At 65.2% G+C, this 56,330-nt stretch carries 50 protein-coding genes and 1 pseudogene (2 of these 51 running past the window's edge); 19 read left to right on the top strand and 32 right to left on the bottom strand.

Annotated elements, in window-relative coordinates:
- The 3 genes from catA to CAY82_RS11555 form a co-directional block, all read right to left on the bottom strand.
- A protein-coding gene (gene catA / locus CAY82_RS11565) for a catechol 1,2-dioxygenase (protein WP_087501315.1) crosses the window boundary here: on the bottom strand, positions 1 to 365 show its start. The gene continues 571 nt to the left of window position 1, outside the view; only the first 365 of its 936 coding nucleotides appear in the window; its start codon is at positions 363 to 365; the stop codon falls past the left edge of the window.
- 43 nt (positions 366 to 408) lie between these two features.
- Positions 409 to 699: a muconolactone Delta-isomerase gene (gene catC / locus CAY82_RS11560; protein WP_087501314.1), complete on the bottom strand. Its 291-nt coding sequence runs from the start codon at positions 697 to 699 to the stop codon at positions 409 to 411.
- A gap of 123 nt (positions 700 to 822) precedes the next feature.
- Entirely contained in the window at positions 823 to 1,944 is a 1,122-nt protein-coding gene (locus CAY82_RS11555) for a muconate cycloisomerase family protein (protein WP_087501313.1), read from the bottom strand.
- A 135-nt stretch (positions 1,945 to 2,079) separates the two neighbouring features.
- Between CAY82_RS11555 and catR the strand changes: the two genes are divergently transcribed.
- Positions 2,080 to 2,952 carry an HTH-type transcriptional regulator CatR gene (catR, locus tag CAY82_RS11550; protein WP_087501312.1) on the top strand — a complete coding sequence of 291 codons (873 nt, stop codon included), beginning with the start codon at positions 2,080 to 2,082 and terminating at the stop codon, positions 2,950 to 2,952.
- 51 nt (positions 2,953 to 3,003) lie between these two features.
- Complete coding sequence (locus CAY82_RS11545; protein WP_087501311.1) at positions 3,004 to 4,338, top strand: D-serine ammonia-lyase; 1,335 nt, start codon at positions 3,004 to 3,006, stop codon at positions 4,336 to 4,338.
- Positions 4,339 to 4,499: 161 nt separating this feature from the next.
- Here CAY82_RS11545 and CAY82_RS11535 read toward each other — a convergent pair whose 3' ends face one another.
- The 16 genes from CAY82_RS11535 to CAY82_RS11460 form a co-directional block, all read right to left on the bottom strand.
- Positions 4,500 to 5,333 carry a helix-turn-helix transcriptional regulator gene (locus CAY82_RS11535; RefSeq protein ID WP_256576258.1) on the bottom strand — a complete coding sequence of 278 codons (834 nt, stop codon included), beginning with the start codon at positions 5,331 to 5,333 and terminating at the stop codon, positions 4,500 to 4,502.
- Between the two features lie 53 nt (positions 5,334 to 5,386).
- The gene (locus CAY82_RS11530; protein ID WP_087501308.1) at positions 5,387 to 6,799 is read right to left on the bottom strand and encodes an aminotransferase; all 1,413 of its coding nucleotides are present in this window, start codon (positions 6,797 to 6,799) and stop codon (positions 5,387 to 5,389) included.
- Positions 6,800 to 6,833: 34 nt separating this feature from the next.
- Positions 6,834 to 7,937 (bottom strand): polyamine ABC transporter substrate-binding protein, encoded by a 1,104-nt coding sequence (locus tag CAY82_RS11525; RefSeq protein ID WP_087501307.1) that lies wholly within the window; start codon positions 7,935 to 7,937, stop codon positions 6,834 to 6,836.
- A 262-nt stretch (positions 7,938 to 8,199) separates the two neighbouring features.
- Entirely contained in the window at positions 8,200 to 8,901 is a 702-nt protein-coding gene (locus CAY82_RS11520; protein ID WP_087501372.1) for an NAD(P)H-dependent oxidoreductase, read from the bottom strand.
- A 43-nt stretch (positions 8,902 to 8,944) separates the two neighbouring features.
- Positions 8,945 to 10,360, bottom strand: coding sequence for an aldehyde dehydrogenase family protein (locus tag CAY82_RS11515; RefSeq protein ID WP_087501306.1), 1,416 nt, complete (start codon positions 10,358 to 10,360; stop codon positions 8,945 to 8,947).
- Positions 10,353 to 11,543 carry a pyridoxal phosphate-dependent aminotransferase gene (locus CAY82_RS11510; protein WP_087501305.1) on the bottom strand — a complete coding sequence of 397 codons (1,191 nt, stop codon included), beginning with the start codon at positions 11,541 to 11,543 and terminating at the stop codon, positions 10,353 to 10,355. The genes CAY82_RS11515 and CAY82_RS11510 overlap by 8 nt, the downstream gene beginning before the upstream one ends.
- A gap of 24 nt (positions 11,544 to 11,567) precedes the next feature.
- The gene (gene alr, locus CAY82_RS11505; protein ID WP_087501304.1) at positions 11,568 to 12,797 is read right to left on the bottom strand and encodes an alanine racemase; all 1,230 of its coding nucleotides are present in this window, start codon (positions 12,795 to 12,797) and stop codon (positions 11,568 to 11,570) included.
- A gap of 34 nt (positions 12,798 to 12,831) precedes the next feature.
- The gene (locus tag CAY82_RS11500; RefSeq protein WP_087501303.1) at positions 12,832 to 14,439 is read right to left on the bottom strand and encodes a 5-guanidino-2-oxopentanoate decarboxylase; all 1,608 of its coding nucleotides are present in this window, start codon (positions 14,437 to 14,439) and stop codon (positions 12,832 to 12,834) included.
- A complete protein-coding gene (locus tag CAY82_RS11495; protein WP_087501302.1) occupies positions 14,432 to 16,549 on the bottom strand; it encodes an acetate--CoA ligase family protein in 2,118 nt (705 codons plus the stop codon). The genes CAY82_RS11500 and CAY82_RS11495 overlap by 8 nt, the downstream gene beginning before the upstream one ends.
- Before the next feature lie 17 nt (positions 16,550 to 16,566).
- Positions 16,567 to 17,727, bottom strand: coding sequence for an acyl-CoA dehydrogenase family protein (locus tag CAY82_RS11490; RefSeq protein ID WP_087501301.1), 1,161 nt, complete (start codon positions 17,725 to 17,727; stop codon positions 16,567 to 16,569).
- Between the two features lie 33 nt (positions 17,728 to 17,760).
- Complete coding sequence (locus CAY82_RS11485) at positions 17,761 to 18,555, bottom strand: enoyl-CoA hydratase/isomerase family protein (RefSeq protein WP_087501300.1); 795 nt, start codon at positions 18,553 to 18,555, stop codon at positions 17,761 to 17,763.
- Between the two features lie 292 nt (positions 18,556 to 18,847).
- On the bottom strand, positions 18,848 to 20,254 hold the full coding sequence (locus CAY82_RS11480; protein ID WP_087501299.1) for an amino acid permease: 1,407 nt from the start codon (positions 20,252 to 20,254) through the stop codon (positions 18,848 to 18,850).
- Positions 20,255 to 20,471: 217 nt separating this feature from the next.
- Positions 20,472 to 22,724, bottom strand: coding sequence for an ATP-binding protein (locus CAY82_RS11475; protein ID WP_087501298.1), 2,253 nt, complete (start codon positions 22,722 to 22,724; stop codon positions 20,472 to 20,474).
- The gene (locus CAY82_RS11470) at positions 22,721 to 23,497 is read right to left on the bottom strand and encodes an ABC transporter substrate-binding protein (protein WP_087501297.1); all 777 of its coding nucleotides are present in this window, start codon (positions 23,495 to 23,497) and stop codon (positions 22,721 to 22,723) included. Before CAY82_RS11470 ends, CAY82_RS11475 begins: the two co-directional genes overlap by 4 nt.
- Positions 23,494 to 24,210, bottom strand: coding sequence for a response regulator (locus CAY82_RS11465; protein WP_087501296.1), 717 nt, complete (start codon positions 24,208 to 24,210; stop codon positions 23,494 to 23,496). The genes CAY82_RS11470 and CAY82_RS11465 overlap by 4 nt, the downstream gene beginning before the upstream one ends.
- Positions 24,211 to 24,285: 75 nt before the next feature.
- Positions 24,286 to 24,930, bottom strand: a complete 645-nt coding sequence (locus CAY82_RS11460) for a TetR family transcriptional regulator C-terminal domain-containing protein (RefSeq protein WP_061551687.1) — start codon at positions 24,928 to 24,930, stop codon at positions 24,286 to 24,288.
- Positions 24,931 to 25,032: 102 nt separating this feature from the next.
- Here CAY82_RS11460 and CAY82_RS11455 point away from each other — a divergent pair, with 102 nt between their 5' ends.
- Positions 25,033 to 25,779, top strand: coding sequence for an enoyl-CoA hydratase (locus CAY82_RS11455; RefSeq protein WP_087501295.1), 747 nt, complete (start codon positions 25,033 to 25,035; stop codon positions 25,777 to 25,779).
- 52 nt (positions 25,780 to 25,831) lie between these two features.
- Here CAY82_RS11455 and CAY82_RS11450 read toward each other — a convergent pair whose 3' ends face one another.
- The 3 genes from CAY82_RS11450 to CAY82_RS11440 are packed head-to-tail and all read right to left on the bottom strand — an operon-like array spanning position 25,832 to position 30,004.
- Positions 25,832 to 26,887: a lipocalin-like domain-containing protein gene (locus CAY82_RS11450; protein WP_087501294.1), complete on the bottom strand. Its 1,056-nt coding sequence runs from the start codon at positions 26,885 to 26,887 to the stop codon at positions 25,832 to 25,834.
- Entirely contained in the window at positions 26,877 to 29,339 is a 2,463-nt protein-coding gene (locus CAY82_RS11445) for an ABC transporter permease (protein WP_087501293.1), read from the bottom strand. Before CAY82_RS11445 ends, CAY82_RS11450 begins: the two co-directional genes overlap by 11 nt.
- A complete protein-coding gene (locus CAY82_RS11440; RefSeq protein ID WP_087501292.1) occupies positions 29,339 to 30,004 on the bottom strand; it encodes an ABC transporter ATP-binding protein in 666 nt (221 codons plus the stop codon). Before CAY82_RS11440 ends, CAY82_RS11445 begins: the two co-directional genes overlap by 1 nt.
- A 396-nt stretch (positions 30,005 to 30,400) precedes the next feature.
- Between CAY82_RS11440 and mrdA the strand changes: the two genes are divergently transcribed.
- The 4 genes from mrdA (at position 30,401) to sfnR (ending at position 35,955) form a co-directional block, all read left to right on the top strand.
- Entirely contained in the window at positions 30,401 to 32,296 is a 1,896-nt protein-coding gene (mrdA, locus tag CAY82_RS11435; RefSeq protein ID WP_087501291.1) for a penicillin-binding protein 2, read from the top strand.
- A 791-nt stretch (positions 32,297 to 33,087) separates the two neighbouring features.
- Entirely contained in the window at positions 33,088 to 33,648 is a 561-nt protein-coding gene (gene msuE / locus CAY82_RS11430; protein ID WP_087501290.1) for an FMN reductase, read from the top strand.
- 9 nt (positions 33,649 to 33,657) lie between these two features.
- On the top strand, positions 33,658 to 34,845 hold the full coding sequence (locus CAY82_RS11425) for an acyl-CoA dehydrogenase family protein (protein WP_087501289.1): 1,188 nt from the start codon (positions 33,658 to 33,660) through the stop codon (positions 34,843 to 34,845).
- A gap of 9 nt (positions 34,846 to 34,854) precedes the next feature.
- Positions 34,855 to 35,955 carry a sigma54-dependent transcriptional activator SfnR gene (gene sfnR / locus CAY82_RS11420; RefSeq protein WP_087501288.1) on the top strand — a complete coding sequence of 367 codons (1,101 nt, stop codon included), beginning with the start codon at positions 34,855 to 34,857 and terminating at the stop codon, positions 35,953 to 35,955.
- Positions 35,956 to 36,348: 393 nt separating this feature from the next.
- Here sfnR and CAY82_RS11415 read toward each other — a convergent pair whose 3' ends face one another.
- Positions 36,349 to 36,975, bottom strand: a complete 627-nt coding sequence (locus tag CAY82_RS11415; protein ID WP_087501287.1) for a glutathione S-transferase family protein — start codon at positions 36,973 to 36,975, stop codon at positions 36,349 to 36,351.
- A gap of 180 nt (positions 36,976 to 37,155) precedes the next feature.
- On the opposite strand from CAY82_RS11415, the gene CAY82_RS11410 reads away from it, so the two are divergent.
- Positions 37,156 to 37,473, top strand: coding sequence for a DUF2388 domain-containing protein (locus tag CAY82_RS11410; protein WP_003260922.1), 318 nt, complete (start codon positions 37,156 to 37,158; stop codon positions 37,471 to 37,473).
- 124 nt (positions 37,474 to 37,597) lie between these two features.
- Here CAY82_RS11410 and glcC read toward each other — a convergent pair whose 3' ends face one another.
- Positions 37,598 to 38,362, bottom strand: coding sequence for a transcriptional regulator GlcC (glcC, locus tag CAY82_RS11405; protein ID WP_087501286.1), 765 nt, complete (start codon positions 38,360 to 38,362; stop codon positions 37,598 to 37,600).
- Between the two features lie 195 nt (positions 38,363 to 38,557).
- Between glcC and glcD the strand changes: the two genes are divergently transcribed.
- The 7 genes from glcD (at position 38,558) to CAY82_RS11370 (ending at position 47,137) form a co-directional block, all read left to right on the top strand.
- Positions 38,558 to 40,057 carry a glycolate oxidase subunit GlcD gene (gene glcD, locus CAY82_RS11400; RefSeq protein ID WP_087501285.1) on the top strand — a complete coding sequence of 500 codons (1,500 nt, stop codon included), beginning with the start codon at positions 38,558 to 38,560 and terminating at the stop codon, positions 40,055 to 40,057.
- On the top strand, positions 40,057 to 41,109 hold the full coding sequence (gene glcE / locus CAY82_RS11395; protein ID WP_087501284.1) for a glycolate oxidase subunit GlcE: 1,053 nt from the start codon (positions 40,057 to 40,059) through the stop codon (positions 41,107 to 41,109). Before glcD ends, glcE begins: the two co-directional genes overlap by 1 nt.
- A 9-nt stretch (positions 41,110 to 41,118) precedes the next feature.
- The gene (glcF, locus tag CAY82_RS11390) at positions 41,119 to 42,354 is read left to right on the top strand and encodes a glycolate oxidase subunit GlcF (RefSeq protein ID WP_087501283.1); all 1,236 of its coding nucleotides are present in this window, start codon (positions 41,119 to 41,121) and stop codon (positions 42,352 to 42,354) included.
- The gene (locus CAY82_RS11385) at positions 42,347 to 42,745 is read left to right on the top strand and encodes a heme-binding protein (RefSeq protein ID WP_087501282.1); all 399 of its coding nucleotides are present in this window, start codon (positions 42,347 to 42,349) and stop codon (positions 42,743 to 42,745) included. The genes glcF and CAY82_RS11385 overlap by 8 nt, the downstream gene beginning before the upstream one ends.
- A 152-nt stretch (positions 42,746 to 42,897) precedes the next feature.
- Positions 42,898 to 45,069, top strand: a complete 2,172-nt coding sequence (locus CAY82_RS11380) for a malate synthase G (RefSeq protein WP_087501281.1) — start codon at positions 42,898 to 42,900, stop codon at positions 45,067 to 45,069.
- A gap of 202 nt (positions 45,070 to 45,271) precedes the next feature.
- Positions 45,272 to 45,610, top strand: a complete 339-nt coding sequence (locus CAY82_RS11375) for a hypothetical protein (protein ID WP_087501280.1) — start codon at positions 45,272 to 45,274, stop codon at positions 45,608 to 45,610.
- A gap of 93 nt (positions 45,611 to 45,703) precedes the next feature.
- Positions 45,704 to 47,137 (top strand): PLP-dependent aminotransferase family protein, encoded by a 1,434-nt coding sequence (locus CAY82_RS11370; RefSeq protein ID WP_087501279.1) that lies wholly within the window; start codon positions 45,704 to 45,706, stop codon positions 47,135 to 47,137.
- Here the strand turns inward: CAY82_RS11370 and CAY82_RS11365 are convergent.
- Together CAY82_RS11365 and CAY82_RS11360 are read right to left on the bottom strand one after the other, a co-directional pair.
- Positions 47,130 to 47,360 (bottom strand): annotated as a pseudogene (locus CAY82_RS11365) (MFS transporter); the annotation flags it as partial. The gene CAY82_RS11370 and the pseudogene CAY82_RS11365 sit on opposite strands and share 8 nt — an antisense overlap.
- Positions 47,361 to 47,375: 15 nt before the next feature.
- Positions 47,376 to 47,834, bottom strand: coding sequence for a nucleoside deaminase (locus CAY82_RS11360; RefSeq protein WP_087501278.1), 459 nt, complete (start codon positions 47,832 to 47,834; stop codon positions 47,376 to 47,378).
- Positions 47,835 to 48,031: 197 nt separating this feature from the next.
- Here CAY82_RS11360 and CAY82_RS11355 point away from each other — a divergent pair, with 197 nt between their 5' ends.
- Complete coding sequence (locus CAY82_RS11355; RefSeq protein ID WP_087501277.1) at positions 48,032 to 48,469, top strand: carboxymuconolactone decarboxylase family protein; 438 nt, start codon at positions 48,032 to 48,034, stop codon at positions 48,467 to 48,469.
- Positions 48,470 to 48,538: 69 nt separating this feature from the next.
- Here the strand turns inward: CAY82_RS11355 and CAY82_RS11350 are convergent, their stop codons facing one another.
- Complete coding sequence (locus CAY82_RS11350) at positions 48,539 to 49,549, bottom strand: AraC family transcriptional regulator (RefSeq protein ID WP_087501276.1); 1,011 nt, start codon at positions 49,547 to 49,549, stop codon at positions 48,539 to 48,541.
- A 168-nt stretch (positions 49,550 to 49,717) separates the two neighbouring features.
- On the opposite strand from CAY82_RS11350, the gene CAY82_RS11345 reads away from it, so the two are divergent.
- Genes CAY82_RS11345 through CAY82_RS11335 form a run of 3 tightly spaced genes read left to right on the top strand, consistent with a single transcriptional unit; the run spans position 49,718 to position 52,358 of the window.
- Entirely contained in the window at positions 49,718 to 50,902 is a 1,185-nt protein-coding gene (locus CAY82_RS11345) for an acetyl-CoA C-acyltransferase family protein (protein ID WP_087501275.1), read from the top strand.
- 13 nt (positions 50,903 to 50,915) lie between these two features.
- Positions 50,916 to 51,764, top strand: coding sequence for a 3-hydroxybutyryl-CoA dehydrogenase (locus CAY82_RS11340; protein ID WP_063914915.1), 849 nt, complete (start codon positions 50,916 to 50,918; stop codon positions 51,762 to 51,764).
- Between the two features lie 12 nt (positions 51,765 to 51,776).
- A complete protein-coding gene (locus CAY82_RS11335; RefSeq protein WP_087501274.1) occupies positions 51,777 to 52,358 on the top strand; it encodes a TetR/AcrR family transcriptional regulator in 582 nt (193 codons plus the stop codon).
- 110 nt (positions 52,359 to 52,468) lie between these two features.
- Here CAY82_RS11335 and CAY82_RS11330 read toward each other — a convergent pair whose 3' ends face one another.
- The 5 genes in view from CAY82_RS11330 to CAY82_RS11310 are tightly spaced (at most 44 nt apart) and all read right to left on the bottom strand, a layout consistent with a single transcriptional unit that may run on beyond the window.
- The gene (locus tag CAY82_RS11330; protein WP_087501273.1) at positions 52,469 to 52,846 is read right to left on the bottom strand and encodes a response regulator; all 378 of its coding nucleotides are present in this window, start codon (positions 52,844 to 52,846) and stop codon (positions 52,469 to 52,471) included.
- A 44-nt stretch (positions 52,847 to 52,890) separates the two neighbouring features.
- Positions 52,891 to 54,117 carry a hybrid sensor histidine kinase/response regulator gene (locus CAY82_RS11325; protein ID WP_087501272.1) on the bottom strand — a complete coding sequence of 409 codons (1,227 nt, stop codon included), beginning with the start codon at positions 54,115 to 54,117 and terminating at the stop codon, positions 52,891 to 52,893.
- Complete coding sequence (locus tag CAY82_RS11320; RefSeq protein ID WP_087501271.1) at positions 54,111 to 54,686, bottom strand: chemotaxis protein CheB; 576 nt, start codon at positions 54,684 to 54,686, stop codon at positions 54,111 to 54,113. The genes CAY82_RS11325 and CAY82_RS11320 overlap by 7 nt, the downstream gene beginning before the upstream one ends.
- Positions 54,683 to 55,504: a protein-glutamate O-methyltransferase CheR gene (locus CAY82_RS11315; protein ID WP_087501270.1), complete on the bottom strand. Its 822-nt coding sequence runs from the start codon at positions 55,502 to 55,504 to the stop codon at positions 54,683 to 54,685. The genes CAY82_RS11320 and CAY82_RS11315 overlap by 4 nt, the downstream gene beginning before the upstream one ends.
- A protein-coding gene (locus CAY82_RS11310) for a response regulator (protein ID WP_087501269.1) crosses the window boundary here: on the bottom strand, positions 55,501 to 56,330 show its 3' portion. The gene runs 2,638 nt beyond the window's last position; 830 of the gene's 3,468 nt are visible here — the last part of the coding sequence; the start codon falls outside the window, past its right edge; its stop codon occupies positions 55,501 to 55,503. Before CAY82_RS11310 ends, CAY82_RS11315 begins: the two co-directional genes overlap by 4 nt.

The raw sequence follows: 56,330 nt of genomic DNA, 5'->3' as shown, positions 1-56,330 counted from the left end.
CGCACTTCGCCTTGCGCCAGCGGCGCCCCCGCCACATACAACGGGCCTTCGATGGTGCGCGGGGTACCGCCGCTCAGCCCGGCCTCGGCGTCCTTGGCGTCCTGCAGGAGGTCGAGGAAGTGCTCGATGCCCAGGCCCGCAGCCAGCAGGCCGGCTTCGTTACGGGCACCCAGGCGGTTGAGGTAGTCGACGGCATGCCAGAACTCGTCCTCGGTGATTTCCAGGTCTTCGATCAACCGCGCAGTGTCCTGCAGCACACGCAGGACGATCTGCTTGAAGCGGGGGTTGCCTTCGGCATGGCCCAGGCCGGCCACTTCCTTGAAGAACGCCTGAACATCGGCAGTGTGGGAAATTTTCACGGTCATCGTGCTTACCTCATCTTGTTCTTGTCAGGTAGACAGGTGCGACTCAGCGGTCGTCGCTGTGGATCGACGAGGGGTGCCGGCACAGGCCGTTGACCTCGATGTCCATGTACGGGAACAGTGGCAGCTGCATCAAGGTGTCGTGCAGCGCCTCGACGCTGGGCACATCGAACACGCTGTAGTTGGCGTAGTGCCCGGCAATGCGCCACAGGTGGCGCCAGGTGCCTTCGCGCTGCAGGCGCTGGGCCAGTTCCTTCTCGTCGGCCTTGAGCTGGGCGGCCTTGGCCGGGTCCATGTCGACCGGCAGTTTCACGGTCATCTTCACGTGGAACAGCATGCTGGTATCTCCTTTCTCTGATTTGGCGCGAACACAGGCGAAGCCCGTGCCATCCACCGCGTCGCCTGCTTCGCGGCTAAAGCCGCTCCCACAGGGGTTGTGTGTTCTTTCAGCCCTCGCGATTCAGCGGCGGGCGAAGCGCGCCAGGCGCTGTTCGTCCAGGGTCAGGCCCAGGCCTGAGGTGCGTGGAATGTGCAACTGGAAGTCGTGGTACTGCGGTGGCTCGTTGACGATTTCTTCGGTCAGCAGCAGCGGCCCGAACAGCTCGGTGCCCCAGGTGAGCTCACGCAGGGTCAGGAAGGCATGGGCCGAGGCCAGGGTGCCGATCGAGCCTTCGAGCATGGTCCCGCCATACAGGGCAATGCCGGCGGCCTCTGCGATTTGCGCGGTGCGCAGCACGGCGCGCGGGCCGCCGTTCTTGGCGATTTTCAGGGCGAAGATGCTGGCCGCACCGTCCGCGGCCAGGCTGAAGGCGTCCTCGACGCTTTCGATCGACTCGTCGGCCATGATCGGCGCCGGGCTGCGCTGGTTCAGGCGCACCTGGCCGCTGCGGTTGATGCGCGAAATCGGTTGCTCGATCAGGTCGATACCGTTGTCGCCGAGCACCTGGCAGGCACGGATGGCCTGGGACTCGTCCCAGTATTGGTTGACATCGACCCGCACGCTGGCGCTGTCGCCCAGCTCGCGCTTGATCGCCACCACGTGCTTGAGGTCCTGGGCCAGCGGATTGGCGCCGATCTTCAGCTTGAACACCCGGTGGCGGCGGATCTCCAGCATGTGCCGGGCTTCGGCGATGTCGCGGGCGGTATCGCCGCTGGCCAAGGTCCAGGCCACTTCCAGGCTGTCGCGCACGCGACCGCCCAGCAGTTCGCTGACCGGCAGGCCCAGGCGCTTGCCCTGGGCATCGAGCAAGGCGCTCTCGATACCCGACTTGGCAAAGGTGTTGCCCTTGGCCAGCTTGTCCAGCTTGAGCATGGCAGCGTTGATGTTGTCTGCCGGCAGGCCGATCAGCGCCGGCGCCAGGTGCGCATCGATGTTGGCCTTGATGCCCTCGGGGCTTTCGTAGCCATAGGCCAGGCCGCCGATGGTGGTGGCCTCGCCGATGCCTTCCACGCCATCGCTGCAGCGAACACGCAATACCACCAGGGTCTGCTGCTGCATGGTGTGCATCGCCAGCTTGTGCGGGCGAATGGTCGGCAGGTCGACGATAATTGCTTCGATACGTTCAATCAGCGCGCTTGTCATTGTAGCCAGGTCCCGTTATTTCGGGCTGCCAGCCGCAGGCCCGAGTGGTGCATTTACTTGCTTGTCCAAGGATTGCGCGAGACCCTGATAGCCGTCCAATATCGAATGAATCTCCCACCATACCCTGGAGGTCTGATGGAGCTGCGCCACCTGCGTTACTTCAAGGTCCTGGCCGAAACCCTGAACTTCACTCGCGCCGCCGAGCTGCTGCACATTGCCCAGCCACCGCTGAGCCGACAGATCAGCCAGCTAGAGGACCAGCTCGGCACGTTGCTGGTAGTGCGCGAGCGCCCGCTGCGGCTGACCGAAGCGGGTCGCTTCTTTTACGAGCAAAGCTGCACTGTGCTGCAGCAGTTGGAGAACATCAGCGACAACACCCGCCGCATCGGCCAAGGCCAGCGCCAGTGGCTGGGGATCGGCTTCGCCCCCTCGACCCTGTACACGGTGCTGCCGGAGCTGATCCGCGAACTGCGCCAGGACAGCGAACTGGAACTGGGCCTGAACGAGATGACCACGCTGCAGCAGGTGGAGGCGCTGAAAAGCGGACGCATCGATATCGCCTTCGGGCGCATTCGCATCGATGACCCAGCCATACACCAGCAAGTGCTGCGCGAGGACCCGTTGGTGGCCGTGCTGCCCAAGGGCCACCCGCTGGCGAGCAGCCCGCTTACACTTGCTCAGCTGGCTGGCGAGGCGTTCATCCTCTACCCGGCCAACCCCAGGCCCAGTTATGCCGACCATGTGCTGGCGCTGTTCGCCCACCACGGCATGAGCATCCGCGTCAGCCAGTGGGCCAACGAACTGCAGACCGCCATTGGCCTGGTGGCCGTTGGTGTAGGCGTGACCCTGGTGCCGGCGTCGGTGCAGCAGCAGCACCGCACCGATATCGAATATGTAAGCCTGCTCGACAGCGGCGCCGTCAGCCCGATCATCCTCAGCCGGCGCAAGGGCGATGTGAGCCCGATCGTGCAGCGCTGCCTGGCGTTGATTGCGCAGCAGGCCAAATGAGCCCCTTGTGCCCCCCCCTTCAGCCATCATCAACCAACAGGAAAAACCAGCATGATTCACGGCAAGACACTGCAGGCATGGTGCAGCTCCCATCCCCTGATCGAGGACCTGGTGGCCCTGCGCGAAACCAGCTGGTTCAACCCGCACATCGCCCCTGCCGCCCAGGCCCTGGCCGATGTCGGCCTGAGCGCCGCCGACGTCAGTGCCGCCAGTGCCCGGCTGACACGCTTTGCCCCGTACCTGGCCAGCGTGTTCCCGGATACCACCGCCGCCGGCGGCATCATCGAGTCACCGCTGCGCCCGCTACCCACCCTGCACGCCACATTGCTGCAGGCAGCGGGCCTGCCAGCCAGCGGTGCACTCTGGCTCAAGGCCGACAGCGAGCTGCCGATCTCTGGTTCGATCAAGGCCCGCGGCGGTATTCATGAAGTGCTCAAGCATGCCGAAGACCTGGCCCTGGCGGCTGGCCTGATCAACCTCGAAAGCGATTACCGGGTACTGGCCAGCGACCAGGCCCGGCAATTCTTCAGCCAGTACAAGGTTGCGGTCGGCTCGACCGGCAACCTCGGCCTGTCGATCGGCATCATGAGCGCCCGGCTGGGTTTCCAGGCCACCGTGCACATGTCGGCCGATGCCCGCCAGTGGAAGAAAGACAAACTGCGCGCCCATGGCGTCAGCGTGGTCGAGTACGAAAGCGACTACAGCGTAGCGGTGGAGCAAGGGCGCCAGCAGGCGGCGACCGACCCGAGCTGCTACTTCGTGGACGACGAGAACTCGCCGCACCTGTTCCTCGGCTATGCCGTAGCGGCCGGGCGGTTGGCCGGCCAGTTCGAAACCGTGGGCATCAAGGTGGATGCCGAGCACCCATTGTTCGTCTACCTGCCCTGCGGGGTAGGCGGTGGCCCAGGTGGCGTGGCGTTCGGCCTGAAGCTGATCTGGGGCGACCATGTGCACTGCATCTTCGCCGAACCCACCCACTCGCCCTGCATGTTCCTGGGGGTGTATAGCGGTTTGCATGACGCCACCAGTGTGCAGGACTTTGGCATCGACAACCTGACCGCCGCCGACGGCCTGGCGGTAGGCCGCCCTTCCGGCTTTGTCGGCAAGGCGATGCAGCGTTTGCTCGATGGCTATTACACGGTCAGCGACGAGGCGCTGTACCGGCTATTGGTGCTGGCCCATGACCAGGAGAATGCTCGGCTGGAACCTTCGGCGCTGGCGGGGATGCCGGGCATGGTCAAGGTGCTTGAATCGCCTGAGTACCTGGCACGCATGGGCCTGTCGACCGGGCGCATGGAGCGGGCCACGCACTTGGTGTGGGGGACCGGTGGCAGCATGGTGCCGGAGGCGGAGTTTGCGGCCTATCTGGCTAAAGGGAGGGGCTGAGGATTATTGGGGGGCAGCGCTGTACCTGTGGGAGCGGGTTTACCCGCGAACACCGGCGAAGCCGGTGCCATGCACCGCGTCGCATCCTTCGCGGGTAAACCCGCTCCCACAGGGATCGCGCCAGCTTTCAAATAGTGAGCAAGGCAGTTGCTCCTTTGCTGCTAGACCGCCAGGTGATCGCCGCGCAGCCAGTCGATAAACCGCGCAAACAACTCCGACTGCGAGTTGATCTCCAGCTTCAGGTACAGATTCTTTCGGTGCATGCGCACCGTTTCCGGCGAGATGCCCAGCTCCAGCGCGGTGGACTTCACCGAATGCCCACGCAAGATCATGTGCGCCACCTCCCGCTCACGGTCGGTCAGCACCTGGCAGCCGAAACTGTCGAAAGCCGCCTGCAGGCTGCCACGCTCGGCTGGTGCAAGGCCGGGCTCCAGGTGATACCGCGCATAGCGCACCAGCAGTTCGCGCACCATCGGTTCCAGCGCACGCAGCAGGTCGATCTGCCCGGCGCTCAGGCGCCTGCCGCTGCAGCCCTGGAACAGGCTCAGCGACAACTTGCGCCCAGCACTGAGGTCGACGATGTAGTAGCTGTCCTCGATGCAACCCGTGCCCAGGTAATAGGCCTTGTAATAATCGCTGTCGAAGAAGTTGTCGGGGGCGATTTCCTGCAGGTGGTAGAAACCCTCGGCCAGGCCGCCTTGCACGGCCAGGCAGAACGGGTCAAGCAGGTATCCGGCGCTGAAGTAGCGTTCCAGCACGGCAGCGCGGTGCAAGTCGGGAATGCCTTGCTGGTACAGCAGTTGCGGTGCCCGCCCCTGGCACTCGAGGCTGATCATCATCGATTCCACCTGCCCCAGCTGGCCGATGGCAGCCGCCACATACGCCAGCGCCTCGGGCGTTTCGCTGTGCGCCAGCGCGCGTTGCAGCGCCGCATGCCATTGCTGCAGCGCGCCCAGTGAAAGGGTAAGCGGAGTGTCGGGAGAGGCCTGGGTCATGCCCGGCAGTCTAGCCTGCCGGGCACGCCCGCGCACAGCCCTTTGCGCCAGGTTCATCGGCCCTGGTACAGGCCAAGCGCTGCGAGTTCGCACGCAGTTTCGATGATGCACTGGCGCAGGGTTTCGACGATCTCGTCTACTTGCTCATGGGTGACGATCAACGGCGGCGACATCACGTTCAGGTGCATGATCGGCCGCACCAGCAGCCCCTTGGCCTGGGCCTTGCGATGAATGCGTTCACCGATGTTCACCTCGTCGGCGAACAGCGCCTTGCTGGCCTTGTCGGCAACGAACTCGACACAAGCCATCAGCTTCATGCAGCGCACATCCCCCACCAGCGGCAGCTCGCGCAAGCTCTGCAGGCGTTGCTCCAGATAGCCGCCGACGTCCCTGACGTGTTCCAGCAATTGCTCGCGCTCGATGATCTCGATGTTCTTCAGCGCCGCGGTGCAGCACACCGGGTGGCCACTGTAGGTGAAGCCGTGGGTGAAGCAGCGGCCCTTGCCCGGCTCGGCGATCACCTGCCAGATGCGTTCGGAGAAGATGCACGCCCCCAGCGGCAGGTAGGCCGAGGTCAGGCCCTTGGCGGTAGTGATGATGTCGGGAGTGATGCCGAACAGTTCCTCGCTGGCAAAGAAGGTGCCCAGGCGCCCGAACGAGGTCACCACTTCGTCGGCGACGAACAGGATGTCGTAGGTCTGGCACAGCTGCCACATGCGCTGGAAGTAGCCCTTGGGCGGAATGATCACCCCGCCCGAGCCCATGATCGGCTCGGCGAAGAATGCCGCGACGTTGTCGGCGCCCAGCGAGAGGACCTTGTCCTCGAACTCGGCGACCAGGAAGTCGAGGAACTCCGCCTCGTCCATGTCGTCCGGAGCGCGGTACGGGTTGGGGTTGGATACATGGTGGATCAGCGGGTGGGCGTAGTCGAACTCCGGCACCCGGTCGGCGGCCTTGTTGCCAATCGACATGGTCAGGGCGGTGGAGCCGTGGTAGGCGTTGTAACGGGCGATGATGTGCTTCTTGTGCGGCTTGCCACGGCAGTTCTGGTAGTACTGGATCAGCCGGTAGGCCGTATCGACCGCGGTCGAGCCGCCGGTGGTGAGGAACACATGGTTCAGGTCGCCCGGCGCCAGCTGCGCGAGCTTCTGACACAGCTGGATCGCCACATCGTTGGCCATGTCGGAGAACGGGTTGGAATAGGCCAACTGGCGTACCTGGTCGGCGATAGCCAAGGCCATTTCCTCGCGGCCCAGGCCAATGTTGGTGCACCACATGCCGCCGACGGCATCGAGGAAGCGGTTGCCGTGGGTATCGCGAATGTAAGCGCCCTCGCCGGCAACGATGTTCAGCGCACCTTGCTCGCGGTGCTCGTCGAACACGTGGTAGCCGTGCATGTAGTGGGCCTTGTCGGCTTCCACCAGCGGGTCGTGGGCAATGGCGAACGCTTTGCTTGGGGTGGCCATGAGCAGCTCCTTGGCAGTGATCGTTGGGCAGTGTTCAGAAACCGGTCTTGACCGTGCTCCAGACCCGGGTGATGGCACGCATGTCCTTCGGGCTCTGGGTTTTCTGCGCGAACAGGCGCTCGCGGGTTTGCGCGTCGGGGTAGATGGCCGGGTTCTGGCGGATCTCGTCGCGCACCAGCGCAGTGGCGGCGGCGTTGCTGTTGGCGTAGTGGATGTAGTCGGTGACCTTGGCCATGGTCTGCGGCTGCAGCAGGAACTCGATGAAGCGGTGGGCGTTGGCCGCGTGCGGCGCATCCTTGGGGATGTACAGGTTGTCGAACCAGATCAGCGAGCCTTCCCGGGGGATGAAGAACGACAGCTTGATGTCCTTCTTCGCTTCAACCGCGCGGGCCTGGGCGGTGGCGTAGTCACCAGACCAGGTCAGGGCCAGGCAGACATCGCCGTTGGGAAGGCTGGTGAGGTAGTTGACCGAGTCGAACTTGCGAATGTACGGGCGAATGCCCAGCAGCAGCTGTTCGGCCGCCTTGAGGTCGGCCGGCGATGCGCTGCGTGGGTCCTTGCCCAGGTACTGCAGGGCCAGCGGGATGACTTCGGTCGGCGCGTCCATCAGGGTGACGCCGCAGTCGGCGAAGCGCGAGACGATCCGGGGATCGAACAGCATGGCCAGCGAGCCGATGGGGGCATCGGGCATGCGCGCGGCTATCTTGTCGACGTTGTAGGTCACTCCCGAGCTGCCCCAGGTGTAGGGCGCCGAGTATTTCAGGCCAGGGTCGTAGCCTTGCAGGTTGTTCACCACCTGCTGGTCGAGATTGCGCCAGCTGGGCAGTTGCTGCTTGTCCAGCGCCTGGAACACTCCGGCGCTGATCAGCGGGGGTACCAGGGCAGCGTTGAGCATGACCAGGTCGTAGCCGGAGCGGCCGGTGAGCAGTTTGGTCTGTACCGTTTCGTAGCCGTCGAAGGTGTCGTAGATGACCTTGATGCCGGTGGCCTTCTCGAAGTCGGCCAGGGTGGTTTCGCCGATATAGTCGGTCCAGTTGTACAACCGCAACGTGTTACCGCTGTCCACCTCTGCCGCCTGGGCCAGGCTGGCGCCAGACGCCAGCAGCAGACCGCCAATCACCTTCAGTACCTTGCGCATGGCAACTCCATCGTGTGAATGCTCGGGATCGAGCCGATGCAGGCACTATCGAGGGATTTGCCGAAGGGGGACATACCCCGAATGTGTGGGTGGTCGTTTTTTGGCAGGTGGCAGAATGTCGTATGCCGACAGAATTCTGGGGCTGCTTTGCAGCCCTTTCGCGACACAAGGCCGCTCCTACAGGGTGCGCGGATCCTGTAGGAGCGGCCTTGTGTCGCGAAAGGGCCGCAACGCGGCCCCAGTGGCTGGCACAGGAGAAAGGTCAGGTCAGCGGGTACAGCGCCTCATCGAACTGCTCCAGGCGCGGGAACACCAGAGGCTGGTCGTCCGAGAGCTGCTCCAGGCGCTGTCGGTACTGCTGCAAAAAGCCCTGCCGCGCCTCGTCACTGATGTACGGTACATGCCAGGCCACGAACGGCGGCAGCACCTCGAAGCCCACGTAGGCCAGCGTGCCGCGCAAGATCGGCCGCAGCATGTCCTCCAACGGCCCGTGAATCGCCCCGTCACCAAACATGTGCTCGCGCCCGCCCAGGGTCACGCACACCAGCGCCTTCTTGCCCGCCAACCCGCCCTGGTCGTAGAAGCGCTTGCCGCCATAGCACACCCCCGACACCAGCACCCGGTCGATCCAGCCCTTGAGCATGGCCGGCGCCGAGAACCAGAAGATCGGGAAGTTCAGCACCAGCAAGTCGGCCCACAGCAGCTTGTCCAGCTCCTGCTGGATATCCGCGGCAATGGCACCACGCTTGACCCCCTGGCGCTGCTCCAGGGCATACACCAGGTACTCGGGGTTCTCGCGTTGGGTGAAATCATCGGCACTGGCCACCGGGTTCCAGCCCATGGCGTACAAGTCACTGACCTGCACCTGGTGGCCCTGGGCGCGGAAGGTTTCCACGGCCTGGTCACGCAGCGCAGCGGTGAACGATTGCGGCTCGGGGTGAGCGTGGACGATCAGTACATTCACAAACATTCTCCTCACACAAAACAGGTTGTCTTCCAGCTGTGGCTCAGCACTGCACCGCTTTCACCTCGACAAACTCGGCCAGGCCCTCCTCGCCCCACTCGCGCCCGTTGCCCGACTGTTTGTAGCCACCAAACGGCGCCTGGTAGTTGAACCCGCCACCGTTGATGAAGCACTGCCCGGCGCGTATCTGCCGCGCCAGGGCCAGGCCGTGCTCGCGGCTACCGGCCCACACCGCGCTGGACAGGCCGAACGGCGAATCATTGGCCAGGGCCAACGCCTGGGCCTCGTCGGCATAGGGAATCAGGCACAGCACCGGGCCGAAGATTTCCTCCTGGGCGATGCGCATGCGGTTGTCGACATCGGCGAACAACGTCGGCGCCACGTAGAAGCCGCGCTCGAAGCCGGCTGGCGTGTCGCCGCCGCACAGCAGGCGCGCGCCCTCCTCCTGCCCCAAGCGAATGTAGTCGAGCACGGTACGCCGCTGGCTTGCCGAACACATCGGCCCGAGGAAGCTGGCCGGGTCACGCGGGTCGCCCATGACCAGCGTACGGGTCTCGGCCTCGGCAATCTCCAGCGCCTCGGCGTAGCGGCTGGCCGGCAGCAGCATGCGGGTCAGGGCCGTGCAGGTCTGCCCCGAGTTGATCATCACGTCCTGCACGCCATGGCGCACCGCCGCGTGCAGGTCGGCGTCAGCGGTGATCAGCAGCGGCGATTTGCCGCCCAGCTCCAGGCACACCCGCTTCACTGTCGGCGCGGCCGCCTGGGCCACGCGCACCCCGGCGCCGGTGGAGCCAGTGAATGACACCATGTCCACCTGCGGGTGCCGGGCCAGAGCCTCGCCGACCTTGGCCCCCGGCCCGCTGACCAGGTTGAATACCCCGGCCGGCAGGCCGATGGCCTCGATCATCTCGGCCAGCATGAACGCATGCAGCGGCGTTTCCTGGCTCGGCTTGACCACCACCGTGCACCCAGCGGCCAGGGCCGGTGCCAGCTTGCCAATCATCTGGTGCAGCGGGTAGTTCCACGGGTTGATGAACGCGCACACGCCAACAGCCTCGCGGTACACCAGCGAGTTACCAACTTCGCGCACCTCATCCATCAGCCCGGCCAGTCCGGCGTACTGCTCCAGCCCGGCGATCGGGCCCTCGACCTGCACCGCCTGGCACCACTGCACCGGCATGCCCAGTTCGTCGGTGATGACCGACGCCATTTCTGCCGCGCGGTTCCTAAGCTGTGCAGCCAGCGCCGTTATGTACCCGGCACGCACGCTGGACGGAGTGCGTGCCCAGCCATCGAAGGCCCGCCGCGCGGCCATCACTGCCCGTTCGACATCGGCCTCGGCGCCCAGCGGCACGCGGCCGATGACCTGCTCGGTAGCCGGATCGATCACCTCGGCCATGCCCTCCCCGCCCGGTACCCGCCAGGCACCATCGATATACAGCCGCGCATACTCACGCATGGGCCTGCCCCTGCATCAGTGCGGCGGCGCAGCGGGCGATGCGCCGGCAAGCGTCGGCCAAGGCCTCGTTACCCAGTACCAGGCCCAGGCGGATATGCCCTGCAGCGCTGGGGCCGAAGGCTTCGCCGGCGAGCACCGACACGCCCTGGCTATCGAGCAGGCGATCGGCGAAGGCCTGGGCGCTGAGGCCGGTCTCGCGGATGTCGACCATCACGAACATACCGCCATCGGGCTTGAGCACCTTGATGCCCGGGCAGCCGGCCAACTGCTCGCAAACCAGGTCGCGGCGCTGGCGATAGGCCTCGCGCATGATGTCGAGCTCGGGCAGTTGCTGCTCCAGTGCCACCACGGCGGCATCCTGGATGAAGTCGGGCGAGCCGTACAACATGCACAGGGCGAGGTTTTCCAGGTGAGTGGCCAGTTCGGTCGAACCGACTACCCAGCCCACCCGCCAGCCGGTCATGGCATGCGACTTCGACAGGCTGTTGAGGGTGACGGTGCGTTCGGCCATGCCCGGCAGGCTGCCGGGGCTGACATGCTCGCCGTCGTACAGCAGCTCGCTGTACACCTCATCGGAGATCAGCCACAAATCGTGGGCGATGCACAGCTCGGCCAGCGCTTCCCAGGTGGCGCGCGGCAGGCTCGCCCCGGAGGGGTTGTGCGGGCTGTTCAGGGCCAGGGCGCGGGTACGCGGGGTGATGCGCGCAGCCACATCACGCGGGCACACCCGAAAGCCGTTCTCCGGCTTGACCGGAACAGGCACCACCTTGGCGCCACAGGCACCGAACACTGCCTCATAGGTCACGTACATGGGCTCGGCGACAATCACCTCGTCACCCGGGTCGAGCACGCACTGGGCCACGCAGTACAGCGCACACTGGGCCCCCGCCAGCACTGTCACCTGGTCGGCATCGACGGCCTGGCCGCTGCGCTGCCGGTGACGCTTGGCGATGGCCTGTCGCAGCGCCAGCTTGCCGCGCACATCGGCGTAATGGGTGTGGCCTGCCCGCAGGCTGCCGATGGCCGCCTCGACGATTGGCGCAGGGGTGTCGAAGTCCGGGTCACCCACCGACAGCAGCAGGATATCCTTGCCCTCGGCCTGCAGCGCCAGGGCGCGGTAGTGGATATCCCAGGCAGCGGCCCCATCGCCGGCGATGCGTTGAGTGAGCTTGGCGTAGCGCATGGCAATCTCCCTTCATTGGCGGTTTCAGTCGACGAGAATCTTCGGGTTGGAACTGCCCCATACGGTGTAAAGGTCGGCGAGCAGCGCGCCGTTGATTTCCTCTATCTCGGCCTGGGTGATCTCACCCCCGGCCTGTTTGCCGAACAGCACCACTTCGTTGCCCCCCTTCACATCGGGGAAGTCGGTGACGTCGACCATCAAGGTGTTCATCGACACCTTGCCCACCACCGGTACACGGTGGCCGTTGATCAGCACATGGCCCTTGTTGGTGAACACCCGGCGGTAGCCATCGGAGTAGCCGACGGTAATGTTGGCCAGGCGCGAATCACGCGCCAGGGTAAAGGTGCGGTCGTAACCGACGGTGTTGCCTGCCGGGTAGCTGTGCACCGCCGCCACGTGCGACTTGAACTGCATGACTCGTTGGTATTCGGTATGCGTCGGCACCGTGTCGCCGAACAGCGCACCACCGGTGCGCACCATGTCCAGGCGTGCTTCCGGCACTTCCAGCGTAGCGAAGGAGTTGGCGGCGTGCAGGGTGAGCTTGCTGCGATCAAGTTTCGCGTGCTTGATCAGCCAGTCGGTCTGCTCGTTGAACGCTGCCAGGCCTTTGCGCACATCGTCCTTGTCTTCCACGGCGAAGTGGGTCATCAGCGCGACCAGCTCGAGGTGCTTCTGGTCAGTGATCTGCAGCGCTTCGCCACGGCCGGACCAGGTGGTCATTTCCACGCCGTTGCGGCTCATGCCACTGGAGTTGAGCGCCATATGGATGCGCAGGGTCTTGCCGTGGCGTTCGGCGATGGCATCGAGCTGCCGGGCGAATTCGGCGCTGCCGACCAGTTCTTCCATGTCGTACTGCAGGGCATCTTCCACTTCGCTGAGGCTGGCCAGGCGTACCCGCACCAGTTGCCCGGTGAAGCCGCTGGCGCGAACCACGCGGGCCTCCTCATTGCTGGCCACCGCCACGCAGGGCACGCCCTGGGCGATGATCGACGGCATCACCAGGCCGATACCGTGGCCATAGGCGTCGGCCTTGAGCACGGCGCACAGCTTGGACTTGCCACCCAGCTCGGCCTGCAAGGTACGGATGTTGTGTTGTAGCGCGCCAGCACTGATTTCGACCCAGGCGTTGCTGTTCTGCACGGTCAGGGCCGTGGTGCCGTTGTCCATCGACAGAGGCGGTGCGGCGTATAGCGGGGCCTGGCCAGTGATCAGCAGAGCGAGGGATGCAGCCAGGAGGGTACGGCGAAATGGCATGGTGGTTTCTCTTGTTGTTCGTGGTGTCTGCGGCTTAGCAGACGCAGGTGTGTTTGAGTTCGATAAAAGTGACGCCGGAGGTGGCGAAACCGTTGGCCAGATCGGCCTGCAGCGCGTCCAGGTCACGCGGCTGGCGCACCGTGCAACCGAAGGCACGGGCCAGGCCGATGAAATCCGGGTTGCGCGGCAGTACCCCGACCGGCTCGATGTCCAGGCCGAGCATGTCGTCGCGGATCTGGCCAAGGGCGTCATTGTTCCACAACAGCACGACCAGCGGTCGCTCCAGTTCCTCGACTGCCGTGGCCAGTTCCTGGGCGGTGTAGAGGAAGCCGCCATCGCCCACCAGCACCAAGCCTGGGCGGTGGTCACTGGCGAACATGCCGCCGATGCCGGCCGGCAAGCCGTAGCCGAGGGTGCCGTAGCCGGTGGGGTGCAGCCAGCTGCGCGGCGCCCGGCTGGCGAAGGCGTAGTTGCCGGTGTAGGCCAACTGGGTCATGTCGCTGCTGATGAAGGCATCGTCGGGCAGTACGGCGGCAATGCGGTCGAGGATTGCCTGGTGCACGGCCTGCAGCGGTGCATGCCCATTGCGGATGGCCTGGCGCAGGTTGGCCACCGCTTCGCTGGCCTGGGCCGGGTCACGTTCGAGTTCCGGCAGGTGTTCGAGCAGGCCGGCCAGGGTTTGCCGGGCATCGCCGTGCAGGGCTATGGCACAGGGGTAGAAGTCGTTGAACTTGCGCGGGTCGATGTCCACGCGCAGCAACTGGCCGGTGATCGGCAGGCGCTCGCGCCAGAAGTCGGTGTCGGCCATTTCGGTACCCACTGCCAGCACCACATCGGCCTGGCTGATCAGTTGCCAGCCGGGCTCGACGCACAGGCAAGCGCCTGCATTCAGGGGGGCCTCGGGCGGCAGCAGCCCCTTGCCGGCCACACTGGTGAACAGCGGCGCCGCCAGCCGGGTGCTCAACTGCGCCAGTTGCTCGGCCGCGTGCAAGGCACCACCACCTGCGATGATCATCGGCCGCTTGGCCGCTGCCAGTTTCAAGGCAGCCTGGTCAAGGGTTTCGCGGCACGGCCGGCCTCGCCCGGGACGGCGCACTACCTCAGCGCTCCAGTCACGACTGACCGGCGCGGCCAGCACGTCCAGCGGCACCGAGATGTGCACCGGGCGCGGCCGTTCGCTGTCGAACACGGCCCAGGCGCGGGCGATCAGTTCGGGCAGGTCGTCGCCGCGCAGGGCCACGGCGGAAAACGCGGTAATCGGCGCGGTCATGGCGCGCTGGTCCTGGGTTTCGTGCAGGCAGCCCCAGCCCTTGCCCAGGCTGGCGGTGTGGTTGACGCTGGAGATCACCAGCATCGGGATGGAGTCGGCATAGGCCTGGCCGATGGCGGTGGCGGCATTGGTCACGCCCGGGCCGGTGATGACGAAGCACACCCCCGGTCTGCCGCTTACCCGGGCATAGCCGTCGGCCATGAAGCCGGCGCCCTGCTCGTGGCGGGTCAGTACATGGCGGATGCCGCTGCCCGGCAGGCCACGGTACAGTTCCAGGGTGTGCACGCCGGGGATGCCGAATACCGTCTCCACGCCGTAGTTGGCCAACAGGCGCACCAATGCCTGGCCGGCGGTCCGGGTGTGCTTATTCATGTCGTACTCCTTGCGCCTGGCCGAGGCGAATCAGCGCGTCGACCGCAGTGGTGCCGTGGGCACCGACCATCAATGGGTTCACATCCAGCTCCAGCAGTTGCCCGGCGTTTTCGCAGGCGTAGTCGGCCACCGCGCGGATAGCCGCAACCAATGCGTCCAGGTCAGCCGCCGGGCGGCCACGGAAGCCTTGCAGCAGGCTGGCGCTACGCAGGCTGAGCAGCGCGGCGCGGATGGCGTTGTCGGTGGTAGGCAGCAACAGGCTGACACTGTCCTTGAGCAGCTCGACCAACACGCCGCCGGCGCCGATCACCAGGGCCAGGGCGAAGTCGTGCTCGCGCTTGATGCCGACGATCAGTTCGGCCAGCGGCGGCTCGGCCATCGGTTCGAGCAGCACCTGGTCGAACGCTACCTGTGGGGCGTAGGCGGCGATGCGCTGGCGCATCTGCACCAGCGCAACCTCGAGGGCGGCGGCATCGCGCAGGTTCAGCGCCACCGCACCGGCTTCAGTCTTGTGCGGCAACTGCGCGCTGACCGCCTTCAATACCAGCGGGTAACCAACATGGACGGCGTCTGCCACAGCGCGGTCGGGTGTACTCAGTACCCCTGCCGGTACCGGCAGGCCGAAGGCACGCAGGGCTTGCTTGGATTGCCATTCGTCCAGCAGACGGCTCTCGCCTGGGAGAGCCTGCGGGCACAGCGGCACCCGCGCTGCCTCACCCTGCTCCAGCAGACGCTGGCGGTTGCGCTGGTAGGCGACGATGCGGCCCCAGGCTGCCAGGCCATCCTCCACGCCCTGCAGGGCGGCGATGCCACGCGCGTGCAAGCGCTCGCGCGCGCAGGCGGGCAACAGTTCCGGGAACGCCGAAGTGACGAAGCCGATCTTGCCGTGGCGTTCCAGCGCATCGCAGTACAGCGTCAGCAGCAGGTCGCATTCCTTGCGTTCGCCAGTGAACGCCGCCGGATAGTCCAGCACCAGCATGGCCGCGTCGGCAGCGCCGCTCAGGGTGCTGTCGAGCATGCGTTGCAGGGCCGCTGCATCACCCCAGATGGCAGTAGTGAAGTCCAGCGGGTTGACCAGGTTGGCATAGGCAGGCAGCACCTCGGCCAACTGCGCCACCTGCCCGTGTTCAAGCTTCGGCAGGACCAGTTGGTTGCGCTCGGCATAGTCGGCGATCAAGCCGGCATCGCCACCGGAACAGGCCAGGGCGATCAGCTCGCCATTCACCGGCAAGCGCCCACAGGCGGCGGCCTTGAGGGTTTCAACGAAGCTCACCGGGCCACTGACGCGGATCACGCCCAGGCGCTGGAACAGGCTGTCGTACAAGGCATCGGAGCCGGACAGCGAGCTGGTATGGCTGAGCGCCAGTTCAGCACCGATCTGCGACACGCCGGTCTTTAGCGCAATGATCGGCGTGCCCTGTTGTAATGCCTTGCAGGCGGCACGAGCGAAGCTCGGCACGTTCTTCAGGCCTTCCAGGTGCAGGCCGATGGCAGTTACCCGTGGGTCGTCGAGCAGCACGTCCATCAGCTCGGCCACGCCCAGTTGTGCCTGGTTGCCGACCGAGGCCATGTAGGCCACCGGCAGCGAGCGGTCGCTCATCGACAGGTTGTAGGCGAAGTTGCCGCTCTGGGTGAGGATCGCCACGCCCTTCTCCACCTGCTGGCCACCATGGGCCACCGGCCACAGGGCAGCGCCGTGCAGGTAGTCGAGCAGGCCGTAGCAGTTGGGGCCGAGCAAGGCCATGTTGCCGGCAGCGGCGAGCAGACGCTGCTGCAGCTGGCGGCCCTCCTCGCCGCTTTCGGCAAAGCCCGAGGCATAGCAGATGGCGCCACCGGCGCCGCGGGCAGCCAGCTCGGCAACGCACTGCAGGGTCAGTTCGCGGTTGGTGGCGATAAACACCGCGTCCGGGGCATAGGGCAAGTCGGCCACCCGCGCCACGCAGGGGATGCCTTCGAGGCTGTCATGCTGCGGGTTGACCAGCCACAGCTCGCCGCCAAAGCCACCTTCGGCGCAGCGCTTGAGCGCCCGCGCCATGCTGCGCCCGCCAACGAAGGCCAGGTGCCGGGGTGCCAGCAGGCGTTTGAGGTTGTCACGAATCGAATGCGACATGGGTGTTCTCCTGGCGTTCAGCGCAGCAGCGGGCGCAGCAGTTCGCGGGCGATGATGTGCCGCTGGATTTCCGAGGTGCCCTCCCAGATGCGCTCGATGCGTGCGTTGCGCCAGATGCGCTCGACCGGCCCTTCATCCATCAGGCCCATGCCGCCGAAGATCTGCACGGCTTCGTCAGCTACCTTGCCGAGCACCTCGCTGGCGAACAGCTTGGCCATGCCGGCCTCACCGTCAGTCATGCTGCCCTGGTCCATCTTCCAGGCGGTGTGCAGGGTGAGCATTTCCGCAGCGCGAATCTGCGTGGCCATGTCGGCCAGCTTGAACGACACCCCCTGGTAACTGCCGATGGCCTGGCCGAACTGCTTGCGGTCGGCGGCCCATTGCAACGACAGGTCGAGGGCACGCTGGGCCTGGCCCACGCAGTTGGCGGCGACCATCACCCGGCCAGCGGTGAGCCAGGCGTTGGCCACCTCCCAGCCCTTGCCGACCTCGCCCAGCACCTTGCTGGCCGGTACCCGGCAGTCGTCGAAGAACAGCTCGTAGGTGTGGTAGCCACGGTTGCTCACGCACTTGGGGCCACGGCGGATGGTCATGCCCGGCGTGCCACGGTCGACCAGGAAGGCCGTTACCGCATTGCGCTTGCGCCCGTTGTGCTCGTAGGTGTCGGTGACGGCGAAGACGATGGCGAAATCGGCGTGGCCGGCATGGCTGATGAAGTGCTTGCTGCCGTTGATGACGAAGTCGTCACCCTGGCGCACGGCACGGGTCTTGATGGCGTTGGCATCGGAGCCGGCGCCCGGCTCGGTGAGGGCGAAGCAGTCGATCTTCTCGCCCTGCACGCAGGGCAACAGGTAGTCGTTGACCTGCTCGTCCTTGCAGGCCATGAGGATTTTCGATGGCCGCGCGACGAACACGTGCAGGGCCCAGGACACCTTGGACAGCTCGCGCTCGATCAGCGCCTGGGACAGATAGTCCAGGCCACCGCCACCGACCTCCTCGGGCATGTTGAAGGCATAGAACCCGGCGGCTATAGCCTTGCCGCGGATCTGCGCAGCCAGTTCGGGCGGCACGGCATCGGCGCGGTCCACCGCCTCCTCATGGGGCAGCAGCTCCTTGGCCACAAAGCTGCGTACCGCTTCCACCAACATTTCTTGTTCTTGGGTCAGTTGGAAATTCATCTGCGAAGGTCCTGGTGAGGGTCGGTTAACGGGTTACTGGCCGGTAAAACGGGGGGCGCGACGCTCCACCGAGGCTTGCAGCGCCTCGGCACCGTCCTGGCTGCGGCCGCACAACAGGCCGGCCTGGCGCTCGGCTTCCAGTTGCTCGGCCAGGGTGCGCAGGGCGCCGTCGCGGATCAGCCGCTTGGTCTGCGCGTAGGCGAAGGTCGGGCCATTGGCCAGGCGCCCGGCCAGCTCGGCGGCCACGGCGGGTAGTTGCTCGTCGGCGCAGACTTCGCTGACCAGCCCGGCCGCCAAGGCACGTTCGGCACCCCACGGTTCATCCAGGAACAACAGGCGCTTGGCCTGCTCGCTGCCGATCAGCCGTGGCAGGTGCCAGCTGGCACCGGCATCGGGGCTGTAGCCCATGCTGGTGTAGCCGGCCTTGAAGCGCGCCGAGGCCGCGGCGATGCGCAGGTCGCAGCACAGGCTGAGGTCCATGCCACCGCCCACGGCGGTGCCGTTGATGGCAGCGATGGTGGGCTTGTCGAGGCTGTGCAGGCGCAACATCAGCGCGTGGGCGGTTTCGGTCCAGCCGTAGCTTTCCAGGGTGCCCTGGGCCTCGGCCGCGGCCCATTCGGCCAGGTCGGCACCGGCGCAGAAGCTGCGGCCGCTGCCGGTCAGCACCACCACGCGCACGGCCGGGTCGCTGTTGCAGGTTTCCAGCAGGGCGTGCAGTTGCTTGAGGGTGGGGATGTCCAGCGCGTTGCGCTGCTCGGGGCGGTTGAGGGTGATCCAGGCAACGCCGGCTTCGACCTTGCTCAACAGTGACGACGACGGGGTGGTCATGGGGGGCCTCGGTGTTGTTGTGATGGTTTTTGGAGGGCTTGATGAGGGAGATACTAAACGAGTGTTCAACAAGGCGGGATAGGCTGTTACAACTTCGCACAACTCGGTTTTTGCTGTTACGCGGTGCTGTTTTGGCATGGCATTTTCGTTGCCTGGGAGATCGAGCGGCGCTTCGCGGGTATTCGCCTTGACACTTTCTGCGCCTGTGAGATCGAGCGCCGCGCGGGCGGCGCTCGATCTCACAGGCAATAAAAATGCTTCGACGAACACTTACAACCAACGACCCACAGCATCAAACCCCTGGCGCGCTCGGCTCGAAAGCCCCCTGCCGACGGCGGTTGACGAAGAAGTACGCCGCATAGCACAGGGCAATGAAGCCAAAGCCCCAGTACAACGACGGCCGCTGGGTTTCATCCAGCGCCAGGAACACGAACAGCGAACTGCACAGAGTGATGCACAGCAGCGGCACCAGCGGGTACAGCGGCGCCTTGTACTTCAAGTCCTGCAGTTGACCACCATCACGCAGGTAGGCCTTGCGGAAGCGGTACTGCGCCAGGGCGATGACGATCCAGGTCACGGTACCGGACATGCCGCTCACCGCCATCAGCACCATGAACAAGGTGTCGGCAGCAACGAAACTGGTCATCAGCGAGATCAGCGCAAAGCACAGGGTGATGCTCAGCGCCCGCAACGGCACGCCACGCTTGCTCAACGGCGACAGGCTTTTCGGCGCCATGCCGCTCTTGGACATGGCCCAGAGGATGCGCGTGGAGGCATACAGCCCGGAATTGCCCACCGAGAGGATGGCGGTAAGGATGACGAAGTTCATCAGGTCGGCGGCAAAAGGAATGCCGACCATGTCGAACACCTGCACGAACGGGCTTTCCATCAGCCCGGCCTGCTCGAACGGCACGATGGCCGAGAGCACGGCTATCGCCAGCACGTAGAAGATCAGCACGCGGAACACCACGTTGCGCACGGCCCGTGGGATGCTCTTTTCCGGGTGCTCGGTCTCGCCGGCCGCCACCCCCATGATTTCGCAGCCCTGGAAGGCATAGACCACGGTCATCATCACCGCGAACACCGCCGACAGGCCATGGGGGAACAGCGACTCGCCCACCAGGTTGTCCAGCATCGGTGCCGGCGCCCCGCTGCTCAGCGGGATGGCGCCGAAGATCACCAGCAGGCCGACGATGATGAAGCCGAGGATGGTCGCTACCTTGATCCCCGAGAACCAGTACTCCGCCTCACCGAAAGCACGGGTGGCCAGGGCGTTGAGGCCGAACAGCACAACCACGAACAGCGCCGACCAATACCAGATCGGCACCTCCGGGAACCAGCGGGTCATCAGCATGCCGGCGGCAGTGAACTCCAGGCCCACGGTGGTGGCCCAGCTCATCCAGTACACCCAGCCGATCATAAAGCCGGTGGCCGGGCCGATGAACTTGGTGGCGTGGGCCTGGAACGAGCCGGACACCGGCATCTGCACCGACAGCTCACCCAGGCAGACCATCACCAGGTACATCAGCAAACCCGCAACCAGGTAGGCCAGGATCGCGCCGACCGGCCCGCCCTGGTTGATGGTCACGCCCGAGCCCATGAACAGCCCGGTGCCGATCACCCCGCCCAGCGACAACATGAAGATGTGCCGGCTTTTCAGCGCGCGGGTGAGCTGGATCTTTTCGCGGTTGTCAGTCATGGCGCACCTCGCCTTTGCGGCCGGTGCCAGGCCACGCGGGGGTGCCGCGCGGTGTGTTGGGAAGGAGGGGCTGAGCGCTACGGCATGTCATTATTCTTGTCTCCAATAAGCCTCATGGACCGCGTGCAACACGGTTGCCATGGATTATTGGAAACGGATGTAAGGTGCCGTTGTACGAACGGATCGAAGATGTAAAAAGTCGTAAGTTTTTTGTACGTCAGCTCTGGATCAACTGTTCCAGGGTGACGCGGGCGTGGGCAAGCTCGGTGGCCAGCGGCTCGCAGAGTGCCTTCAATGCCTGTTCGTCATGCTGCCGGGCAGCGTCCTCGAGGCGTCGCAACAGCGCAGCCAGGCCAGAAAAACCCAGGGAATCGCAACTGCCGGCCAGCCGGTGGGCCAGGTGCAGCACTTCGGTGAAATCCTCGGCCGGCAGCGCCTCGGCCAACGCCGTGGCGTGCTGCTCCAGCGACTGGTGCAGCACCTTCAACAGGCCTTGCAGCTTCTGCTCACCCAGCAGCGAGCGGTGGGTGTCCAGCAATGACCAGTCCATTGTCGCGTCGACGCCAGCCACTTCAGCGGGCACCGCTTCGGCCAGCGCCTGGCGCAGGTTGTCCAGCCGCAGGGGCTTGGCCAGCACCCCCTGCATGCCGGCGTCCAGGTAACCCGGCACTTGCCCCGGTTGCACGCCGGCCGTCAGCGCCAGGACCCGGGTGTGGCGGTTCGGCCCGGGTGCGGCACGAATCTGCCGGCACAGTTCCACCCCGCTCATGCCGGGCAGGTGCACGTCGAGCAGGATCAAGTCGAAGCGCCGCTGTGCGCAGGCCTGCAGGGCCTGCCCGGCGTCTTCGGCAAAGCTCACTCGATGGCCATCGCGCAGCAGCAACCCGCCAGCCACCTCGCGGTTCAACGCCACGTCCTCGACCACCAGGATATCCAGGCTGGCCAGGAGCGAAGGGGCTGGTGAACTGGCCAGCACTGGCTGCCCGCGGGCCATGTCGAGCTCGAACCAGAAGCAACTGCCCTGCCCTTGCACGCTGTCCAGGCCAATGCAGCCCCCCAGCTTTTCCACCAGGTGCTTGCAGATCGCCAGGCCCAGGCCAGTGCCGCCGTAGCGCCGGGCCACCGCTTCGCTGGCCTGGACGAAGCGCTCGAAGACCCTGGCCTGCACAGCCGGCTCGATGCCGATGCCATTGTCACTGACCGACACCCGCACTCGCTGCGAGCCCTGGTCACTGGCCAGTACCTGCACCGCAAGCCGCACCTGGCCGTGTTCGGTGAACTTGATGGCATTGGCCAGCAGGTTGCTGAGCACCTGGCGCAGGTACTGTTCGGCACCGTGCTGGTATTCGGCCAATTGTTCGTCGATGTCCAACTGCAGGGTATCGCCGTTGTCCCTGGCCATGGGTTCGAGCAGCGCCAGCACTTCCTGGCACAACTGGCGTAGCGAAAAACCGACCTGCTCGGCGCGGCTCTCGCCCTCCTCGAGCCGGGCGAAATACAGCACTTCGTTGAGAATCGCCAACAGCCCCTCGCCGGCCTTGTACAAGGCCTCGACACGCTGACGGTCAGCCACCTCCAGCCGGCCGCCGCGCAGCAGCTCGGCCATGCCGAGAATGCCGTTGAGCGGAGTGCGCAGCTCATGGCTCATGGTCGCCAGGAAGCGCGACTTGGCCAGGTTGGCGGCCTCTGCCTCGTCCTTGGCCCGGGCCAGGCTGGCGGTGCGCCGCTCGACCATGGCCTGCAGTTCGTCGCGCTTGTCCTGCAGCGCCAGGCGGTCGCGCTCGCGGCGCTCGATGTCGCTGAGGATGGCGCGGCGCATGTCATCCAGGGCATTGGCGACGGTGTCGATTTCGTCCGGGCGCGTCGACGGGCGGCGCCCCAGGCGCAACGGTTCCTGCCACTGGCCGGCACCAATACGCCGGGCGAACTCGGCCATCACTTGCAGGTGGCGGGTGACCAGGCGGTAGAACAGCCCCGACAATGCCACCGCCAGGCCACACAGGAACACGCCCATCCACAGTAGGCTGGCAAGGCCCGTGGCATACAGCCGCCGGTGCACCGCGCCCAGGTCGATGCTCACTTCCAGCTCGCCCAGGTGCCTGACTGGCCCCGAGGGTGGCTGGTAATCGAGGGGGAAGCGTTCGATGCGCAGCGGCCCCTTGGGCTCGGCGGCGCCGCGCAGCAGCTGGAAATCGTCGCTGACCAGGCGCACCCGGGCGACATCGGAAAAGTCCACCAAACCGCGCAATTGTGTGTCCAGCTGTGCCTCGTCCAGGTCCCACAGGCTACGCTCCAGGCTGGCCAGGTAACCGGCGCGGATCAACGCCATGCGCGCCTCGATATCGCGCATCTCGCGGCGGTATTCGAAGTACAGCTGTACCGAGCTGGCGAGCACGGTGAAGCACAGGCTGAACAGCAGGATGAACAGCAGCAGGCGGCGCAGCAGGCCATCGGTGCGCAGGCGGATCATCGGGTGTCCGCCGGCAGGTTGACCATGTCACGGTAGGTCACTTCGCTCTGCTCCAGCCAGCGCTCGATCTCGCCGGCCTGACTCATGTGCAGCAGCTGCGCGTCGATTTCGTCCATATGCTGGCTCAAGGGCGATTGCCGTGAAATCGCAACGCGCAGGTAGTCCACGCTCAGGGCCGTGGGCAATACGCGAATGTCCTGCGCCCCGGGCAGGTTTTCGATGAACAGCTGGCCGGTGCGCCGCTCCTGGATCACGTAATCGATGCGCCCGCGGATCAGCTTGCCGAAGTTCTGCTGGCTGGACGACACCCGCTCGATGTTCTGGTGGCGGGCGACGAAGCGGTCAAAATCGGCGCCGTAGCTTTCGCCGTACAGCAGGCCGCCGCGGTAGCTGGCCAGGTCCTCCAGGCGCTGGAACCGCACCGGCCGCAGGCGGTTGTAGAACACCGCCACTTCCTCGCGCACCACCGGCACCGTGGAAAAGCGCATGCGCTGGTCACGCTGGTCGCTGTTGTAGGCCAGCACCACATCCACCCGGCCCGCGGCGGCGTCCATCAGGCAGCGCTTCCAGTTGCCCAGCACCACGGTCTGAACCTCGTAGCCCATGCGCGCGAACAGCTCTCGCACCACGGTGGGGGCCAGGCCACGCACCTGGTGGCCATCACTCCAGGAAATCGGCGGGTATACCGGGTAGTCGCAATAGCGCACCGGCTGTTTTGCACTGGCTTGCACGGCGAACACTGCCAAGGCCAGTACCCAGGCGCTGCGGGTCATGCCGCCACGCTGGCGGTGAACAGGTAGCCGGTGCCGTGGATGGTGATGATCAGTTGGGGCTCGGCCGGGTCATCGTGCAGCTTGCGCCGCAGGCGGCCGACCAGCACATCGATGGAACGGTCGTTGGGCACCCATTCGCGGTTGCGGATCTGGTCCATCAACTGGTCGCGGCTCAGGGTGTGGCCGCTGTTGCGCAGGAACACGTTGAGCAGCTGGAACTCGCCATGGGTCAGCAGGGTTTGCCCGCCACGGGCGTCGATCAGGCGCCGGCGGTCGGTGTCCAGCGCCCAGTCGGCGAACTGCTTCAGCGATTGCGCGCAGGCCGGCGCCGGATGTACTTCGCGGGCATGGCGCACGCGGCGGATCAGGTTCTTGGCGCGGGATACCAGCTCACGGGGATTGAGCGGTTTGATCACGTAGTCGTCGGCGCCGCATTCCAGGCCGACGATGCGGTCGATGTCATCGTTGCGGCCGGTGATGAGGATGATGCCGACCTCCGAACGCACCCGCAGCTCGCGGGTCAGGGTAAGGCCGTCCTTGCCGGGCAGGCGGATATCCAGCAGCACCAGGTCGACATCCTGGCTGCCGAGCAGCGCTTCGGCCTTTTCCGCGGTGTCGGCGCAGTGCACGTCATAGCCTTCCCGGGACAGATAGGCCTGCAGCAAGTCACGAATAAGCGGATCGTCATCGACGATCAATACCCGAGGCGTCATTGCGTGTCGTCTCTTTTTTTTATTGGTTTGTTCTACACACTCGCGACAGCAGCGTACTCGTTACTGAACAGGCGATCAACAGCCCTCCGGCGGGCTGAAGCGGCGCCGGCCACCGGCCTGCAGGCCGTCGACCCAGGCCTCGCAGATCAGCACGCCCTGCTCGGGGGTGAAGGTACCGGGGTTGAGCCCCGACTCCAGCCACAGGCCGTCGAGCAAGGCACTCAGGCTGATGGCTGCAAGGTCGGCATCGAAACCCTGCCAGCCCTCCTCTCCGGCCAGCGTGGCCAGCAGCCCGCTCAGTTCATTGCGGTATTCGCCATAGGAATGGTCATGCACCTGGTTGATCGCATCGGCGGTCTTCACCGCGCCCCAGAACGCCAGCCAGGCGTCGAGCAATTGCGGATCGAGCAGCTCGGCGCAGAACGAGGCGCGGAAAAACGCCGACAACCGCTCGCGGGCATTGGGCGCGGCCTGGGCCATGGCCTCACGCAGCAGGCCCATCACCCGGCCGGTGACAGCCATGTAGGCTTCGGCCACCAATTCGTCCTTGCCAGCGTAGTGATGGCTGATCAGCCCGACCGAAACCCCGGCCTCAGCCGAGATCTTGCGGATCGACGCCCCCTGGAAGCCATGGCGCTTGAGGCATACCAGGGTCGCCTCGACCAGGTTGGCTTTGCGCAATTCCGGCAGCATGCGGTGGTAGCGGGCTTCCTGGTTCATCGGCGGCTCTCGGGCTAGGGGCTGGACTGAACGACTGTACAACAAGCCGGACTGCGTGATAAACCCTTGCCACCCTTGCCCACAACAACAAAAACGGCTGCCATGAACGACCTGATCACACGTGACCTGGACCAGGGCCTGCTGACCCTGGCCTTCAACCGTCCCGACAAGCTCAATGCCTTGAACACAGCCATGTACCAACAGCTGGGCGACCTGCTGCTGGCGGCGGGTGAAGACCCTGATGTCGAAGCCATCATCATCACTGGTGGGCCGCACTGCTTTACCGCCGGCAATGACTTGCGCGACTTCCTCGACAACCCGCCCGGCGACCTCGATAGCCCAGTGTTCCGCCTGATGCGAGTGGTGATGGGCCTGGACAAACCGCTGATTGCCGCGGTCAGTGGCGCAGCGATCGGTATTGGTGCCACCTTGCTGTTGCATTGTGACCAGGTGCTGGTCAGCCGTACCACCAGGCTGCGCATCCCTTTCGCGCCATTGGGCGTGTGCCCGGAGTTTGGTTCCAGCCTGCTGCTGCCGCGTCTGCTTGGCCATGCCCGGGCGGCTCGCTTGCTGCTGGCAAACGAGTTGCTTGATGGCGAACAGATGGTGGCCTGGGGGCTGGCCAATGAACTGCATGAGGATGGCGAACAGTGCCTGGCCGCAGCCCGCAAGCTGGCGCGGCAGCTGCAAGGCTACCCGCAGGCGGCGCTGCGTATCAGCAAGCGGCTGCTCAAGGACGGCCAACGGGCCGAGCTGGAGGCGACAGTAACGCGGGAAAGCCGGTTGTTCATCGAGTGCCTGCGCACTGAAGAAACGCGGGCGGTGCTGCGGGGATTGATCAAGGACTGACTGGGTTGACGCTGTCTCTTGTGGGAGCGCGTCATGGATGGGCTATGAGGTGCTAGTAGCCGGTCATCTCCAGATAACCACGCCCACCCGCACTCCCGGTCAAGCGCACCGGCCCCTCCCAATACGGGAACCGCGTCTCCATCCAGGCCTGCGACTCCACAGCCTCGACCTGCACATCCACGCCATGCCCCGGCACCTGCACCCGCCATCGCGTCGGCACCTGCTTGCCGTTCTTCTGCCGGGCCCAGGCCAGCGCCTGCAGCTGGATCTGCGCCCCCAGCAGCGCCACCACCTCACCCTGCGGGCCAACCCAGGTCCCGGCGCGATACGCCTCTCCCTGCACCTCGCGCACCTGGAACAGCATCAGCCGGGCGCCACTGTCCAGGTGCAGGGAAAACCAGTCCCACCCCGTCTGCCCGGCAGCCAGCGGCTGGCTGCTCCATTCCCGGTCCAGCCAGGCCTGGCCGGTAACAGCGATGCACTGGCCGTCACGCTGCACTTCCCCACGCACGCCATAAAACGGCTGACTGTAATAGTGCGAAGCCTGCCCTTTGCCAGACTTCTCGCTGTAGCCCTGATCCCCGTGCAGCACCAGCGGCCGATCACCGTGCAATTGCAAGTCATAGCCAAAGCCTTCACCACCGGCGACCATGTGCAGATGCTCGATGCCGCTGCTGCCCTGCAACGACCAGTCATTGATCCACGCCCGGAACGGCTGGGCCTGCACGCCAGCCTGGCCGATACCCCCACGCGCCAAGGTTTCGCCAGACTGATGACCACCGGGACCGGTCAGCGCCGCGTGCCCCATCCACAGGTTCGGGCTGTTCCAGCCGGCAGTCTCGGGGCCTGGACGCAGGGCCGAGCGAAACAGCGTCCACTGCGCGCCCCAGTCCCGCCCTCGGACGTCCTGGAGGTTGGCGGTGACATACCACCATTCGATGCGAAAGCCATCGTGGGCACCGTGGTCACGCGGAAACTCCAGGCGATGCCCGCGGCTTACCTGGCTGAACTCACCCGCCTGCTGCCCGAGCCCGGCATAGCTTTGCTCGGCGGGCTGATCACAGCCGCCCAGCAACCCCCACAGCAACAGCCAGGCGCTACGTTTCATCGGCAAACGGCCTCAACAGTTCGCGTGGCTGGCGACGCGCCAGCTGCCACAGTGGCCAGGCGCTGGCCACGAGGCTGGTAAGCATGCCCAGCACGGCCAGTTGCAGCAGTTGCGCAGGGAACACGTAGAGCGGCAAACGCCAGCCGAATGCCTGCACGTTCACCACCGCGACCAGGCACCAGGCCAGCAGGATACCCAGCGGGATCGCCAGCAGCACGGTAAGGCTGCTCAGCAACAGTGTCTGCCCAAGGCTTAACCAGACCAACTGCGTGCGTCGCACGCCCAGCGCCCACAGCGGCGCCAACTGGCCCAGGCGAGTCTGGCCCAGGGTCAGCAAGTTGATGAACAGCGCCACGCCAGCCACGCCAAGGGTAAGGCTGTTGAGCGCAGCGGTGGCGGCGAAGGTGCGGTTGAACACATCGGTAGACCAGCGCTTGAGACGTGCCTGCTCGACCACGCGGCTGTCATCCAGGGCAAAGCGCTGTTGCAATGCGGCCTTGAGCGCCGACACCTGCCCGGCCGCCAGATCGACACTCAACCCGGTCAGGGTTGCCTGTGGCCAGTGCCCGCGCAGCCAGCCGGCATTGACCAGTACGTGCCCTTTGGGGTTGCCGTAATCGGCGTAGATCCCCACAACGGTCAAGGCAGGCGAAGTGTCTGCCGCCAGTCTCAGGCGATCGCCCAGTTGCAGTTTCAGTCGCCTGGCCAGCTGTTCACTGAGCATCACCGCCTGGCCACTGGCCAATTGCTGCCAGGCCTGCTTTTGCTGCGCCAACAATGGCCAGCGTGTGCGATAGACAGGATGATCGACGATGCCCTGGACCTGCACTGGCCAGCCCTGCAGCTGCGTTTCCACACGCCAGCCGGGTAATACCATACCAACTGAAGGTTGCTGCCTGAGCCACTCGGCTAGCTGCAAGCCCTGGGCGGTGTCCCTTGGGATGACATACAGGTCGGCGGACAGGCGCAGGTCAAGCCAGCCGACAAAGGTCTTGCGAAAGCCCTCGGTCATGCTGCCCACGCCGACACTGGCGGCCAGCGCCAGCAACAGTGCCATCAACGCCAGGCTCAGGGCTGGCAGTTGCTGGCGACTGTCGGCGATGAACCATTGCGACAAAGGCCGCCGGCAATGGCGCGCCAGCCAGACCAGCCCCCGGTCGAGCAAGGCCGGCAGCAGTAACGCCGCCGCCAGCAGCAAGCCTGCCAGCAGGCCGAACGCGCTGGGCAGGCTGTCGCCCAGCACGCCACAGCCCAAGGCCAACAACAGCAACAGGCCGGCCACCAGAGCCTGACGCCGCAACCACGGCCCCTGCGCCAACCGCCACGCCTGAGGTTGCGCCAGCGCCAGCAACGGTAACCGCGCCGCACGCAATACGCTGCCCAAACCCGCCAGCAGTGCCCCCAGTACGCTCACCAGTACACCCATCAGCCACCACCCAGCGGGCAGGCTCAGCGTCCCGGCGACCTGGGCGCCATACAGGCCGCGCAAGCTGGCGGCCACATCGGGCAACAACCACGCGGCTAGCCCGTAACCACTGGCCACGCCAGCCAGACCGCCCAACACCGCGAACAGGCCAAGTTCCAGCACCAAGGCACACAACAGGGTATGCAAGCCGATGCCACAGGCGCGCAGGTTGCGAATCAGGCCGCGCCGCTGCTCCAGTGCCAAGCCGATTGCAGCATGGGCGATGAACAGGCCGACGACGAACGCCAGCAGGCCGAGGGCGGTCAGGTTGAGGTGAAAACTGTCGGTCAGCCGCTGCAGACCGCCATCGTCCTGTTCGGGTTGCAGCTCAAGGAAAGACGCGATATCCGCGGGCAACGGCCCCGGCGCGGCAGCTACCAGCAAGCGCGAAAGCTGCCCGGGGGCGTGCAGCAATGTCTGGGCGTGGCCGATATCGACCACGATCACCCCCGGTGCCAGCGCTGGCTGCAAAACCAACGGCGGCAGCTGCTGCCCTTCGCTGTCGCGTGGCGACGCCCCCGGGGCTGCACTCAGCTGACGCAAAGTGTCTGGCCCAACCCAGGCTTGCCCGGGCATGCCAATGAAGGCCCGCAGATCGAACGTTCGAGGCTGTACACCGGCGATGCTGCTGGTCGGCGGCAAGCTCAATGGCTCGATGCCGATCAACCGCACGCTGCGCGCCGGCTCACCGGGCAAGCGCAAGCGCCCTTCCAGTACCGGCGTCACCGCCCAGCCCAACCTGCGCAATTGCACGTAAAGCGTCTGATCGAAGCGCTCGCCATGGCGCGGTACCAGTTGCGCCTGCAGCGGCCCGGCCAGCACCGCGCTGGCCCGGGCATAGTCGCTACGTGCCTGGCTGTTCAGCGCCTGCACACCGGTCCACAACGCCGTGGCCAGCCACAGGCCGGTGAAGATGCTGAAAAACTGCACGCGATGTCGCCGCCAGTGGCTTAGCAGCGCCAACAAAGCCAGCGCCAGGAGTTTCATCAGCCCTGCTCAGGCCGCACGCGGCCGGCCTGCAGGTAACAACGCTGCTGCAGGCGCGCCGCCAGCCGGGGGCTGTGGGTCACCATCAACACACCACTGCCAGCCTCGGTGACCAGCTGCAGCAGCAGGCTCAACACCTCGTCGCTGCTGGCTTCGTCGAGGCTGCCGGTGGGTTCGTCGGCCAGCAACCAAGCCGGGCGACCGGCCAGGGCGCGGCCAATGGCGACCCGCTGTTGCTGGCCGCCAGACAGTTGCTCCGGGTAACGCGCCAGCAAATCCGCCAAACCCAGGCGCTGCGACAGATAGGCCAGCCAAAGGGGATCATGCCGACCGGCCAACCGGGCCTGGAACGCAAGGTTTGCCCCCACGTCCAGGCTGCTGATCAGGTTGTACTGCTGGAACACCAGGCCAATGCCCTCCCGCCGCCACAGCGCCAGCGACGCCTCGGAACGGCTGTCGAGCGGGGCGTCGTCGATCAGGATGCGGCCACTGTCGGCTCGGTCCAGGCCGGCCACCAGGTGCAGCAACGTGCTCTTGCCGCTGCCCGACTCGCCCATCAGCGCCAGGCTGCTGCCGCGTGCCAGGCGCAGGTCGACGCCCTGCAGCACCGGAAGCGGGCCTTGGGGGGTGGGGAATGATTTGTGGAGGTTTTCGATGACCAGCATCGACGGGCCTTGGTGGGTTCAAGTGTCTTCTTAGGAATAGCAGGTTCATGGCGACATGGGCGTGCTCATGGACTCAACTTGCATCGTTCCATCAACAAGTTCCATCACCACTCCGCCGCCATGAACAAATCTTCATTTTGCTGGCAAGCGCCCTGATCACGGGGCACACAGCCAATACCAGCCTACCGCCAGCCGGCACTTGCCTTGAGGGTGCGGTACGGGTTGCGTAGCATCCGCGGCCCGATCGCGCGCGTACAACCACCGCGCCACCTGCAGGAGCAGCCTTGTGCTGCGAATGGGCCGTCGTGGCCTGCAGAACTACTACGGTGCTACCGTCCTCTTCGCAGCACAAGGCTGCTCCTACAGGCACTGCTACCCCTCAGGACAGAGTCACCGATGCCACAACCCATCCCTCTCAAGGACCACGAAAAGGAAAAGCACCTGGTCAACCGCCGGCTCCTGGCCTGCGCCGCCCTGGTCTTCAGCCTGGTCGCCGTCCTGGTGGGCCGGCTCTATGTTCTGCAGGTGCTGCAGCACGACCAGCAGACCGCCGTGTCGGAAAACAACCGTGTGCATGTGCTGCCCATCGCCCCCGAGCGCGGGCTTATCTACGACCGCAACGGCGTGGTGCTGGCCGACAACAAACCCAGCTTCGACCTGACCATGACCCGCGAGCGGACCGGTGGCGACACGACCAAAGTGCTCGACACTCTGGCGCAGGTACTGGGCCTGACCGAGGACGACCGCAAGCAGTTCGACAAGGACCTGCGCCGTGGTCGCAAGCCGTTCGAGCCGGTAACCCTGATGGTTGGCCTGAGCGAAGAGCAGATCGCCCTGGTGGCGGTGAATCAGTTCCGCCTGCCAGGCCTTGAGGTGGAGCCACAGTTCATCCGCGAGTACCCACTGGCCGAGCATTTCGCCCATTCAGTGGGCTATGTGGGGCGCATCAACGAGAAAGAGGCCAAGGCCCTCGACAACACCGAGTACCGGGGCACCCAGTCGATCGGCAAGACGGGCATCGAGCACTTCTACGAAAGCCAGCTGCACGGCCACGTGGGCTACGAGGAAGTCGAGACCAACGCCCAGGGCCGGGTCATGCGTGTGCTCAACCACAAAGACCCGATCCCGGGCCAGGACATCGTCCTGACCCTGGATGCCCACCTGCAACTGGCCGCGGAAAAGGCCCTGGGCGATCGCCGCGGCTCGGTGGTGGTGCTCGACCCAGCCAACGGCGACGTGCTGGCGATGGTCAGCAACCCCAGCTTCGACCCCAACCTGTTCGTCAAGGGCATCAGCTTCAAGCAGTATGCCGCACTGCGCGACTCCATCGACCGCCCGCTGTTCAACCGCGTGTTGCGCGGCCTGTATGCTCCCGGTTCGACGGTAAAGCCGGAAGTGGCCATCGCCGGCCTCGACAGCGGCGTTATCACCCCGGGCAGCCGGGTGTTCGACCCGGGCTACTACGAGCTGCCCAACTACGACCACAAGTACCGCAACTGGAACCGCAGCGGCGATGGCTGGGTGGACATGTACACTGCCATCATGCGCTCCAACGACACCTACTTCTACGACCTGGCGCACAAGCTGGGCATCGACCGCCTGCACGACTACATGGCCGAGTTCGGCCTGGGCCAGAAGGTGTCGCTGGACATGTTCGAGGAAGCGTCCGGGCTGATGCCGTCGCCCGAGTGGAAGCGCGCTACCCGTCGCCAGGCCTGGTTCCCGGGCGAGACGCTGATCCTGGGCATCGGCCAGGGCTACATGCAGGTCACCCCGCTGCAGCTGGCCCAGGCCACCAGCCTGCTGGCGAGCAAGGGCGTGTGGCACCGCCCGCACCTGGCCATGACCGTGGGCGGCGATGCGCCGGTGGACCCCCACCCGATGCCCGATATCGTGCTGCACGACAGGCACGCCTGGGACCAGGTCAACCAGGGCATGCAGATGGTCATGCACGACCCGCGCGGCATCGCCCGCGCGGCCGCGGCCGGTGCGCAGTACAGGATTGCCGGCAAGAGCGGCACCGCGCAGGTGGTGGCGATCAAGCAGGGCGAACGCTACAACCGCGACAAGACCCTGGAGCGGCACCGCGACAACGCCCTGTTCGTCGGCTTCGCCCCGGCTGATCACCCGAGTGTGGTGGTGGCGGTGATGATCGAGAACGGCGAGGCCGGTGGACGGGTGGCGGGGCCGGTGGTGCGGGAGGTGATGGATGCCTATCTGCTGGATGAGCAGGGGCATCTGAAGCCGGAGTATGCGGGCGGGGTAGCGCCTCGCAGCGTGCCGCATACTTGAGAATTTTGGGGCCGCTTCGCAGCCCTTTCGCGACGCAAGGCCGCTCCCACAAGTTCAGTGTTGCGTCACAGGCAGCGTAAATCCTACGGGAGATTCCATGGTTTTTGGCAAGCTTGTTCTTGTCGTGACATCTTTGTTGCCAGTGAGATCGAGCGCCGCCCGCGCGGCGCTTCGCGGGACAAGCCCGCTCCCACATTTGTTGCAACGTGGCCATGTCTGTTAGGCCATGGTTGTCAGCCTTGTAGGTTTGACTCGATTTCTCGGCTGGCGATGCCGCCGCTTCACCAGTCCCAAGACATGCACCAAGGCAGGCAACCATGGCCTGACAGGTTCGGTACGTTGCAACAAATGTGGGAGCGGGCTTGTCCCGCGAAGCGCCGCGCGGGCGGCGCTCGATCTCACTGGCGCAGAAAGAATCAAGGCATGCTCTATGCACCACCTCAAACCTCCCAGCCATGCACTGGGCAGCTATGTGCAGCACCCGTGGGCCTTGTGTCGCGATGGGGCGCGAAACGGCCCCAGCATATTAAAATCAAAATTGGGAATAAGAATATAAAATCTTATTCCTTTTTCATCATTCCGTAATCCTCTATAAATCCCCCAACTGCACAGCCGCCAACACCCGGCCAACTGTCTGCAGCGCAACACACGATCAACAGTAAACGCCCGCAAGGCAACAACGCCGCAGGCATCAGAAACGCGCTAACTGTTTGATTTAAAAGAACATTAAACTTCGGCACGACGATTGCTCAAGCAAAGTCCCCCGCTCACCCCGAACCGGAGACCTGCCCATGAGCACCCCACTGAACGTCGTCGCCCTGTCCGGCGGCACTGCCCGCCCTTCGCGCACCCTGGCCCTGACCGAGGCGATCCTCGCCGAGTTGGCCGAGCACCTGCACATCAAGCCGCACCTGATCGAGCTTGGCGAGATCGCCCGCCCGCTGGGCAGCGCCCTGTGGCGCAGTGAACTGCCCGAGGCCGTGGAACAGCAACTGCGCCTGGTGGAAAATGCCGACCTGCTGGTGGTGACCACGCCCGTGTACCGCGGCAGCTTCACCGGCCACTTCAAGCACCTGTTCGACCTGATCGGCCAGGACGCCCTGGTCGACACCCCGGTGCTGCTCGCTGCCACCGGTGGCAGCGAGCGCCACGCACTGGTACTCGACCACCAACTGCGCCCACTGTTCAGTTTCCTGCAAGCCCTGACCCTGCCCATAGGCGTGTTCGCCAGCCAGGCGGAGATGGCCGATTACCGAGTGTCCAGCGCAGCCCTCGCCGCCCGTATCCGCTTGGCCGCCGAACGCGCCGTACCGCTGTTCGGCGCCCGTCACGCGCTGCGCAAGAGCGCCTGAGGAGCGGCCATGAATGCACCTGTGAATATGCCCCTGCGCCCTGCCCTGGACATCGCCCGCGAGCTGGCCGGGCAGTTTGCCCGGACCGCCGTCGAGCGTGATGAACGCGGCGGCACGCCGAAAGCCGAGCGCGACACCCTGCGGGACAGCGGCCTGCTGTCGCTGGTGATCCCGCAGGCCTTCGGCGGCCAGGGCGCCAGCTGGCACGACACCTTTACGGTAGTGCGCGAGTTCGCCCGGGTCGACAGCTCCATCGCCCACGTGTTCGGCTTCCATCACCTGATGCTGGCCACCGTGCGCCTGTTCTCGCGCCCAGGCCAATGGCAACCGTGGTTCGAGCAGACTGCCCGCAAGCAGTGGTTCTGGGGCAACGCCCTGAACCCGCTGGACACCCGCACCGTGGTCAAGCACTTCGATGGCTGGTGCGAGTTCTCCGGCAAGAAGAGCTTCTGCTCCGGCGCCAGCGACTCGGAAATGCTCATCGCCTCGGCGGTGGACGAACGTTCCGGCGGCAAGCTGCTGATCGCCGCCATCCCCAGCGGCCGCACCGGCATCAGCCTGCACAGCGACTGGAACAACATCGGCCAGCGCCAGACCGATAGCGGCAGCGCCACCTTCGAGCGAGTACGGGTGGAGCACAACGAATTGCTGCTCGACCCAGGCCCCCTGAGCACGCCGTTCGCCGCCCTGCGCCCGCTGATTGCCCAGTTGCACTTCGCCAACCTGTTCCTCGGCATTGCCGAGGGGGCGTTCGAAGAGGCCCGCCAGTACACCCTCAAGGAAAGCCGGCCGTGGTTCCGCTCCAGCGCTGCCAGCAGCGCCGAAGACCCTTACGTATTGCGCCATTACGGCGAGTTCTGGGTCGGCCTGGAAAGCGTGCGCCTGCTGATCGAACGGGCTGCGCGCCAGCTGGATGTGGCCTGGGCCAAGGAGCACGCCCTCACGGCGCAAGAGCGCGGCGACCTGGCCCTGGCCATCGGCACCGCCAAGGTCGCCGCCAGCCGCCATGGCCTGGACATCTGCAACCGCCTGTTCGAGGTCACCGGCGCCCGCGCCACCCACGCCTCGCTACGCTTCGACCGCCACTGGCGCAACCTGCGCACACAAACCCTGCACGACCCGGTGGACTACCGCATCCATGAACTCGGCGAGTGGGCCCTCAACGACAAGCACCCTGCCCCATCCTTCTATTCCTGAGGATTGCCCATGCAACTGCTGACCCTCCCCCCGTCCCCGACACTGGCCACCTCGATCCGGGCGACCGCACAGGTCTTTGAAGACCCCAGGTCGCAGGCGCTGCTCGCCCACCTGCAACAGGTCGCCCCCAGCGAGGCCAGCGTGCTGATCATCGGCGAAACCGGCACGGGCAAGGAGCTGGTCGCACGCCACATCCACAACCTCAGCGGTCGGCGCAACGGCCCGTTCGTCGCGGTCAACTGCGGTGCGTTCTCCGAGTCGCTGGTCGAGGCAGAGCTATTCGGCCATGAGAAAGGCGCCTTCACCGGTGCCTTGGCAGCCAAGGCCGGCTGGTTCGAGGAGGCTAACGGCGGCACGCTGTTCCTCGACGAAATCGGTGACCTGCCGTTGCCGATCCAGGTCAAGCTGCTGCGTGTGTTGCAGGAGCGCGAAGTGGTGCGGCTGGGGTCGCGCAAGAGCATCCCGATCAATGTACGGGTGCTGGCGGCGACCAACGTACAGCTGGAAAAGGCCATTAACGCCGGGCATTTCCGCGAAGACCTTTACTACCGGCTGAACGTGGTGACCTTGCAGTTGCACCCATTGCGCGACCGCCCAGGTGACATCCTGCCGCTGGCCCGGCACTTCATTCGCAGCTACAGCGACCGGCTGGGCTACGGGCCGGTGGAGCTGAGCGCCAAGGCCCAGACCAAGCTGGTGGAATACGGTTGGCCGGGCAACATCCGCGAGCTGGAGAACGTGATTCACCACAGCTTGCTGACCTGTGGCGACGGTACGGTGCAGGCGCAGGACCTGCGCTTGTCCAACCTGCGTATCGAACGGCAGGAGGAAGAGCCGGCGGGCAATGGTGGGGAGGAGTTGCTGCAGCGGGCGTTCAGCCGCTTGTACGAAGAGCAGTCGGGCGACCTGTACGAGAAGGTGGAAAATGCCCTGCTGCGTTCGGCGTATCGGTTCTGCCATTACAACCAGGTGCATACCGCGCAGTTACTGGGGCTGTCGCGCAACATCACCCGTACCCGGCTGATTGCGATCGGCGAGTTGGTGGTGAACAAGCGGCGGGGGCAGGAACAGCAGGTGGTGGATAACCGGGTGGTGCCGTTGTCGATCTGAATGCTTGTAAACCTGTGCCGGCCCTTTCGCGGGTAAACCCGCTCCCACAGGGACCGCGCCAAGCTTGAGATCGGCACGGTACCTGTGGGAGCGGGTTTACCCGCGAAAGAGTCGGCACAGACACCCAAGTTGCTAGTTCTGATCGCCCCCGCGATCATTCATGGTCAGGCCCATCATCAGCGCCATGCCCTACACCGTGGGGCGACCTGCCAACCAGCGCGGCCTTCCATCTGCAACGGTTGAACAAGATCCTTCAGGGCCTGCTGGCCAAATATTTCAGAATGTTTCTTGATTTTTTGAGCGTAGCCACGTCGCTGCGCTTGTCACCGACCGATCATCAGAATGGTTGGCTCGCCAAAGGCCACTGCACTGTGGCCTGGCGAGCCGGATTGGTCAGGATGCGGCGCGCGGCATCAGCTCATACGGGTGCTTCCACCCTGGCAACGCCTGGATCCGCGCCTTCCATGCCTCGATGTGGGTGAACTGCGCCAACGGAATGCCAGTGTCCTCCGGCATGAACACATACCCCGCCAGCGACAGGTCAGCGATAGTCAGCCGGCCCCCGACCATGAACGGCGTCTTCGCCAAGTGCGCGTCGACAATACGATAGGCCGCCATGGCACGTTCACGCAGGAACCGGGTCACGTCCGTTTCGCCGGTTTTCTTCAGGCAGAAAAGAAAGCGCAGCGCCGCGTAGTAGCTGGTGAACTTGTGGTTGTCGAACAGCATCCAGCGCCAGATCTCGCGCTTTTCATCTGCGTCGCGGGGGCCGAACTGCCCGGTTTTCTCTGCGAGGTAGTCAAGGATCAGGGCAGACTGGCTGATGGACTTGCCGGCGTGTTCCAGCACCGGCACCTCGCCCTGCTCGTTCACCTCTTCGCGCCAGGCTTGTTCGCGGGTTTGGCCATTGAAGAAATCGACGAACACCGGCTGCCAGTCCTGGCCGGTGAGTTCAAGCATGAGCGCCGCCTTGTAGGCGTTACCGGATTCGGCAAAACAATGCAGCTTGTACTCGGGCATGGGCGAGAACCTTCAGTATCCTTTGAATGATTGGGCCATCAGCCCGAGCAAATCACGACTGGCTCGACATGGTCAATGCCTGTTTCCGGGACGCGAACAAGGGAACTACAACCCTACCTGCGCTTTCTTAAACACTGAGTGGTTTAATTACTTGGGCTTCACGCTACTGGAGAACACACCATGCGCCACCTACTCCTCGCCCCTGCGCTGCTGCTCCTGCTGCCTGCCGGTGCTGCCCTGGCTGACGTCGACGCAGGCGACGTCGCGACCTCGGCCGGTGTTTCCGCCTCGCTTTACTCGACCTTCAAGGACGACAAACGGATCATCCCGGCGCGTGACGAGCTTTCAGCCTACGTCGCCAGCGGTGGTGCAATCCGTGGCGCCTATGTGGAGTCGGCGCTGGAACAAGCCCGCAAGGACAACCCTGGCCTGCAGGCCAATGATGAAGAGCTGGCCCGGGCCCTCCTCTCGCAGGATGACCGCATAGCCGATCATTGAGGCAATCCTGTACCGGCCTCGTCGCGGGTAAACCCGCTCCCACAGGAACCGCACCGGCCTCAAACCCAGTGCGGCCCCCTGTGGGAGCGGGTTTACCCGCGACGAGGCCGGTACAGGCATACATTCACCCCCAGCCATCCATGCGCATCGTCGCCCTTACCAACCGCTGCTCTTCCTGCTCGATCTCCCGCAAGCTGTCGCGGATCCCGTTGATATGCTCGCGCGCCGCCCGCTGTGCCTGCTCGGGCAACTGCTCCATCACCGCGTGATACAACCGCGCATGCTGGCGGTCGATCTGGCGCTTCTGCGCCGGTCGGCAATACAGGTTGTTGACCGAGGCGAACACCGTGCTCAAGGTCAGGTCACTGAGCGATTGCAAGGTATGCACCAGCACCGGGTTGTGCGACGCCTCGCTGATCGCCCGGTGGAAGGCATGGTCGCGGCGGGCATGTTCACGCGCATCGATCGCTTCGGGAGCCTCGTGCGCAGCCAGCATTTCTTCATAACGCCGACGGATCAGCAAACGGTCGACCTCGGTGGCCCGCAACGCCGCCAGGCGCGCCGATTCGGCCTCCAGCAACGCCCGCACTTCCAGCAGGTCGAACAATGTGCGTGGCTGCGAGCTGAACAGGTGCATCAACGGCGTGGCACCCGCCTGGCCCGTCAGGTCGGCGACGAACGAGCCCCGCCCCTGCTCGGTGTCGATGATGCCGCGCCCGCGCAGGATGCGCAGGCCTTCACGCAACGCCGAGCGCGAGCAGCCCAGCTTGTCCACCAGGCGCCGCTCCGATGGCAGGGCCTGGCCCACCTTGAGCACGCCTTCGACGATCAGCCGCTCGACCCGTTCGGCCACCTGGTCGGCGACCTTGGCCTTGCCTTCAGTACCCACTGCGCGCCCTCCTGCTGGTAGGACCACTTCGGCCACCTGCCACAATCTAGCCGGGTAAAGCCGTCAATAACCAGTACTCGCCGTAAAAACTGGTAGGACCAGTACACCTCGTACTCGACCCTGGTCGCTGCCACGCGCAGGCTGCAAGGGTAAACGCTTTGCCAACAACAACAAAAACCGTTGCCGAGTGAGCCGATGAATATCCTGTACGACGAACGCGTCGATGGCGCGCTGCCTGACGTGGACCGGGCGACGCTGCTGCAAGCGCTGCGCACTGCCCTGCCGGACCTCGAAATCCTGCACCGTGAGGAAGACCTCAAGCCCTATGAATGCGACGGCCTTTCAGCCTACCGCACGGTGCCGCTGCTGGTGGTATTGCCCGAGCGCCTGGAACAGGTACAGACGCTGCTCAGGCTCTGCCACCAGCGTGGCGTACCGGTGGTGGCACGCGGCGCCGGTACCGGCCTGTCGGGCGGCGCCCTGCCGCTGGCCAAAGGTATATTACTGGTGATGGCGCGCTTCAACCGCATCCTCGAAGTCAACCCGCAGGGCCGCTTCGCCCGTGTGCAGCCCGGCGTGCGCAACCTGGCCATCTCCCAGGCTGCCGCGCCCCACGGCCTGTACTACGCGCCAGACCCGTCCTCGCAAATCGCCTGCTCCATTGGCGGCAATGTCGCCGAAAACGCCGGTGGCGTGCACTGCCTCAAGTACGGCCTGACCGTGCACAACCTGCTCAAGGTGGACATTCTCACGATCGAGGGCGAACGCCTGACCCTCGGCAGCGACGCCCTGGACAGCCCCGGTTTCGACCTGCTGGCACTGTTCACCGGTTCCGAAGGCATGCTCGGCATCGTCACCGAAGTCACCGTCAAGCTGCTGCCCAAGCCCCAGGTCGCGCGGGTGCTGTTGGCCAGTTTCGACAGCGTCGAGGACGCCGGCCGGGCAGTGGCAGAAATCATCGCTGCCGGAATCATCCCTGGCGGCCTGGAGATGATGGACAACCTGGCAATCCGCGCCGCCGAGGACTTCATCCACGCTGGCTACCCGGTGGACGCGGCGGCCATCCTGCTGTGCGAGCTGGATGGCGTCGAGGCCGATGTGCACGACGACTGCGAACGGGTCGCCGCCGTGCTGGCGCAAGCCGGCGCGCGCGATGTGCGGCTGGCCTGCGACGAGGCCGAGCGCGTGCGCTTTTGGGCCGGGCGCAAGAACGCCTTCCCGGCGGTGGGGCGTATCTCCCCGGACTACTACTGCATGGACGGCACCATCCCGCGCCGCGAACTGCCGCGGGTGCTCAAGGGGATCAGCGAACTGTCCAGCGAGTACGGCCTGCGCGTGGCCAACGTATTCCACGCTGGCGACGGCAACATGCACCCACTGATCCTGTTCGATGCCAACCTGCCCGGCGAGCTGGAACGTGCCGAAGCCATCGGCGGCAAGATCCTCGAACTGTGCGTGGCCGTGGGCGGCAGCATCACCGGCGAGCATGGCGTAGGGCGCGAGAAGATCAACCAGATGTGCGCACAGTTCAACAGCGACGAGATCACCCTGTTCCATGCGGTCAAGGCCGCCTTCGACCCACAGGGCCTGCTCAACCCCGGCAAGAACATCCCCACCCTGCACCGCTGCGCCGAGTTCGGCGCCATGCACGTGCACCATGGGCAACTGCCCTTCCCCGAACTGGAGCGCTTCTGATGAGCATGGACCGCGATATCAGCCAGGCCTTGCTGGAGCAGGTCAACCAGGCGCTGAACCAGGCCAGACCGCTGCGTATCCAGGGGGGCAACAGCAAGGCCATGCTCGGCTGCCCGGTGGCCGGCGAGGTGCTCGATACCCGCAACCACCGCGGCATCGTCAGCTACGACCCGACCGAGCTGGTGCTCACCGCCCGCGCCGGCACGCCACTGCGCGAGATCGAGGCGGCGCTGCACGAGGCTGGCCAGATGCTGCCCTGCGAACCACCACACCTTGGCCCCGGCGCTACCCTCGGTGGCATGGTCGCGGCCGGGCTGTCGGGCCCACGGCGGCCGTGGGCCGGGTCGGTGCGCGACTATGTGTTGGGCACGCGGGTGATCACCGGCCACGGCAAGCTGCTGCGCTTTGGTGGCGAAGTAATGAAGAACGTTGCTGGCTACGACGTGTCACGGCTAATGGCAGGCAGCTTCGGCTGCCTCGGGTTGCTGACCGAGGTGTCGCTGAAAGTACTGCCACGCCCGCGCCAATGCCTCAGCCTGCGCCTGCCGATGGGCCGCCACGAAGCGCTGGCGGAGCTGGCCGAATGGGGCCAGCAGCCGCTGCCCATCAGCGCGGCCTGCCATGATGGCGACGCGCTGTACCTGCGCCTGGAAGGCGGCGAAGGCTCGGTGCAGTCGGCGCGCCAGCGCCTGGGCGGCGACACACTGGACAGCCGCTTCTGGAGCGACCTGCGCGAGCAGCGCCTGGCGTTCTTTACCGGCACCGCGCCGCTGTGGCGCTTGTCCGTGCCCAATGCTACAGGCGAACTGGACCTGCCCGGCCAGCAGCTGATCGACTGGGGTGGAGCCCAGCGCTGGCTCAAATCCACGGCACCGGCGCAGGACATTCGCCAGCAGGTCGCCAAGGTCGGTGGCCACGCCACCTGCTATGCCCCTGGCGCTGCCAGCAGCCCACCGCTGCCCGCTGCGCTGATGCGCTACCACCGTGCGCTCAAGCAGCATCTCGACCCCCAGGGGGTGTTCAACCCTGGCCGCCTGTACCCGGACCTGTGAGGCCAGACCATGCAGACTAACCTGAGCGAAACCGCCCGGCACTTGGCCCGCGCCGACGAGGCCGAAAGCATCCTGCGCTCCTGCGTGCACTGTGGCTTCTGCACCGCCACCTGCCCCACCTACCAGCTGCTGGGCGATGAGCTGGACGGCCCACGCGGGCGCATCTACCTGATCAAGCAGATGCTCGAAGGCGCGCCGATCACCGCCAGCACCCAGTTGCACCTGGATCGCTGCCTGACCTGCCGCAACTGTGAAACCACCTGCCCTTCCGGGGTGAAGTACCACGACCTGCTGGACATAGGCCGCGCCGTGGTCGAACAGCAGGTGCCGCGCCCGCTCGGTCAACGCCTGCTGCGCCAGGGCCTGCGTGCAGTAGTGCCACGCCCGGCGCTGTTCAAGGCCCTGATCCTCAGCGGCCAGGCCCTGCGCCCGCTGCTGCCGGCCACGCTCAAGCGCAAGCTGCCGGCACGGGTCACCCCCTCCGGCGTACGCCCCGCACCGCGTCATGACCGTCGGGTACTGATGCTGGAAGGCTGCGTGCAACCGGCCCTGTCGCCCAACACCAATGCTGCCGCCGCACGCCTGCTGGACCGCTTGGGCATCAGCGTGATACCGATCCGGCAGGCCGGCTGCTGTGGCGCGGTGGACTATCACCTCAATGCCCAGGAACAAGGCTTGCAACGGGCGCGGCGCAATATCGATGCCTGGTGGCCAGCCATCGAAGCCGGCGCCGAAGCCATCGTGCAAACCGCCAGCGGCTGCGGCGCGTTCGTGCGCGACTACGGCCACCTTTTGGAGAAAGACCCACGCTACGCCGCCAAGGCCGCACGGGTCAGCGCCCTGGCCCGCGACCTGGTGGAGGTGCTGCGCGACGAACCGGTCGAGCATTTGGGCCTGTGCGCCGAACAGCGCCTGGCCTTCCATTGCCCGTGCACCCTGCAGCACGCACTGAAGCTGGGCGGTGCGGTGGAAAGGTTGCTGACGCGTCTGGGCTTCACCTTGACCCCGGTGCCGGACGGCCACCTGTGCTGTGGCTCGGCCGGCACCTATTCGCTGACCCAGCCCGAGCTGTCGCTACAACTGCGCGACAACCGCCTCAACGCCCTGGAAAGCGGCAAACCGCAAGTCATCGCCACCGCCAACATCGGCTGCCAGGCCCACCTTGACGGGGCCGGTCGCACACCGGTGCGGCACTGGATCGAAATCGTCGAAGCAGCCTTGAACCCGGAGAACCACCATGCATAGCAAGTCCGTGATCGGCCAGGCCGAAGTCGCCCGCGTGCTGACCGCCGCCCGCCAGGAAGCCCAGGCGCAACAATGGAACGTGACCATTGCCGTGGTCGACGACGGCGGCCACCCGCTGGCCCTTGAGCGCCTGGATGGCTGCGCACCGGCCAGCGCCTATATCGCGATGGAAAAGGCCCGCACTGCTGCGCTGGGGCGCAAAGATACGCGGGACTACGAGGAGATGGTCAATGGTGGCCGTACCGCGTTCGTCACGGCGCCGCTGCTGACCAGCCTGGAAGGTGGCGTGCCGCTGCGGGTGGATGGGCAGGTAGTAGGGGCAATTGGCGTGTCCGGGGTCAAGCCCGAGCAGGATGCCCAAGTGGCCAAGGCCGGGGCGGCTGCCCTCTGAATCCTGTGCCGGCCTCTTCGCGGGTGAACCCGCTCCCACAGGGCTTTCACATGGCCTGAGACCTGTGCAGTACCTGTGGGAGCGGGTTCACCCGCGAAGAGGCCGGCACAGGCAACAACTCTCCAGAAGACTGAACATCGAGCGAACAGACAATGCCAAACCACCCACTCCAGATCGCCCCCACCCTGCAGCGCTTCATCGAAGACGAAGTCCTCCCCGGCACCGGCATCGAAGCCCGCACCTTCTGGCAAGGCTTCAGCACCCTGGTCCACGACCTCGCACCGCAAAACCGCGCTCTGCTTGCCGAACGCGAGCGCCTGCAGACAGAGCTGGACCACTGGCACCGCCAGCACCCCGGCCCGATCGGCGACATGGCCGCCTACCAGCACTTCCTGCAAGGCATCGGCTACCTCGTGGAGGCCCCCGCAAGCGTGCAGGTCAGCACCCGTAACGTCGACCGCGAGATCGCCGTACAGGCCGGCCCGCAACTGGTAGTGCCGCTGAGCAACGCCCGCTACGCCCTGAATGCCGCCAACGCCCGCTGGGGCTCGCTCTACGATGCCCTGTACGGCACCGATGCCATCGCCGAAACCGATGGCGCCGAACGTGGCCAGGGCTACAACCCGCTACGCGGCGCCAAGGTGATCGCCTATGGCCGGCAATTCCTCGATACCTCTGCCCCTCTCGACGGCGCGTCACACCACGATGCCAAAGCCTACGCGATCAGCCAGGGCACGCTGCAGGTAACCCTGGCCGATGGCCGCCAGGTCGGTCTCAGACACCCCGCACAACTGCGTGGCTACCAAGGTGAGCCGAACACCCCGACAGCGATCCTGTTGCAGCATCACCAGCTGCATTTCGAAATCCAGATCGACCCGACCAACGCGATCGGCCAGCAGGACCCTGCCGGGGTCAAGGACATTCTCCTGGAGGCTGCCCTCACCACCATCATCGATTGCGAAGACTCGGTGGCTGCCGTGGACGCCGACGACAAGGTAAACGTCTACCGAAACTGGCTGGGCCTGATGAAAGGCGACCTCAGCGAGCAGGTCAGCAAGGGCGCCAAAACCTTCAACCGCACCCTGGCCGAAGATCGCCACTACCACGGCGCAGACGGCCAGCCACTGACCCTGCCAGGCCGCTCGCTGCTGTTCATCCGCAACGTCGGCCACCTGATGACCAGCCCGGCCATCCACGACCGCGATGGACGGGAAATCCCGGAAGGCATCCTCGATGCCGTGGTCACCAGCCTGATCGGCCTGCATGACCTCAAGCGTCGCGGCAACTCCCGCGAGGGCAGCCTGTACATCGTCAAGCCGAAGATGCACGGGCCGGCGGAAGTAGCCTTTGCCGACCAACTGTTCAGTCGCGTCGAAACGCTGTTGGGCCTGCCTGCGCATACCCTGAAGATGGGCATCATGGACGAGGAACGACGTACCAGTGTCAACCTCAAGGCCTGTATCGCCAACGCCGCGTCACGGGTGGTGTTCATCAACACCGGTTTCCTCGACCGCACCGGTGACGAGATGCACACGGCCATGGAAGCCGGTGCCATGCTGCGCAAGGGCGACATGAAGGGCAGTGCCTGGATCCAGGCCTATGAGCGCAACAATGTATTGGTGGGGCTGGCCTGCGGCCTGCGCGGCAAGGCGCAGATCGGCAAGGGCATGTGGGCCATGCCCGACCTGATGGCGACCATGCTGGAACAGAAAGTCGCCCAGCCCAGGGCCGGTGCCAGCACTGCCTGGGTGCCCTCGCCCACAGCGGCGACGCTGCATGCGCTGCACTACCACCAGGTGAATGTGGCGGCCGTGCAGCAAACGCTGGAACAGGTTGACCTCAATGCCCTGCGCGCGGAGTTGCTGCATGGCCTGCTAAGTGTCCCGGTCAGCCCCGAGCGGCCATGGAGCGCTGCCGAGATCCAGGCCGAACTGGACAACAACTGCCAGGGCATCCTCGGTTACGTGGTGCGCTGGGTCGAGCAAGGGGTCGGCTGTTCGAAAGTGCCCGATATCCACGATGTGGGCTTGATGGAAGACCGCGCGACGCTGCGGATTTCGGCGCAGCACATTGCCAACTGGCTGCATCATGGGGTGGTCGATGCTGAACAGGTCGAGGCGACCTTGCAGCGCATGGCCTGCGTGGTCGACCAGCAGAATGCCGGGGACCCGGCATACCGGCCGATGGCGGCAGGTTTCGAGGCATCGCATGCCTTCCGCGCTGCGCGTGAACTGGTGTTCAAGGGGCGGCAGCAGCCCAGTGGCTATACCGAACCGTTGCTGCATGCCTGGCGCTTGCGCTTCAAGCAGGACATCGGGCGCTGATGCCGCTTGCACCCAATCGCCGGCAAGGCGGGTAGCCGGCGGCAAATCGTGCCGCAGGCTCCGTCCGCCAGCTTGAGGTGGCATTCGGCACCTTCAGAAATTTCCTATGCGACGCTCGGAAGCGTCCTACTTGTTGCCTCTGCCCACTGAAAACATGATCGGCACTGGATGACGCAAGGTCGCGATCCAGAGGAGGTTCCGCATGCACCCGTACGCCCGCCCCACCGCCGAATTGCGCAGCACCCTGCGCGAACTGCTGGCCCATGACATGAACAACCCGGATGACGACCCGCACCTGTCGGGGGTGATGTTCTTCTGCGCCACCGATGAACGCTCGCGAGAACTGATCGAGCGTATCGAGTTGCTGGCCAGCGAGGTGTTCTTCGACCCGAACGGTCGGGCCATTTCCGAGCATATGAACGCGGCGGCGGTGGAAGGCGTGCGCATCAAGCGCAACCGCAAGGCGCCGACGGACGAGACGGTGATACGCATCGCACTGGCGGACAAGGGCTACATCACGGTGAGCGCGGCGCGCCTCTGATTACCGACCGCTTGCCTGGGGGCCGCTTTGCGGCCCCATGCCCTTCCCCGGTCAATCCGCTATCCTGAGCACTTCCCCGCTCCGGACCACTCCATGGAACTGCACATTCGCCTGGAAGGCCGCAAAGGCCTGGCAGACCAGCTTTACCAGCAACTGCGTGCCGGCATCGACAGCGGCCATCTGGCCGCCGGCACCCAACTGCCGCCAAGCCGCCTGCTGGCAGAGCAGCTGGGCGTGTCGCGCAAGACCGTGGCAGAGGCCTATTCCCGGCTGACCTACGACAACCTGCTAAGCGGCGTGGTCGGCCGTGGCACCTTCATCACCCCGCGCCAGCCGCTACGCAGCAGCGAATCAACCGCCATTACCCTGGCCGGTGCCGCATCCCTCGAGCGCTGGCAGCAGCGCGCCACCGTGCTAAGCCAACGTCAGCTGGAGGCACCCTCGCGTTATGACTTTATCGGTGGGGCCTCAAGCAAGGCGCAGTTTCCGTTCGACCAATGGCGCAGTTGCCTGAACTATGCCCTGCGCCGCAGCCAGCGCCACCCCGAGCGACAGTTCCCGGCTCAGGGCCTGCCAGAACTGCGCGAGGCAATCGCCCACCACGTGGCCTACGCCCGCGGCGTGCACTGCAGCGGCACCGACGTGCTGGTGTGCAACGGCGCCCAGCAGGCACTGGACCTGATCGCCCGGGTGCTGGTCGAGCCGGGTTGCCAGGTGGCCATGGAAGACCCCGGCTACCCGCCAGCGCGACAACTCTTCCTGGCCCTGGGCGCGCGCCTGCAATCGGTACCCGTCGACGATGAAGGCCTGTGCGTGGAACAGATCGCCGACGGCACCCGGCTGATCTACGTGACACCCTCGCACCAGTTCCCGCTGGGCATGCCGATGAGCGAGCCACGTCGGCACGCCCTGCTGGCACGGGCCGCCGAGTTGGGTGCGTTGATCATCGAGGACGACTATGACTGCGAGTTCCGCTACAACGGGCCAGCCCCGGACGCACTGCAGCGCCTCGACCGCCATGGCCTGGTGGCCTATGTGGGGACCTTCTCCAAGACCTTGCTGGCGGAACTGCGCCTGGGCTATGCCGTCCTGCCACCCGCTGTGTTGAAAGCCGCCTGCGTGGCCAAGCACCTCAGCGACTGGCACAGCCCGGCCCTGTTGCAGTGGGCACTGGCGCGTTTTCTCGGCGAAGGCCACCTGAACAAGCACATCCGCCGTTGCCACGAGGTCTACAGCGCCCGCCGCGAACGCATCCTCGCGCGCCTGGGCGGCGACCTGTCGCCGTGGTTCAGCGCCATACCCGCCAGCGCCGGTTTCCACCTCAGCGCCCTGGCCAAACCTGGGGTCGATGTCGAGATGCTGGTCAACCTCGCGCGCAAGGTGGAGGTCGGCCTGTACTCGCTGGCGCCGTTCTTCAGCGAAGCGCCAGTGCGCCCGGGGCTGTTGCTGGGCTTCGGTGCCATCGAGCTGCTGGACATCGACCCGGCGCTGGACCGGGTACGCGACACCCTGCAACGCCTCAGTTGACCGGCGCGGCCTTGCCCCCGACAACCGGGCGGGCAATGGCCGCGGCATAACCGCGTGGGTTGAAGCACGCGGTTACCAGCAGCATCGCCATCACAGTCACGGTCAGCAGCGTCCACGAGGCCTGGAAATCGCCGCTTATATCGCGCAGCCAGCCGGTAAGGTACGGCACGATGCCGGTGATGATGAAGCCGATGCCCTGCACGAACGCCGCCAGGCTGCCAGCCTCGGCAGGCCGCCCTCATTGTGCGTTGGCCTGTTTCCATTCAAGGTATAAACCGGCTTCGCCGCTGGGCTTCAGCGCGCGCAGTGGCAGGCTCTGCTGCTGGGGTGGGCGAGCCATCTGCGCGTATACCGCCGCGGTAGACAAGCCATAGGGTTCGCCCTCGGCGTTGTCATAGGCAAACCAGGCCCGCTCGATGCCACACAGGTGCATGGCCGCCAGGCACATCGGGCACGGGTGGCCACTGGCGTATATTTCGGCACCGTCCAGCCGCGCCTGGCCCAAGGCGAGGCTGGCCTTGCGGATGGCCTGCATCTCGGCGTGGGCGGTGGGGTCCTGGGTGCTGTGGATCTCGTTTACAGCACGCGCCAGCACCTGCCCCTGGTACACCAGCACAGCGCCGAAGGGCCTGCCACCGGCCTGAATGTTGGCGCGGGCCAGGTCGAGTGCTTCGCGCATGTAACGTTCTTCGGACATGAATCGGCTCTCCTGTAGCAAGACCTGGTCATTATCCAGGCTTGGACGGCCTGGCAGAAATGAAGAGATTGGATGCCTGCCAGTGGCCTCCTTAATGGCCGATTGGCCTCCCGCTTATGCGCGTGATTGGCTATCGGGATGGCCAACGGGCGACGCTACAGTAGCGCCATCCCACCCCACACCCTTTGGAGACAGCCATGCACAACCGTATCGAATGGGCCAAGCACGCCCCCGAGGCCTACAAAGCCATGGTCGGCCTGGAGCAAGCCCTGGCCAAGAGCGGCCTGGAGAGTTCCCTGTTGGAGCTGGTGCGCCTGCGAGCTTCGCAGATCAATGGCTGCGCCTACTGCGTCAACCTGCACGCCAACGATGCGCGCAAGGCCGGTGAGACCGAGGCACGCCTGCAGACCTTGTGCGTCTGGCAGGAGACCGCCTACTTCACTCCACGCGAACGTGCCGCGCTGGCCTGGGTGGAGAGCCTGACCCGGCTGCCCGAGCACGGCGCGCCGCAGGCGGATTATGAAACCTTGCAGGCACACTTCGAGCCGGCCGAGGTGGTCAACCTGACCCTGGCAATTGCCACCATCAATGCCTGGAACCGGTTCGGGGTCGGGTTTGCCATGGTGCCGGCCTGATCATTGATCGGTTGCCTGTACTGGCCTCTTCGCGGGTAAACCCGCGAAGAGGCCGGCACAGGCAACATCTCAACGCCCGGCCAACCGCGCCCGGTAGCTCCCGGGGCTTTGCCCGGTCCACTTCTTGAACGCCCGGTGAAACGCACTGGGCTCCTGGAACCCCGCCTGCTCGGCAATCTCGGCAATGCTCAACACCCCTTCGCGCAACCGCTCGAAGGCCATTGCCCGGCGCACCTCGTCCTTGATCTGCTGGTACGAACGCCCCTCCCGTTCCAGCTGCCGACGAAAAGTACTGGCACTGACCCCCTGCTGCTGCGCCAGCGCTGCCAACGTCGGCCACTGCCCATAGCGCCGCGCCCGCAGGTGTCGGTACACCTCGGCCACCAGCCCGTTCTGGTTGCGAAAGCGAATCACCAGCCCCTGCGGTGCACTGCGCAGGAAGGTTTTCAGGGCCGCCAGGTCCTGCACTACCGGTAGACGCAGGTAGGCGCTATCGAACTCCACCTCGGTACGCCCACTGCCCAGGCGCAGGTCCGGCCCCCACAGCAGCAGGTCGTCCTCCTGAGCCGGGCGCGACACAGCCAGCTCGGTGCGGTCGATGGCGATCCGCCGCCCGGCCAACCAGCACAGCATGCCGATCATCAGCACCAGGTAGGTTTCCTCGGCGTACACCCGGGTCAGCGGGTCGACAATGCTCGACTGCACGCTGATCAACGCCCGCCCGCCACGCACCGTCAGGCTGCCGCGCAAGTCACGCAGGAACAGGCCGAAACCAGCCATGCACTGGCGCAAGGCTTTCTCCAGGTTCGGCTCCAGGATCAGGCCCCGGCAGATCAGGGCGAAACTGCCCGGCGGCATGCCATGGCTGTCGAGGCGAAAGAACTCGTCGTCCAGGCGCTGGATCAGCGCCAGCCACAGCTGGACGAAGGCCTTGGCTGGCACCCGCGCCTGGGGCTGTTCGAGCAGTTGCGGGTCGATGCCCACCGCTCGCAACTGCGCATCGCGTTCGGCGGGGCAGTCGCGCAGGGCATGGAGCATGGCATTGAGGAAGTACACGGCGACCGAATCGCTATCGCGCATGGCGGTTTTCGCTGTCTATGCTGAGTGGCAAAAAGTGCCAGGTTGTTTGAACAGTTCCGGCATAGGCTGCAACAGAGCCTTTGCCTAGACTCGGTCCCACTCCGGGATTACCGGCCATTCTCGCAGAGCCTGGCCCGGTCCCGCCATGCCTTCGCAATCGGAGCCCCTATGAGCAGCGCAGAAATCTACGTCGTCAGTGCCGTCCGTTCAGCCATTGGTGGCTTTGGCGGTTCCCTCAAGGACCTGCCGCTGGCTGACCTGGCCAGCGCCATTACCCGCGCCGCCATAGAGCGCTCGGGCGTGGCCGCCGAGCAAGTCGGCCACCTGGTGATGGGCACGGTGATCCCCACCGAGCCACGCGACGCCTACCTGGCCCGCGTAGCAGCAATGAACGCCGGCATCCCCAAGGAAACCCCGGCCTTCAACGTCAACCGCCTGTGCGGCTCGGGCCTGCAGGCCATCGTCTCGGCGGCCCAATGCCTGCTGTTGGGCGACACCGACGTGGCCGTGGCGGCCGGCGCCGAATCCATGAGCCGTGGCCCGTACCTGCTGCCGCAGGCACGCTGGGGTGCCCGCATGGGTGACCTGCAAGGCATCGACTACACCGTCGGCGTGCTGCAGGACCCGTTCGAACACTTCCATATGGGCATCACTGCCGAGAACGTTGCGGCCAAGCACGGCATTACCCGCGAAATGCAGGACGAACTGGCCCTGACCAGCCAGCGCCGCGCCGCCCGCGCCATTGCCGAGGGCCGCTTCGCCAGCCAGATCGTCCCGCTGGAACTGAAAACCCGCAAGGGCAGCGTGCAGTTCAGCACCGACGAGCATGTGCGTGGCGAGGTGACCGCCGAGCAACTGGCAGGGATGAAGGCGGTGTTCAAGAAAGACGGCACCGTTACCGCCGGCAACGCCAGTGGCATCAACGACGGCGCTGGCGGCCTGGTACTGGCCAGTGGTGATGCGGTGCGCCGCCTGGGCCTGAAGCCGCTGGCACGCCTGGTGGGCTACGCCCATGCCGGTGTCGAGCCGGAACTGATGGGCCTTGGCCCGATCCCGGCCACCCGCAAGGTGCTGGAGAAGACCGGCCTGAAGGTGCAGGACCTGGACGTGATCGAGTCCAACGAAGCCTTCGCCGCCCAGGCCTGCGCGGTAGCCCGCGAACTGGGCTTCGACCCGGAAAAGGTCAACCCCAACGGCTCGGGCATCTCCCTCGGCCACCCGGTGGGTGCCACCGGCACAATCATTGCCACCAAGGCCATCCATGAGCTGCAGCGCATCCAGGGCCGCTACGCCCTGGCCACCATGTGCATCGGCGGCGGCCAAGGCATCGCCGTGGTCTTCGAGCGCGTCTGAAGGAAACTGACACATGAGCATTGAACAGATCGCCGTGATCGGCGCCGGCACCATGGGCAACGGCATTGCCCAGGTGTGTGCGGTGGCCGGCTACCAGGTACTGCTGGTGGATGTTTCTGACGCTGCGCTGGAGCGCGGCGTGGCCACCTTGAGCAAGAACCTTGAGCGCCAGGTCAGCAAAGGCACCCTCGACGCCGACAAGGCCGCGGCTGCCCGGACCCGCATTCGCACCAGCACCGACTACACCCAGCTGAGCGGCGCGCAGCTGGTGATCGAGGCCGCCACCGAGAACCTGCAGCTCAAGCAGCGCATCCTGCAGCAGGTGGCCGCCAACGTCGCCGCCGACTGCCTGATCGCCACCAACACCTCGTCGCTGTCGGTCACCCAGCTGGCGGCCAGCATCGAGCACCCCGAGCGTTTCATTGGCGTGCACTTCTTCAACCCGGTGCCGATGATGGCGCTGGTCGAGATCATTCGCGGCCTGCAGACCAGCGACAGCACCTACGCCCAGGCGCTGGTGGTGACCGAAAAGGTCGGCAAGACCCCGATCACTGCTGGCAACCGCCCGGGCTTCGTGGTCAACCGCATCCTGGTGCCGATGATCAACGAAGCGATCTTCGTGCGCCAGGAAGGCCTGGCCAGTGCCGAGGACATCGACACCGGCATGCGCCTGGGCTGCAACCAGCCGATCGGCCCGCTGGCCCTGGCCGACCTGATCGGCCTCGACACCCTGCTGGCGATCATGGAAGCCTTCCATGAAGGCTTCAACGACAGCAAGTACCGCCCTGCCCCGCTGCTCAAGGAAATGGTCGCGGCCGGTTGGCTGGGGCGCAAGAGCGGCCGCGGTTTCTTCACCTACTGAGGAGCGAACGCCATGCCCCCGGTCAATGCCGCGATGCGCTGTGCCAACTTTGAAGAGCGACGTGACCGGGCCATGGCCCTGTTTGCCGAAAAGGGCTTTGGCCAAGTCAGCATGCGCGAGCTGGCGGCCCATGTGGGGCTGACCGCGGGCTCGCTGTACCATCACTTTCCCAGCAAGCAGGACTTGTTGTACGACCTGATCGAGGAGTTGTACGAGGAGTTGCAGGCCACTCTGGACCAAGGGCGCCGGGCCATGGCTCGCGGGGCGTCGGCATTGAGCTGCCTGATTGCCGCGCACTGGCAGTTGCATGCCGAACGGCCGATGCAGTTTCGCCTGGCGGAACGGGACTTCTGTTGCCTGAACGACGACCAGCAGGCGCGCCTGGCCTTGTTGCGCAAGCGCTATGAGGCGGGGTTGCTGAGGTTGATCGCACCGCAGGCGAAGTTGCAGGGGCAGGCCCTGGTGGCCACGGCGCATGTGGTGGCGACGCTGCTGAACCAGTTACCTGGGTTGTTGAAGGCCTTGCCCGAAGAACAGGGGCTGGGGTTGATGGAAAGCATGCTGGTGGGTGGGCTGGAGCGGACCCTGCGCTAACCTGTTCCGGCCCTTTCGCGGGTAAACCCGCTCCCACAGGAACTGTGCAAATCCAAAGACCTGCACAGTTCCTGTGGGAGCGGGTTTACCCGCGAAAGGGCCGGTGCGGGCTAGCGCAGGAGCGACTGAATCTGCTCGTGCAAGGTATCCAGGTCGAACGGCTTGGCCAGGATCGGTGCCTTGCGGGTGATCGGGCTGCCGGATTCCAGAATCTCCGCCGGGTAGCCGCTGATGAAAATCACCTTCAGGTCCGGCCGCAACTTCATTGCCGGCTCGGCAATATCCACCCCGGAAATCCCGCCCGGCAAGCGGAAGTCCGTCACCATCAGGTCGAGGTGCGGCTTGCTTGCCAGGATCGCAAACGCCTGCTCGCCATCCTCGGCCACCAGCACGTGATAGCCCTCACCTGCCAGGTAATCACGCAGAATCATGCGAATCGCCGGTTCATCCTCGACGACCAAAACCACATCTTGTGCATCTTCACTCATTTCAATGCCTTGAAATCCTTACAGCTGGCCATCAGACCCCAGGCTCAGGCAGAGGTTGCCCGTACCTGGTCGTTTTGTTGTTCACAGGTTGCCAGTGGCAATTGCAAGGTGAAGGTGGCGCCTTTGCCCTCTTCACTCTCGACCAGTATTCGCCCGCCATGGGCCTGCACGATCTGTTCCGATATGTAGAGCCCCAGGCCCAACCCACCACTGGCCTGCTGAGTGGCGACCCGCTCGAACTGCTGGAAGATGCGCTGCTGGTTGGCCACGCAGATTCCGATACCATGATCCTGCACCTGCACGCATGCCAGGCCGTGCTGTTCGAACACCCGCACCTGCACCGGTTTGCGCTCACCATAACGCAAGGCATTGGACAGCAGGTTGGCCAGCACCTGCTCGATGCGAAATTCGTCCCACTCACCCTGCAGCGACTCGCAGCGTTGCAACTCGATATGAGTGTCCAATGCGGTGGCCTGGGCAGCGAAGTTCTCCACCAGGCCACGTACCAGCTGGCCCAGGTCGAACGCCTTGGGCCGCAGCGATAGTTTGCCGGTGCGGATGCGCGACACATCGAGCATGTCTTCGACCAGACGGATCAGACTGTTGATCTGCCGCTCGTCGCGCTCGACCATGGCCTGCAGCTTGTCGCCACTGAAGGCAGCGAAATTGCCGCGCGCCAGGTGCAGCTTGCGCAGCTGGGTTTCCAGGATCAGGCCATTGAGCGGGGTGCGCACCTCGTGGGCAACGATCGACATGAAGTCATCACGCATGCGCACGGCATGTTCCAGTTCACCCCGCGCCGTTTGCAGCTGGGCCAGCAGCAATTCCTGCTCCTGCCGGCTGCGTTCCAAGGCCTGCAACTGGCGGTCGAGCACCTTGCGCTGGCGATACAGGTCAACGAACACCGACACCTTGCTTTTCACTGCCAGGGTGTCGAGCGGCTTGTGCAAAAAGTCCACCGCACCGCTTTCATAACCCTTGAACGCGTAGTTCATCTCGCGCCCGGCGGCAGTGACGAACACGATGGGGATGTTGCGGGTCTTTTCCGTGCCACGCATCAGTTCGGCAAGCTCGAAACCGTTCATGCCCGGCATTTGCACATCGAGGATGGCCAAGGCGAACTCGTGCTCGAGCAACAGCGACAACGCTGCCTCGGCCGATTGGGCCTGGTGCACCTCGCGGTCTTTGCCCTGGATCAGGGCGTCGAGGGCCAGCAGGTTTTCTGGCAGGTCGTCGACGATCAGCAGTTTGGCGATGGTGTGGCTTAGCATGCGCTGGGTTCCAGGGCGGCGAGCAATTGCTCGATACCACTCAAAGAAAGGATATGGTCGGGCTGGTGCAGGGCCAGGGCAGCCTCCGGCATCAGCGCCACCTGTGCGTCACAAGGGTCCTGGACCACGGTCCGGCCGCCATTGTGCTTGATATAGGCCAGGCCTTCGGCGCCATCCTCATTGGCACCGGTGAGCAGCATGCCCAGCAGGCCGGCACCGTAAGCATCGGCCGCCGACATGAAAAGGTAATCAATCGCCGGCCGGGAAAAATGCACCGGCGGCTCCTGGCTCAACGACAAGGTCAGGTCACGCTCCACCGACAGGTGGTAACCCGGCCCGGCCACGTAGATCTGCCCGGGGCGCAGCGACTGCTTGTCACGGGCCTCGCACACTGGCCGCTGCAGGCGGCGCTGCAATACCTCGGCCAGCTGGCTGTGGCCGTTGTCCGGCAGGTGCAGTACGCATATCACCGGGATGGTGACGCTGGCTGGCAACGCGCCCAGCACGGTTAACAGGGCTGTCACACCACCTGCCGAGGCGCCGATCACCACCGCGCGCACGCCGTTCATGATTTGCGGTAGATCCGTTCGGGCTTGACCAGCGGCTCGAAGCGCTCACTGTAGGCGGAAAAGTCCACCGATTCCTTGCTGCCCAGCACCAGGAAGCCGCGGTGGCACAAGGACTCATGGAACAGGCCCAGGGCGCGATCCTGCAGTTCCTTGTTGAAGTAGATGAGCACGTTGCGGCACGACACCAGCTGGGTTTCGGAAAACACGCTGTCGGTGGCCAGGCTGTGGTCGGCGAAGGTCACGTTGTCGCGCAGGGTGCTGTCCATGATGGCGTTGCCATAGGCTGCCGTGTAGTACTCGGCAAAGTCCCGCCGGCCACCGGCGATGCGATAGTTTTCGGCATACTCGCGCATGCTCTGCATCGAGTATATGCCCTGCTTGGCCTTGTCCAGCGAATGCGGGTTGATGTCGGTGGCGTAGATGATGGTCCGTTCCAGCAAGCCCTCCTCGCGCAGCAGGATGGCCATCGAATACACCTCCTCGCCCGTGCTGCAGCCGGCAATCCATACCTTGATCGACGGCCAGGTGCGAAGCAGCGGCACCACTTCGTTGCGCAGTGCCAGAAAGTGCAAGGGGTCACGGAACATCTCGCTGACCGGGATCGTCAGGTACTGCAGCAACTGCATGAACATACCGGGGTCGTGCAGCACGCGCTCCTGCAGCGCCGACACCGTCAGGCAGTCGAGCTGGCGCAGCGCATGCAGGATCCGGCGCTTGATCGATGCTCCGGAATAGTTGCGGAAATCGTAGCTGTACTTGAGGTAGATGGCCTCGATCAGCAAGCGAATTTCGATATCGGTGTTACGTTCGCTAGTCAAATTCGCTCCAGTTGCGGTAGCCACACGCGGATCAGCGAGAACAAGCGGTCCAGGTCGATCGGTTTGGCCAGGTAATCATTGGCGCCGGCCTGCAGGCAACGCTGCTGGTCATCCTTCATCGCCTTGGCAGTCACGGCAATGATCGGCAATTTGCGCCAGCGCGGTTGTTGGCGGATCAGCCGGGTAGCCTCGAAGCCGTCCATTTCCGGCATCATCACGTCCATCAGCACCAGGTCGATGTCGTCATGCTGCTCCAGGCGTTCGATGGCCTCGCGGCCGTTGCGGCCGATTTCGACCATCGCGCCCTTGTGCTCCAGCGCGCTGGTCAGGGCGAAAATGTTGCGCACGTCGTCGTCCACCAGCAGCACCTTGCGGCCTTCGAATACCTTGTCGCGGCTGCGCGCGGTCTTGAGCATGCGCTGGCGCTCGTTGGACAGCTGCGACTCGACCTTGTGCAGGAACAGCGTCACTTCGTCGAGCAGGCGCTCCGGCGAGCGCGCGCCCTTGATGATGATCGAGCGCGAATACTTGAGCAGGTCGGCCTCTTCTTCGCGGGTGAGGTTACGCCCGGTATACACGATCACCGGCGGGAAGGCGCGAATGTCCTCGGCGGTCATGCGCTTGAGCAGCTCGTTGCCGAGCATGTCCGGCAGCTTGAGGTCGATGATCATGCAGTCGTAGATGTTCTCGCGCAGCAACGCCAGGGCATCCTGGGCCATGGCCACGGCGGTGATCTCGACATCGTCGTCGCCAATCAGGCGGGCGATGCTCTCGCGTTGCAGGTCGTCGTCTTCCACCAGCAGGATGTGCTTGAGCTTTTGGGTCA

Source organism: Pseudomonas sp. SID14000 (assembly GCF_002165135.1).
Lineage (GTDB): Bacteria > Pseudomonadota > Gammaproteobacteria > Pseudomonadales > Pseudomonadaceae > Aquipseudomonas.
The sequence above is the reverse complement of the archived record's forward strand: the minus strand, read 5'-3'. Positions and strand labels throughout refer to the sequence as shown.

What these genes read in the sequence shown, in the direction of transcription:
- glcE (WP_087501284.1), top strand. Translation starts at nt 40,057, where the DNA reads ATGAGCATGGACCGCGATATCAGCCAGGCCTTGCTGGAGCAGGTCAAC.
- mrdA (WP_087501291.1), top strand. Translation starts at nt 30,401, where the DNA reads ATGCCACAACCCATCCCTCTCAAGGACCACGAAAAGGAAAAGCACCTG.
- CAY82_RS11375 (WP_087501280.1), top strand. Translation starts at nt 45,272, where the DNA reads ATGCACCCGTACGCCCGCCCCACCGCCGAATTGCGCAGCACCCTGCGC.
- catC (WP_087501314.1), bottom strand. Translation starts at nt 699, where the DNA reads ATGCTGTTCCACGTGAAGATGACCGTGAAACTGCCGGTCGACATGGAC.
- CAY82_RS11415 (WP_087501287.1), bottom strand. Translation starts at nt 36,975, where the DNA reads ATGCCCGAGTACAAGCTGCATTGTTTTGCCGAATCCGGTAACGCCTAC.
- CAY82_RS11320 (WP_087501271.1), bottom strand. Translation starts at nt 54,686, where the DNA reads ATGAACGGCGTGCGCGCGGTGGTGATCGGCGCCTCGGCAGGTGGTGTG.
- CAY82_RS11385 (WP_087501282.1), top strand. Translation starts at nt 42,347, where the DNA reads ATGCATAGCAAGTCCGTGATCGGCCAGGCCGAAGTCGCCCGCGTGCTG.
- CAY82_RS11350 (WP_087501276.1), bottom strand. Translation starts at nt 49,549, where the DNA reads ATGCGCGATAGCGATTCGGTCGCCGTGTACTTCCTCAATGCCATGCTC.
- CAY82_RS11480 (WP_087501299.1), bottom strand. Translation starts at nt 20,254, where the DNA reads ATGACTGACAACCGCGAAAAGATCCAGCTCACCCGCGCGCTGAAAAGC.
- CAY82_RS11525 (WP_087501307.1), bottom strand. Translation starts at nt 7,937, where the DNA reads ATGCGCAAGGTACTGAAGGTGATTGGCGGTCTGCTGCTGGCGTCTGGC.
- glcD (WP_087501285.1), top strand. Translation starts at nt 38,558, where the DNA reads ATGAATATCCTGTACGACGAACGCGTCGATGGCGCGCTGCCTGACGTG.
- CAY82_RS11460 (WP_061551687.1), bottom strand. Translation starts at nt 24,930, where the DNA reads ATGAACCAGGAAGCCCGCTACCACCGCATGCTGCCGGAATTGCGCAAA.
- CAY82_RS11455 (WP_087501295.1), top strand. Translation starts at nt 25,033, where the DNA reads ATGAACGACCTGATCACACGTGACCTGGACCAGGGCCTGCTGACCCTG.
- CAY82_RS11345 (WP_087501275.1), top strand. Translation starts at nt 49,718, where the DNA reads ATGAGCAGCGCAGAAATCTACGTCGTCAGTGCCGTCCGTTCAGCCATT.
- CAY82_RS11425 (WP_087501289.1), top strand. Translation starts at nt 33,658, where the DNA reads ATGAATGCACCTGTGAATATGCCCCTGCGCCCTGCCCTGGACATCGCC.
- CAY82_RS11555 (WP_087501313.1), bottom strand. Translation starts at nt 1,944, where the DNA reads ATGACAAGCGCGCTGATTGAACGTATCGAAGCAATTATCGTCGACCTG.
- CAY82_RS11450 (WP_087501294.1), bottom strand. Translation starts at nt 26,887, where the DNA reads ATGAAACGTAGCGCCTGGCTGTTGCTGTGGGGGTTGCTGGGCGGCTGT.
- CAY82_RS11325 (WP_087501272.1), bottom strand. Translation starts at nt 54,117, where the DNA reads ATGCTAAGCCACACCATCGCCAAACTGCTGATCGTCGACGACCTGCCA.
- CAY82_RS11370 (WP_087501279.1), top strand. Translation starts at nt 45,704, where the DNA reads ATGGAACTGCACATTCGCCTGGAAGGCCGCAAAGGCCTGGCAGACCAG.
- CAY82_RS11380 (WP_087501281.1), top strand. Translation starts at nt 42,898, where the DNA reads ATGCCAAACCACCCACTCCAGATCGCCCCCACCCTGCAGCGCTTCATC.
- CAY82_RS11475 (WP_087501298.1), bottom strand. Translation starts at nt 22,724, where the DNA reads ATGATCCGCCTGCGCACCGATGGCCTGCTGCGCCGCCTGCTGCTGTTC.
- CAY82_RS11490 (WP_087501301.1), bottom strand. Translation starts at nt 17,727, where the DNA reads ATGAATTTCCAACTGACCCAAGAACAAGAAATGTTGGTGGAAGCGGTA.
- CAY82_RS11335 (WP_087501274.1), top strand. Translation starts at nt 51,777, where the DNA reads ATGCCCCCGGTCAATGCCGCGATGCGCTGTGCCAACTTTGAAGAGCGA.
- CAY82_RS11340 (WP_063914915.1), top strand. Translation starts at nt 50,916, where the DNA reads ATGAGCATTGAACAGATCGCCGTGATCGGCGCCGGCACCATGGGCAAC.
- CAY82_RS11360 (WP_087501278.1), bottom strand. Translation starts at nt 47,834, where the DNA reads ATGTCCGAAGAACGTTACATGCGCGAAGCACTCGACCTGGCCCGCGCC.
- glcF (WP_087501283.1), top strand. Translation starts at nt 41,119, where the DNA reads ATGCAGACTAACCTGAGCGAAACCGCCCGGCACTTGGCCCGCGCCGAC.
- CAY82_RS11485 (WP_087501300.1), bottom strand. Translation starts at nt 18,555, where the DNA reads ATGACCACCCCGTCGTCGTCACTGTTGAGCAAGGTCGAAGCCGGCGTT.
- CAY82_RS11515 (WP_087501306.1), bottom strand. Translation starts at nt 10,360, where the DNA reads ATGCGTGAGTATGCGCGGCTGTATATCGATGGTGCCTGGCGGGTACCG.
- CAY82_RS11500 (WP_087501303.1), bottom strand. Translation starts at nt 14,439, where the DNA reads ATGAATAAGCACACCCGGACCGCCGGCCAGGCATTGGTGCGCCTGTTG.
- alr (WP_087501304.1), bottom strand. Translation starts at nt 12,797, where the DNA reads ATGCCATTTCGCCGTACCCTCCTGGCTGCATCCCTCGCTCTGCTGATC.
- CAY82_RS11445 (WP_087501293.1), bottom strand. Translation starts at nt 29,339, where the DNA reads ATGAAACTCCTGGCGCTGGCTTTGTTGGCGCTGCTAAGCCACTGGCGG.
- CAY82_RS11510 (WP_087501305.1), bottom strand. Translation starts at nt 11,543, where the DNA reads ATGCGCTACGCCAAGCTCACTCAACGCATCGCCGGCGATGGGGCCGCT.
- CAY82_RS11535 (WP_256576258.1), bottom strand. Translation starts at nt 5,333, where the DNA reads ATGACCCAGGCCTCTCCCGACACTCCGCTTACCCTTTCACTGGGCGCG.
- msuE (WP_087501290.1), top strand. Translation starts at nt 33,088, where the DNA reads ATGAGCACCCCACTGAACGTCGTCGCCCTGTCCGGCGGCACTGCCCGC.
- CAY82_RS11495 (WP_087501302.1), bottom strand. Translation starts at nt 16,549, where the DNA reads ATGTCGCATTCGATTCGTGACAACCTCAAACGCCTGCTGGCACCCCGG.
- CAY82_RS11465 (WP_087501296.1), bottom strand. Translation starts at nt 24,210, where the DNA reads ATGACGCCTCGGGTATTGATCGTCGATGACGATCCGCTTATTCGTGAC.
- CAY82_RS11440 (WP_087501292.1), bottom strand. Translation starts at nt 30,004, where the DNA reads ATGCTGGTCATCGAAAACCTCCACAAATCATTCCCCACCCCCCAAGGC.
- CAY82_RS11470 (WP_087501297.1), bottom strand. Translation starts at nt 23,497, where the DNA reads ATGACCCGCAGCGCCTGGGTACTGGCCTTGGCAGTGTTCGCCGTGCAA.
- CAY82_RS11330 (WP_087501273.1), bottom strand. Translation starts at nt 52,846, where the DNA reads ATGAGTGAAGATGCACAAGATGTGGTTTTGGTCGTCGAGGATGAACCG.
- CAY82_RS11545 (WP_087501311.1), top strand. Translation starts at nt 3,004, where the DNA reads ATGATTCACGGCAAGACACTGCAGGCATGGTGCAGCTCCCATCCCCTG.
- CAY82_RS11355 (WP_087501277.1), top strand. Translation starts at nt 48,032, where the DNA reads ATGCACAACCGTATCGAATGGGCCAAGCACGCCCCCGAGGCCTACAAA.
- CAY82_RS11410 (WP_003260922.1), top strand. Translation starts at nt 37,156, where the DNA reads ATGCGCCACCTACTCCTCGCCCCTGCGCTGCTGCTCCTGCTGCCTGCC.
- CAY82_RS11530 (WP_087501308.1), bottom strand. Translation starts at nt 6,799, where the DNA reads ATGGCCACCCCAAGCAAAGCGTTCGCCATTGCCCACGACCCGCTGGTG.
- catR (WP_087501312.1), top strand. Translation starts at nt 2,080, where the DNA reads ATGGAGCTGCGCCACCTGCGTTACTTCAAGGTCCTGGCCGAAACCCTG.
- sfnR (WP_087501288.1), top strand. Translation starts at nt 34,855, where the DNA reads ATGCAACTGCTGACCCTCCCCCCGTCCCCGACACTGGCCACCTCGATC.